Raw genomic sequence first — 57240 nt, forward strand, 5'->3', positions numbered from 1 at the left:
CTATTACAATGAGGGTGATGTGTTTCCCGATAAAAAACATTTATGAAAGAAGATACAGTGATACCTTTGAATCTATGTAAGGAGATATGAAATGGTTTGCACGAGTTTTAATGAATCTGAATATAAAAAGTCAAAGAAATTCTTGATATGTACTTTGACGGAGAAAATAGAGTAATAGATGCAGTGGGTTATATGGAAAATGGAGCAGGTCGTTTTGCTGATCCTAGTTCATTTAAAGCAGTTAGGGGGTTCTTATATGGTGGACTTACTAATAGTGAAAAAGAAGAGTATAGCGTAACTGATTTTAAAAAAGTTACTAATTATAAACTTCGTGCGGGGAGTATACTTTTAAGCAGATTTTAGAAAGTGCTGGAGTGAAAACTAAGCCAATGCCTGAACTAGGGCTGTCTCAGTATGATTTTGATGATGGTAAAGGAGGCTATATTTCTAGAACTTTTATCGAAGGATCAACAAGCTGATAAAGTCAGGCCTTATCATTTTTATTTTCTACCTATTTTGTAAAAAAAATAATTTTATTGTTTGCAAGAGTGCTGTCTATCTGTTCACTGTATAAAGATAGGTTTTTATAAGCTCGAGAGATAGTGAATTTTTTACTATGGTCATCTGGGTAAAGTGGAGCGAGAATAAAATATCCTAAACGAAGTAGAATGCCTAGAGTGATAACGCGTAATATTATTTTTAAGCTATTGCTTGATGAATGATAAAAGTTAATTGACATATTTTTCGCAGGTAATGTTACATGAATTGTATGTTTAATTTTTGATTGATGTTGTAAAAATGCTAACTACGAAAAAGTGGTAGGTGAGGGTGTTAAGGTATTTGTTAGCTGGGGGTGTTAAGGCGCAAGATAATATTTTATAAAAACCTAAAATAAGTTATAACAGCCTTTCACTTGTGTAAAAGAAGCTTGATTATGCACCGTTGGTATTTAATAAGCACAGTATTGCTTTTCTGTCTATGCCCTTGGTTAAGCGTTAACGCACAGCCGAACAACGCCAGTATTGAAGCCGTTGTTGATCGGGCAGGAGTGCTTTCTGCCGAGCAAAAAACACAGCTTAAACTTAAATTATTGGCGTTATTTAATAAAAGCAAAGTGCAGCTAGCTATACTTATTGTGAAGGGTGATGTGCAGACTGAAACAGCACCTTCGTTTGATTTTCAGCCACATGGCAGCATTAATGATGCTTCAGCAAAAGCAGTTATACTGCTTTCAAGTGAAACTAAACAAATACGTTGGCTGAGCGATGCAGCCTTTGATCAGAAGCTCGCTAGAGAAGAACAACGGCGTATTAATAGACTGATCGAGTATCAGCTTGAGCAGGGGAATTATTTTAAAGCGCTTGACGAAGCTATTGATCAGGTTTCAGCGCCCATTTTAGGTGCATCATTTAAGCGTCAACTTGCAGATGCGTCAGATTGGATGCTGACCTATATAGCTATGCTTCTACTCTGGATTGGGCTAAGTTTAGGCATTGCGTGGCAGGCATACCAACGACAAAAGAATTTTATGCATAACTTGCCGCAACTATCGCTAGCAACACAAATAGAAATTGGCATTTACCTAACCACCGAAGCAGGTTTCCCCAATATTAATCCTCAACCTAAAGCGCGTTTGTTGTACGAAGCTGAACAAATGCCACAAGAGCAGCTCGCCGCTTTAGCGCGTGATTTAATTAGACGTCATTATGCGGCAGAGAAAAGCTTTAGTTATAGCCATGCACCTTGGTTGCTTAGCTTATTTTCTGGATTGACAGCCTTTGTCCTGCTGGTATTAGGCTTGGCCTATTGGCTTAAAGAAAATCCCTTTAGTATTTTTCTAGTGACATGGGCGCCATTTTTTTTGTTTTCAGCCGCTTTATATTATTACGGGCGCGCCTCTGTTCATCAGCGTTTTGAGCCTCGAATAGAAGATGCTTACTTGTTGCTGTTGGGTAAAGATTCACAAGCCATAGACGAAATCAGTAAACGAAATAGATTTACAGCGCCCATGCGCCCAGAAAAATTTAATGAAATAGATAACAACTAGCTGTTCATCAATTTGCTTAATAGCCACTAAGTGGTAGGGTATAGCGCAAAGCTGATTTATCCTGCCATTTGTTAAGTAATAGGGTGATCTCTCTTATTGCTACAGTTATAGATACATTCCCTCTATAGTCGAGCAGGCTATAACGCTATATAATCTCTTTCTTTTTTGAGACGTTTGTGCCTTTACGCGCGGCGTCAGTTTAATTCGAATTATTCGGGAAGCGAACGCCATTATGATGCGCAGCCACTATTGCGGCCAGTTGAACGAAAGCCTTGACGGACAAGAAGTTACCTTGTGCGGTTGGGTCCATCGCCGCAGGGACCACGGCGGAGTAATCTTCTTAGATATCCGTGACCGTGAAGGTTTAGCCCAAGTTGTATTTGATCCAGATCGTGTTGATACCTTTACGAAGGCGGACCGAGTACGTAGCGAATATGTAGTTAAAGTGGTAGGTCGTGTCCGCCCGCGTCCTGCTGGTGCTGTTAATGCCAATATGGCAAGCGGTGCAATTGAAGTGTTAGGTTTAGAATTAGAAGTCATAAACCAAGCAGATACACCGCCATTCCCACTGGACGAGTATTCTGATGTAGGCGAAGAAACTCGTCTACGTTACCGTTTTCTCGACTTGCGCCGCCCAGAAATGGCGGAAAAGCTAAAACTACGCTCACGTATTACCAGTAGCATCCGTCGTTATTTGGATGAAAATGGTTTCTTAGACGTAGAAACGCCAATTCTAACCCGTGCTACACCAGAAGGTGCGCGTGACTACCTTGTACCAAGTCGTACGCATGCAGGTAGCTTCTTTGCATTGCCACAATCCCCACAATTGTTTAAACAATTGTTAATGGTGTCGGGCTTTGACCGTTACTATCAAATCGCTAAGTGCTTCCGTGATGAAGACTTACGTGCTGATCGTCAACCTGAATTTACTCAGATTGACATCGAAACTAGCTTTATGGATGAAGCGGATATCATGGGAATGACAGAAACCATGATCCGCAATCTATTTAAAGAAGTATTAGATTTAGAGTTAGGCGATTTCCCTCATATGAGCTATGCGGAGGCTATGCGTCGTTATGGTTCAGATAAGCCTGACTTGCGTATTCCACTAGAATTGGTTGATATTGAAGATCAGCTAAAAGAAGTGGATTTTAAAGTATTCAGCGGCCCTGCAAACGACCCTAAAGGTCGTGTGGCGGCGCTGCGTGTACCTAACGCAGCTAACATGCCACGTAAGCAAATTGACGACTACACCAAGTATGTCGCTAACTTTGGCGCTAAAGGCTTAGCCTACATTAAAGTTAACGAGCGTGCTAAAGGCGTAGAAGGCCTGCAATCGCCAATCGTTAAATTTATTCCTGAAGAAAACCTCAATGTGATTTTAGATCGTGTTGGTGCTGTTGATGGTGACATCGTATTCTTTGGTGCAGATAAAGCCAAAATTGTGACTGACGCTCTCGGTGCTTTACGAATTCGAGTAGGTCATGACCTTGAGCTGCTAACGCATCAATGGGCGCCAATGTGGGTGGTGGACTTCCCAATGTTTGAAGAAAACGATGACGGCTCATTAAGTGCCTTACACCATCCGTTTACTTCACCAAAAGCAACGCCTGATGAATTACGTGCAACACCTGCTAAAGTGCTTTCTCGTGCTTATGATATGGTGCTCAACGGTACTGAATTAGGCGGTGGCTCTATCCGTATCCATAATCGTCAAATGCAACAAGCCGTATTTGATGTGTTGGGCATTAGCGAAGAAGAACAAAAAGAGAAATTTGGCTTCTTATTAGACGCGTTGAAGTTCGGTGCTCCGCCTCATGGTGGTCTTGCATTCGGTCTGGACCGTTTAGTCATGCTAATGACAGGTGCGCAGTCTATTCGTGAAGTAATTGCTTTCCCGAAAACACAAAGTGCAATGTGTGTTATGACTCAAGCACCTGGTGCGGTAGATAACAAGGCACTGCGCGAATTGCATATTCGTTTGCGTGAAACGCAAAAAGCTGAATAAGCAATACGTAAAAGAGGTGCCTAGGTGCACCTCTTTTGTCTGTGTTAGAAAAATGTGTCAAATTTGAGAAAAACAGGAGCCGTTCATGGCAGGTCATTCTAAATGGGCCAACATTAAGCACCGAAAGGAGCGTCAAGATGCCAAACGCGGAAAAATCTTTACCAAGATTATCCGTGAACTAACCGTAGCAGCCAAACATGGTGGCGGTATTCCTGCAGACAACCCTCGTTTACGTCTAGCAGTGGATAAAGCGTTAGGCGCTAATATGTCTCGCGACACTATTGATCGCGCTATTGCGCGTGGTTGTGGTGCTGGTGATGGCGATAACGTAGAAGAATTAGTGTATGAAGGTTATGGTCCAAATGGCGTAGCTATTATGTTAGAAGCTATGACGGATAACCGTAATCGTACTGCTGCCGAAGTGCGTCATGCCTTTAGCAAACACGGTGGTAACCTAGGTACTGATGGTTCAGTAGCCTATCTGTTTGAGAAAAAAGGACAGATTATTTTTGCAGCAGGCTTAGATGAAGAAGCTGTAATGGAGGTCGCGCTAGAAGCAGGTGCCGATGACATCCTAGTTAATGATGATGGCTCAATTGAAGTACTAACATCATTCACTGACTTTATTGCAGTTGAAGATGCATTAACCGCTGCTGGCTTTAAACATGAGCAAGCTGAAATTACTATGATTCCAACCACAACGGCTGATTTAGACTTAGAAGGCGCACAAAAAATTATGCGCTTAATTGATGCTTTAGAGGATTTAGACGACGTACAAAACGTCTATTCTAATGCAGAGATTGCTGATGAAATCATGGAACAGCTATAAGTTAACAACAGACTAGCCCATTGCTTGTTATCATGGTTTAGCAATAGCAAACATGAGAAGGTCTTAGTGCAAAGCTAAGACCTTTTAGCAGGTGAGATGATGGCAACCAAAAAAATGCGTTTCCCGAAATTTCCCAAACATCCTGAACGTCTTTGTTGGGGTTGTGAGAAGTTTTGTCCAGCCAATGCTATGGAGTGCGGTAATGGGCAAGATAGAGCACAGCATCCAATAGAAATGTTTGGTGAGGACTGGGTAGACTCGCTCACTGAAGAAGAACTTAAAAAAATTGACTTTGTCTAAATGGTTTAGACAGTGGTAAGGAATATTCATGGCCATAATTTTAGGTATCGATCCAGGATCGCGCATTACAGGTTATGGCGTTGTACGAGATACAGGGCGGGGTTGTGAGTATGTCGCTTCAGGTTGTATTCGTACGGGCTCAGGTGAATTGGCTGAGCGTTTAAAAGCAGTGTTCACAGGTGTGCAGCAGATAGTGGAAAACTATCAACCAACTACTATGGGGATTGAACAGGTATTTATGGCAAAAAATGCCGATTCAGCCTTAAAGTTAGGGCAAGCACGAGGCAGTGCTATTGTGGCTGCGTCATTGCTAGGCGTTGAGGTTTCAGAGTACAGTGCAACCCAAGTCAAATCAGCCGTTGCCGGTACAGGCCGCGCGGCTAAAGAACAAGTGCAAATGATGGTCATGCATTTGCTTAAATTAACGCAAAAACCACAAATAGACGCTTCAGATGCGTTAGCTATTGCTTTGTGCCATGCTCATCATCGGCAAACACTCTTGCCTCATGGTTTAGCTAAAGCAAAAGGGCGTAATGGGCGCTTGCGTTTATAACAACGGAGAACAGCAGTGATTGGACGTTTACGCGGAATATTAGTTGAAAAGCAACCTCCGTTTATTATTGTGGATGTTAGTGGTATCGGTTATGAGCTAGAAGTGCCCATGACGACCTTGTACCAATTGCCTGAAATTAATCAAGAAATAATTATTCATACGCATCTTGTTGTACGTGAAGATGCGCAATTGCTCTATGGCTTTTATGCTAAGCGTGAGCGCGAATTTTTTCGCGAGTTGATTCGTTTAAATGGCGTAGGCCCTAAATTAGCTTTGGCGTTAATGTCAGGGCTAGAAGTTGATGAGATGATTCAGTGTATTCATGCTGAAGATACTAGTCGCTTAATGAAAGTACCGGGCGTTGGTAAGAAAACAGCAGAACGCTTATTAGTTGAATTGCGTGATCGCTTAAAAACGTGGGAACGTATCCCTTCTATTGCGCCTTTGGTAGCTGAAACGGCGCAAATTAGTATGCCTATGAGTGCTGAAAATGATGCGGTTAGCGCTTTAGTTAGCTTAGGTTTTAAACCTCAGGAAGCGAGCAAGGCTGTCAGTGCCATTTTTGAGGAAGGCTTAACCAGTGAAGAACTGATCCGTCGCGCATTGAAAGGAATGGCGTAGATGATTGAAGAAGATCGCCTAATCAGCGGTAGCGCCAAAGAGCGCGAAGAGCAGTTTGACCGCGCCATTCGCCCGCTTAGTCTTAATGAATATATTGGTCAGCCCATTGTACGTGAGCAAATGGCGTTATTTATTGAGGCAGCTAAGCATCGTGCAGAAGCTTTAGATCATACCCTGATTTTTGGTCCGCCTGGTTTAGGTAAAACAACCTTAGCTAACATTATTGCTTATGAAATGGGTGTTTCCCTAAAAAGCACTTCAGGGCCAGTATTAGAACGGGCAGGCGACTTAGCGGCGCTTTTAACCAACCTAGAAGAAGGTGATGTGCTATTTATTGATGAGATTCATCGTTTGCCGCCTGTGGTGGAAGAAGTGTTGTATCCAGCAATGGAAGACTTTCAGCTCGATATCATGATAGGTGAAGGGCCAGCAGCGCGATCTATCAAGCTGGATTTGCCGCCTTTTACCTTAGTGGGTGCTACAACACGCGCTGGCATGCTGACAAACCCATTGCGTGATCGTTTTGGGATAGTACAACGCCTTGAATTTTATAATATAGAAGACCTCTCCAGTATTGTGGCGCGCTCTGCTGCTATTTTGCATATGCCTATTGATGCACAAGGTGCCTTTGAAATAGCTCGCCGCTCACGTGGCACGCCGCGTATTGCCAACCGATTATTACGTCGAGTTCGAGACTACGCACAGGTGCGTAGCGATGGGCGTATTAGCCAAGACGTAGCAGATAAAGCGCTTAATTTATTGAATATTGATGCTTATGGGTTTGATCATCAAGATCGGCGCTTGCTATTGGCAATGATTGAGAAATTTGATGGTGGTCCTGTGGGCGTCGATAGTTTAGCAGCGGCTATTAGCGAAGAGCGCCACACAATTGAAGATGTGTTAGAGCCATATCTCATTCAACAAGGGTATATTATGCGCACTCCACGAGGGCGAGTGGTAACCCGTCATGCGTATCTGCATTTTGGAATTAATGCTCCTGATCGCTTAAATGATGAAACATTTTCACTTTTTGATGGTCAGCAAGGTTCATGAAAAAAATATTTTGCTTACCCAATTGGCAAGAGAGCGGAGCAGCACTAAAGTATGCGCGCCATGATGCAAAGAAATGAATTTGTCCACTCGCTAAGAGTGTATTACGAAGACACCGATGCAGGTGGCATAGTTTTCTACGTGAATTACTTAAAATTCATGGAACGAGCACGCACCGAACGTTTGCGGGCAATGGGATATGCACAGTCACAGTTGGCGCAAGACAACTTGTTATTTGTAGTGCATAGCGCTCAAGCCCGTTATCACGCGCCTGCTCGGTTAGATGATGAATTGCTGGTAAGTGCGCAGGTTACAGAATTGAAACGTGCAAGCCTTAAATTTACACAACAAGTGCATCGTAAAAGCGATGGCCAATTGTTGTGTGAAGGGCAGTTTCTAGTGGCCTGTGTACGTGCCGATACAATGAAGCCCCAGGCCATACCTGAGGCAATGCGCAACACCTTTAGTACAGATATGAATGAATCTGTTGTAGGAGAATAAGCGTGGAAAATACCGCTGCTGATCATATGTCAATGTGGAGCCTTATTAGCAATGCTAGCTTGCTAGTTCAATGTGTAATGCTAATTTTGGTAGCCGCTTCTGTTATTTCCTGGATTATTATTTTTCAGCGTACAGCTTTTATTGCTAAAGCACGGCGTAGCTTAAACGACTTTGAAGATCGTTTTTGGTCGGGTATTGATTTAGGTAAACTGTACCGCCAAACCACTAATGAGCCAAATCCAGCAAGCGGTGCTGAGCATATTTTCCGTGCTGGCTTTAAAGAATATACGCGTTTGCGTCAGCAGCAGGGTGCTGATGCCGGTGCGGTTATGGATGGTGTGGCACGTGCAATGCGTGTTGCTATTTCACGTGAAGAAGAAAAGCTAGAGCAAAAACTTCCTTTTTTGGCCACTGTGGGATCAACCAGCCCTTATGTCGGCTTGTTCGGTACAGTGTGGGGCATTATGAACTCCTTCCGTGGCTTGGCTCAGGTACAGCAAGCAACCTTGGCTACTGTTGCCCCCGGCATTGCTGAAGCCTTAATTGCCACTGCGATTGGTTTGTTTGCGGCCATTCCAGCGGTAGTTGCCTATAACCGTTTTTCAGCACGTGGCGAAAACTTAATTGCTCGTTACTACACCTTTGCTGATGAATTCCAAGCGATTTTGCATCGTAAAGTGCACTCCTCAGAGGAGTAATTTTTGTGGCTAGAATTCGTAATCGCCGTAAGCCTGTAGCTGAGATGAACGTTGTACCCTACATCGACGTGATGCTGGTGTTATTGGTGATCTTTATGGTGACGGCGCCTATGTTAAATCAGGGCGTTAAAGTTGATTTGCCAAAAGTAAGTAGTGAAGTACTGCCCCAAGATAACAACTCATTGGTGTTGACCATTTCTATCAAAGCCGACAAAACCTATTACTGGAATACAGGTAATGAGGTTGATGTAGAAACGGAGCAAGAACGCGCAGTAACTTTGGCAGATATGACAAAAGCGGCACAAGCTATTATTGGCGCTAATGGTGCACAAGGTAAGCCAGTGCAAGTCTATGTGCGAGCGGATAAAGCCGTAGATTACGGCACTGTTATGGCAGCAATGGGTGGCTTGCAACAAGCTGGTGTGGCAGATGTTGGTTTAATTACTGAGGCTCCTTAATGCGTGAGCAAGAATTAGCAAAAGATAGTGAAGGCTATTTTTGGCCCGTTGTGTTTGCCGTTGGCATGCACGCGCTATTATTTGCTTTGCTATTTGTTAGCTATTCCAGTGCGCCTGATTTACCGCCAGCAACGCCTATTATTAAAGCAAGGCTGTACCAACTAGAATCGCAAAGCAATGCGACCACGCCAACCCAACAGAAAATTGCAGGTGAAGCGGAAAAAACTAAAGCGCCATTAACTGAAACTGAGCAGCTAGAGCTTAAAAAGGCAGAGCAGGATAAGCAAGTCGCTGCGGCGAAAGCCAAAGAAGATGAGCGTAAAGCACAAGAAGCTAAACGTGCCGAGGAAGCAAAAAAGGCCGAAGATGCTAAAAAAGCTGAGGAAGCAAAAAAGGCTGATGATGCAAAAGCGGCTAAGCTTAAAGCAGAACAAGAGGCAGCCAAGTTAAAGGCAGAGCAAGAAGCGAAGAAAAAAGCGGAAGAAGAAGCCAAACGCAAGCAAGCAGAAGAAAAACGTAAAACTGAAGAGGCCAAACGTAAAGCCCAAGCCGAAGCCAAGCGTAAAGCCGAAGCTGAAGCCAAGCGTAAGCGTGATAAAGAAGCCGCTGAGCGTAAAGCCTTAGAGGATAGAAAAGCTGCTGCACTAGCCGAAATGATGGGTGAGGATGTGCAGTATCAACAAACTACTGCACAAACACAGGGTAACCAAATAGCAGGCAGCATCGATGATCTGATTCGTCGATTGGTGAATGAGGCTTGGATTATTCCACCTTCTGCACGTAAAAATATGCGGTTAAGTTTACGTATTAGTATGCTGCCAGACGGCACTATAGCGAATGTAAGCTTATTGTCCTCCAGTGGTGATAAAGCTGTAGATAACTCAGCAATAAGCGCTGTAAAGTCAGTGCGTAGAATCCCTGAAATTCAACAATTAGATAGAGCGACATTTGATCGCTTGTATCGTCAACGTGATTTCACTTTTAGCCCAGAAGGTGCACAGCTGTGAAGCAGTTAATTCGACTTGTATTAGTAAGTATTGCTCTGCTAATTAACACCGCCTATGCGGTTGATCCTATTCACATTACAGGTGGTAACGACAGAGCCGTCCCTATTGCTGTTGTTCCTTTTGGCTATAAAGGTGGTGCTTTACCGCAAGATATGGCGCAAATTGTAAGTGATGACTTGCGTAACTCAGGTTCTTTTGAACCTATTGCTCGTCAGAACATGATTAGCCAACCGGCTACTCCACAAGAGCTGATTTTTCGTGATTGGCAAGCTGTAGGGGCGCAATATGTACTTATTGGCAATATTGCGCCTAATGGTGCGCGCTTGCAGGTGAGCTATGCGTTATTTAACGTAGCTACTCAGCAGCAAGTTACCAGTGGCACCATTAGTGGTGCTGTTGATCAGATTCGTGACTTGGCGCATCATATTGCCGATAAGTCATACGAAAGCATGACAGGTATACGTGGCGCATTCTCTACACGTTTGCTATATGTTACTGCAGAGCGTTTTTCTGAGAAAAACACCAAATATGCGTTGATTGCCTCAGATTATGATGGTGCGCGTCCAGTAACCTTATTACAGTCACGCGAGCCTATAGTGTCACCACGTTTTTCAGCTGATGGTCGTCGTTTGGCTTATGTGTCTTTCGAGCAAAAACGCCCACGTATTTTTATTCAAGAATTTGATACAGGCCGTCGCCAACAAGTGACGGACTTTGAAGGTTTAAATGGTGCACCAGCATGGTCGCCTGATGGCAGCATGTTAGCTTTTGTTTTATCAAAAGATGGTAACCCAGAAATTTATGTGAAAAATTTGGCTTCTGGCACATTGCGTCGAGTGACTAATCACCAAGCAATTGATACCGAGCCATTTTGGGGAAAAGATAATCAAACTATTTATTTCACCTCTGATCGCTCCGGTCGACCACAGATATACAAGATGAATATCAACAGTGGAGCAACAGAACGTGTGACCTTTGTCGGAAATTACAACGCCAATCCGAAACTTTCGGCGGATGAGAAGACATTGGTAATGATTCATCGTCAGGAAGGCTATAGAGTGTTCCAGGTGGCAGCGCAAGATTTAGAGCGAGGAAATCTACGAATTTTGTCTCAGACAAGTTTAGATGAATCACCTACTGTTGCGCCAAACGGCACCATGATAATCTATGCTACCCGCCAGCAAGGGAAAGGGGTTTTAATGCTTACCTCCATTAATGGACGTGTGCGTATACCTTTACCAACCGTGCAAGGTGATGTTCGTGAGCCCGCTTGGTCTCCGTTCCTGAACTGATGTGGCTGCAAAGACAAAAAACGTAAACACACAACATAAAGTTTCATTAGGAGCTTTCACATGCAAATGCTAAAAATCGGCAAATTCGCCGCACTTTCTTTGGCTTTAGCCGTAGCTGTCGGTTGTTCTAGCAAAGGCGGCGACAACTCTGGCAACACTAATGTAGACCCTAACGCCAACACTGGCGCTGGCTACAACAGTGAGCTAGAAGCACTACGTGCAATCACCACTTTCTACTTCGAGTTCGACAGCTCTGACCTAAAACCAGAAGCAATGCGCGCACTTGACGTACACGCTCAAGACCTAACTGCGAACGGTCAACGCGTAGTACTAGAAGGTCATACTGACGAGCGTGGTACTCGTGAGTACAACATGGCTCTAGGCGAGCGTCGTGCTAAAGCAGTGCAACGTTATCTAGTTCTACAAGGCGTTTCTCCTGCACAACTAGAACTTGTTTCTTACGGTGAAGAGCGTCCTGTAGCTGTAGGTCATGACGAGTCAGCATGGCAAGAAAACCGTCGCGTAGAGCTACGTAAGTAATCGCTATGAATAAATTCCGTCAGTCGTTGCTTGTACTTGCTTTAAGTGTGCCTACGCTCGCTTTAGCTGCTGTACCCGTTGGCGGATCTGGCGTCGGTGGTGCTAATGCACCACTGACTGCTCAGGCGGAACTTTTCATGCAGTTACAACAAATGCAAGAAGAGATTTCAGCGCTTAGAGGGATGGTTGAAGAACAGCAGTACCAGATTCGTCAACTGAAGCAGGAAAGCTTAGAGCGTTACCAAATGCTTGAAGGGCGTATGGGAAATGCTTCAGTAGATAATAGTGCTTCGGCTTCTACTGCAACTGCACCAACAGATTCTTCACCAGCAGCTAGTGCACCTGCTACAGGTGGTGGTGATCCAGAACAGGAAAAACTGTTCTATGATGCGGCCTTTGATTTAATCAAGGCGCGTGAGTTTGATAAAGCCAAACAAGCCTTTAATGGTTTTTTACGCAAATATCCCGATGGGCAATACTCAGCGAATGCTCAGTATTGGTTAGGGGAAGTCAACCTTGCACAGGGTGATTTTGATGCCGCTGGCAAAGCCTTTGAACAGGTAATTCAAAAGTGGCCAAAGCATAACAAAGTACCTGATGCCATGTATAAAATGGCAAATGTGGAAAACCGCTTAGGTCGTGCAGATCGAGCAAAAACATTATTAAAGCAAGTTGTAGCCCAATACCCGAGCAGCTCAGCCGCGCAATTAGCGCAGCGTGATTTGCGAAGTATGTAAGTTTTAACCGCAAAGCCCAGCTCGCGCTGGGCTTTGTTTTTATTCAAACAACGAAAGCGGATAGCCTGTTTAGCTGTTGCGCTCGGTGTTTAACATGGCATTACGAATCTCAGAAATTTTTTATTCGCTGCAAGGCGAAGCCCGCACTGTGGGCGTTCCTACCTTATTTATCCGTTTGACGGGTTGCCCTTTGCGTTGCCAGTACTGCGATACTGATTATGCCTTTAGTGGTGGCAAGTTAATGTCATTGGATGAAATCCTTAGTCAAGTTAAGCGTTATAACACGGCCTATATTTGCGTTACAGGTGGTGAACCTCTGGCTCAGCCTGAATGCTTACCACTTTTAACCGCGTTATGCGATCAAGGCTTGCATGTTTCTTTGGAAACTAGCGGGGCCATGGATGTTGCTCAGGTTGACCCTCGGGTTAGCAAAGTTATGGATTTAAAAACGCCAGCATCACAAGAAGCTGGGAGAAATCGCTATGAAAATTTGGCCTATTTGACCAAGCATGACCAGATTAAGTTTGTTATTTGCAATCGCCATGATTACGACTGGGCAGTAACTCAGCTTATTCAATACCAGCTGGTAGATAAGGTTTCTGATGTGTTGTTCTCGCCTAGCAAAGAGCAATTAGAAGCGCGTGAGTTAGCCGACTGGATTATCGCAGATCAATTAGCTGTACGCCTGCAAGTACAACTTCATAAAATTCTCTGGAATGATGCGCAAGGCCGTTAAGGATTGAAAATGAAAAAAGCAGTTATTTTATTATCTGGTGGTTTAGATTCTGCCACGGTTTTAGCACTGGCAAAGCATCAAGGCTATGCGTGTTATACCATGAGTTTTGATTATGGGCAGCGCCACCGCAGTGAACTTAAGGCTTCGGCTGAGTTATCTAAGCAGCTAGGGGCTATTGAGCATAAGGTTATTTGTCTGAATCTGGATGGCATTGGCGGTTCAGCATTAACAGATACTTCACTGGCTATTCCAGAGCAGACAACAGTAACAGAGCAAATTCCAGTAACCTATGTACCAGCACGCAATACCGTATTTTTAGCATTGGCTTTAGGTTGGGCAGAGGTTCTTCAAGCGCGAGATATTTTTATTGGTGTAAATTCGGTAGACTACTCGGGATATCCTGATTGTCGGATGGAATTTATTAGAGCGTTTGAACAACTAGCTAACTTAGCTACACGTGCTGGTGTTGAAGGTAAAGGCTTTCGTATACAAGCGCCTTTGCAGTCATTAAGTAAAGCACAGATTGTTCAACAAGGAAGTGCACTAGGTGTGGACTATAGTATGACTATTTCATGCTATCAGGCCGATGAGCTAGGTAGAGCTTGTGGTAAGTGTGAAAGTTGTCGCTTGCGAGCAGCAGGTTTTCACCAAGCTGGATTAAATGATCCAACAAACTACCAAGGAAAAAGTTAATTTTTTCTTGACCTGAGAACTCAGGGGTGTATTATACGCCTCCGTTCTTGGGTCGTTAGCTCAGTGGTAGAGCAGTTGGCTTTTAACCAATTGGTCGAAGGTTCGAACCCTTCACGACCCACCATTTCCCACCTAGAACGCCTTTAATTCTTTCGACTTTCTCCCTAAACTTACGCAAACCGTGTGCGTAAAGCTATTTTTGCACAGCATTATTGCCTGATGCTTTGAGGGATTGGCTAGAATGACCCAAATTTCAGAGCGCTTTTTAGTTCAAGCGCATTTAGCAGCAAAACAGCAAGTTAAGCTCAGTAAACAAGAAGAACAACAGCTACGCGAACAAATTGCTGCTGAATTAAAACAGCAAAATGCTGTATTAGTAGCTCACTATTATTGTGATCCTGTGATTCAGGCTTTGGCAGAAGAAACAGGCGGCATAGTAGCAGATTCATTAGAAATGGCTCGCTTTGGCGCTAACCATCAAGCCCAAACCTTAGTGGTAGCTGGGGTTAAGTTTATGGGTGAAACAGCAAAAATTTTAAGCCCAGAAAAACGTATTTTAATGCCAACATTGGAAGCAACTTGTTCTTTAGATATAGGTTGTCCAGTGCAAGCGTTTTCAGCTTTTTGTGATCAGCATCCAGAACGCACAGTGGTTGTTTATGCCAATACATCTGCCGCCGTTAAAGCGCGTGCCGACTGGGTGGTGACTTCAAGTTGTGCGTTAGAGATTGTTGAAAGCTTAATGGATAACGGCGAAACCATTTTATGGGGGCCTGATCAGCACTTAGGGCGTTATATCCAGCGCCAAACAGGGGCAGATATGCTGTTGTGGGATGGCGCTTGTATTGTCCATGAAGAGTTTAAGTCCAAGCAACTGGCGGATATGAAAGCGCTATACCCCCAGGCCTTAGTACTTGTACATCCTGAATCGCCAGAAAATGTTTTGGAATTAGCTGATGTTATAGGCTCTACCTCGCAATTAATTAAAGCTTCTCAAGAAAGCTCGGCGCAAACCTTTATTGTGGCAACTGATCGCGGTATTTTTTATAAAATGCAGCAATTAAGCCCTGAAAAAACCTTTATTGAAGCACCAACGGCAGGTGAGGGTGCTACCTGTCGTAGTTGTGCGAACTGTCCTTGGATGGCGATGAATACCTTGGAGCGAATGCTAGATAGCTTACAGCATGGGACTAATGAAATTCAGGTTGATCCTGCGTTAGTGCCTAAAGCAGTAAAACCTTTACAGCGTATGCTCGACTTTACAGCAAAAGCTAAATTGGCCGTAACAGGTAACGCTTAATTGAACAAGCGGATGGTCTTTAATCATCCGCTTGGTTGTAGTGCAAGTGAAAACCATACGCAATCAGGCTGCTAACTAGATAGGCGAGTGCAAAAAATAAACTGCTGTTTAAAATCCAATGAAAATAAATACGATAAAACGGTATAGCTTCTTGGCTAAAGTAGTCAGTAACTAGAAAACCATAAAATAGTGCGCTACCTGCCAGTATAAATAGCCAAACATAGCGATGCTTTTCCCAGCGATCCAGTAGTTTTAAATCATGTGGCGGCTGCTTGCTTAGCCAACGTATGTAATAGCTGACCAAGACAAGCGTGCCAAGTAAGCTGCTAGCAAATTGTAGTAGGTTGTACCAACGAATAGCACGATCTTGCAGATAAAACATAATCTCTTTTGATAGTAAGTCGCTACTAGCATGGGTAAAACTATCCCAAATAATATGTGTGGCTGCCCCAAGTACTAAAGCAAGCATCACGCAAAATATATAACTGCCACTCAACTTAGGTGCGTTAGCATAAGTAGCGCTAAGTGCAAGACGATGTGTAGCCGGTAGTAGAACTAAAAATGCTTGGCGTAAGAGTAAAATAATAATCAGTAATACTAAGCCTACTGGCAGGCAATGACTTACTAAACCAACCCAAGTATGCGCTTGGTTGGCAAAAGCAAAAGCTTTTATGTAATAGCCTGCATCAGGCGTTAAGCTGCCGATAATTAGGGCAGGTAAAGGCAGTTTTTTAGTAATTAGCCGAATAGGTATAACCGCAGCAGGGTGAGCTAAAGTCCAAGGCATGATAAAGGTACTGAAGAGAGTCTGAGAGTTAAGAACCGATTGAGCTTAAAAAGTTTATTACTAAAATCAGCTAATGCTAATACATCATCATTATCAGGGCTTGGTTTAAAACTGCTCATACAGCGGATGAGTGCTATTGATTTAATTGCACATAAAACTCGCCTTTGTCTTTATCAGACCAAAATACAGAATAACTAATAATTTCAGAATTTGATTTAGAGCCTACTGTCAAAATAAGACGTGCTTCACATGCATACTCTTGCGCTTCTTGGTAAGTTTCAACGGTGTCATGCCCGTAAATTTTAATAGAGCCTTTGCTAATTGCCATAGGCCCTAAGCCGCTAGAAACTAGGCTTAATAAGGTATTCTTTACTTCTGAGTCAGAACAACTAGGCGCATCTTTGAACAGCTTTGTAAGGTTAAAGCTAAAAGGCTTATTGCAGCTACTTTCTTCATTTCAATATCCTTATTTAGGTTTAAAACTCAGCCTAGCCCAAAAATAATGTGTTATCTGCTTGTTAGATCACGATAAGGCGTTCTTAAGCCAAGATATTCTTGGTTTTCTCAGTAGTCTTTGATCCAGTGCCATGAGCGGTTAATAACCTAAGATAAGATGTTTGTCATAACTCATCTAGGATTGGTACATGGAAAACAGAATATGGATGCAGTCTTGGCAGCCAGCGAATCATTGGATATCAATTAACAATGATAATGTGCTGTGCAATTTATGCCCGCGTTTTTGCAAAATTAAGCCAGAAAAAGTGGGATTTTGTGGTGTGCGAAAAAACGTTAATGGCGCTTTAGCCTCTGTGAACTATGGTAAGTCTGTACCCATTACCTGTGAGTCTATTGAAACAGAAGCAGTATTTCATTATGCGCCAGGCGAGCCTATTTTATCTTTAGGTAATATTGGCTGCATGATGAAGTGCGATTTCTGCCAGAACTGGGCGACCAGTCAAAGCCGCTTAGTGCAAGATCATAATGTATCTTATATTTCACCTGAGTCTGTTGTGCAGTACGCCTTAGACAATAATATTCGTATGCTGTCTTGGACTTACAATGACCCCGTAGTTTGGCAGGAGTTTGTGGTAGACACAGCACGTCTAGCTAAACAGCATGGCATTCAAAACCTTTATAAAAGCGCTTTTTATATTACGCCCCAGGCCATTGATGAGTTACTGGAAGTGATGGATATTTTTAGCGTTTCAATTAAATCATTAGATGACGATTTTTATCGACGTGTAACCAAAGGGCGCTTAGAGCCTGTTCTTGAGGGTGTTAAACAGGTTTATGGTGCTATTAAACAGGGCGCGAATGTACATTTAGAGTTGTCTAATCTGTGCGTCACAGGGCGTAATGATAATCTTCAAGAAAGCCTGAAAACAGCGCATTGGATGCTGGAAAATCTAGATGCTAATGTACCTTTGCATTATGTACGCTTCCATCCAGATTACTTATACACCCAAGTCGAACGCACAGATCCAGCATTCTTAGAAGAAGCGCGCACAGCAGCCATTAATGCGGGCCTAAACTATGTCTATGTAGGCAATGTGCATGGAACGCCCAGCTCAAACACCTACTGCCCTTGCTGTCAAACATTGGTTGTAGAGCGCTATGGCTTGGCGGCTACGAGCTTTTTAAAGCAGGGCGCTTGTCCGAGGTGTCAGCACCCCATTCCTATAAAAATGCCGTGGGCAGAACCTTCTTTATTACATAGCCCACAGGAATTGCCAGATGGCTTGCCGCACATGCTACATAGTTTTCGAGGGGTTATTCGCTCTTGCCATGTTGAGCAATTAGCAGCCAATCCATTGTATTTCCAATTCGAAACACAAGATGGCGCGCCTGTAGGCCGTGTGCAAAAAATGATCAGCTTGCGTTTTATGCTCTCTAGCCCAAGCCCGCAAGCAAGCCAAGTGCGTTTATTCTATACCGGTGTTAAACCGCATGTGTATGAGGTCTATGACCGTGCGCATTTTCCAGTCTGGGAAGCAGAGAGAACCGCTTGTCATAGTGAAGATGTGCCACCGGTTTTAGACGACCAAAAAGTTAAATAGGTTAAGTCAGTATGCCATTGAACTATGCATATGCTTGGTTGCGCTCCCAGCGTATCGCCAAAGCGTTAAAAAATCAGGGCTTAACTAAGCCGCATGCGAATACCCCCATTATTTATATTCCTGGAATTTTGGGTACAAAGCTGTTTGATACCCAGCAAAGGGTTAATATCTGGGGCTCGCCCAGCACCTTGTTAGCACCTAAAACAGACTATGCTCCCTTTGCATTGGATGAGCGTGCATTAACGGCTTGGCAAGATCACGATCAAGAGCGGGCGCAGCGCGTTATAGCCACCGAGCAATTACATGCGTTTAGTATCATTCCCAAATTAGTGGATACGCTAGTCACCAGTGAATTGCGCTCGGTATTGCACAATGCATTGGATTACCAAGAGGGGCGTGATTTATTTTTTTTAGGCCATGACTGGAGGCAAGATTACCGTTTAATGTCTGTCCAGATTGAGCAGCAAATTGAGCGTATTGAACAGCGTTTCGGTAAGGGCTGCCCATTTATCTTTATTGGGCAATCGGTGGCTAACCAAGGTATTCAGTTTTGGGCGCATCAAGCCAGTGCAGAGCGTTTGGCACAAGTACAGCGCTGGTACAGCTTTGGCCCTACATGGCAAGGTACTTTTCATGCTTTAAGTATGATGCATGAAGGCTACTATCCCGCATCGAAAAAGTTTAAAGGTTTCACGCCAGCTGATGTGGCTAGTTTCCCGTCAACCTATCAATTACTGCATCAGAAACCGCGTGTTATAGACGCGCAGGGCAAAACGTTGGCGTTTTCATTTTATGATGTGGATTGCTGGCAAGAATATGGTTTAGGTCCTTGGCATACTAATTTGCGAGATCATCTGAATGTTGAACAGCTAACAAGCTACTTAGCCTTGGCCAAAGAATTTACCCAAACTATTAACTCAGCTAAAGAAAAAATCGCTCGTATTCCACAGGTTTGGTATTTGGGCGATGCCAATCAAGCTGTTCTACAAGCCGTAGTACTCGGTAAGCGTTTGCTCAGTAGCGCTGCAGAAATACGACAGCATGCACCTGAGTTACAGCATTTAGCTTTAGCTAAAGGTGATGATCACCTTCCCATGGAAGACTTTGCCGAGCAACCTAACGGCTGTTTTGTGCGCGATTATCAAAATATTCCTTATGGCGAACGTTATATGTTGGTAGGGCAGGCCAAAGATCATCGTAGCTTGATCAATTATGGTCGTAACTTAAAAGCCATAGCTTTTGATATAGCAACAGTTCGCCAGCAAAATTAGGACGTACAAATGCAAGCACTCACGGCGATTGACCAATTGGCTCGTCCACAAAAACTTTATCAGCCATTAACCCAAGAACAGCAGGATTTATTTACGCAGGCCATGCAGCAAGCAGATGTTTGGCATAAAGCCCGTAATGCAAATTATGCCAAGCTCTGGGTAGGGGAGCAGCGTCCAAGTATTCCTGTAGGCTTATTTAAAAAGCTGGATTTAGCCACTTCTGTAGAACAAGAAGGACAGTGGTTGTCTAGTTCAGGCACTGGGAAAACAGGAGCTACTGAGGTTTTTTTTGATAAAGGCAGTATGCAACGCATTACCCAAGGTATGCTGGCGCTATTTATTGAAAATGGATTTTACTCAAGCCAGCCCGCTCGATTCTTATTGTTGTCCCCCAATCCACAACTGGGTGATTTTCCTGGTTATGCAACGGCTTTTCTAAAATTTACCGCAGCAGCGCCCAATAAAGCCTTGGTTTTTGCAGTTAATCCAGAAGCTGTGTTTGATGCTGAACTTGCCATTAAGACTTTAACGACTTGGGCGCAAGAACCTGAACCTATTTTTATTTTTGGCTTAACCGTCTTTTTTGAGCAGCTTGCCTTGGCATTACCGCAGCCCATTGAGTTTAAGCAACCGATAAAAGGGATTACAGGAGGTGGCTGGAAAGGGTTGACCAAAACCATGGAGCGTGGGCAAATTTTGCAGCGTCTAGCACAAAATCTACAGACACCAATGCTTGATATTCGCGACATGTATGGCATGACGGAACATCCGTTGCACTACCTATCCTGTCCTTTGGGGCATTTTCATCAACCTGTGTATTCGCGTTTTTTTGTACAAGGTGCTAACCAGCAAGAGTTAGAGGCTGGAGAGCAAGGCTTAATACGCTTACAAAATCCATTTTTTGCATCTATTCCTGCACATGACATAGTCACTGAGGATTTAGGCTGCCTAGGCGAGCATTGTGGTTGCGGGAATACTCAGCCTTATCTTAAATTTTTAGGTAGAGCCACGACCAATGAAGGCATTTGCGCGCAAGAGGCATTAGCGTGATTGAACAGCGTTTGCAACAAGTGGCTAAGCTGTGTGCAAACCTGGCAAAAGGTCAGTTTCGCTTGGCAAAAGATCCTGAAACTCAGGCATTTTGTTGTGCTTATTTAACAGAACTAAGCTATAACGCCTTGTTAACTAAGGTTGAGCACGAGCTCGGCAAATCCTGCTGGCGGCCTTTAGGTCGTGTGCTTATTGTTGTTTCAGAAAAAGATGTAATTGGCAGCTTGCTAGCTGTTTTAGCTGCTTTTATTACAGGCAATCAAATCCTAGTGAAAGCGCGCCATAGCCAGCCTTTGCTGTATTGGTGCAAAGCACAATTACAGCTAACAGATGAGCAGCTGAGCATTCTCGATTGGCAAAGTGAAGATACTGTTAATGAACCTGATTTAGCTTCCTTTAATGGGCTGTTATTGGCCGGTAGCTTAGCCTTAATGCAGTATTATCGACATAGATTAAGCTATCCTGCTCGCCTGATTGAGTACGGCCCTAAGATTAGTGCTGCGGTACTAATGCAAATAAATCCTCAGATTGTTCAGCAGCTAATGCAGGTTGTAAGTGTTTTTTCGCAACAAGTCTGTAGTTCGCCTCAATTTATTGTAATAGATGAGGCTATTTCGCTAGATGAACTACTGGCGGCTTTAACCCCTGAATTGGTAAAGCGTCATCCGCTTGCTGCTGAGTCTAAATTAGTACAAGCCAGCCATTATCAGCAGTTGCAATTATTACAGCGTTGCGATGCGCGATTAATCAGCAGCGCTTTTAGCCCTGAAACAGGCTGGGGGATCAGTGTTAGTCGGGGTCTTGCGCCTGACTTATGGTTTAAACAAGGGCTAAATATTTGCCTAGGCCCAGCCGCCACGTTGCTTGATCAAGCCGCCCAGCGCTGGGGGGATAGCTTGCAAACCTTAGGTGTGGTGGGCAATTTAAATTGGCAGCCGTCTGCTTTTTTTCGACTTTGTCCCTTAGCACAAATGCATCAGCGCCCTTTGACCGCTGCCCATGATGGTTTTTTTGAGCTAGCAGCACTAGTTAACTTTTATCAAGATGAACGCTTATGAAAAAGATTTTTCTAACAGGCGCAACTGGATTTATCGGATCGCACTTGTTAAGTCGACTTTTGGAAGACAATTATCAGGTGATACTGTTGGTGCGCGAGGCTAATAAGTTAGCGCCTGAATGGCGGGGGCAGGTTCAATGTGTGGTGGGCGACCTAAACCAGCCTGAGCGTTATCAAGGCTATTTAGCACAAACTAAAGTTATGCATTTGGCGGCTGATTATCGGCTAGGTTTAGCTCAAGCCAAACAGCGACGGCAAATGTATTTAGCCAATGTGCAAGGCACGCTAAGTTTAGCTAAAGCTGCTTTACATGCAGGTGTTGAGCAGTTTATTTATAGCAGTACTACCGCTGCTTTAGGCGAAACGCATTATCAATGGCATACCGAAACAGCGCAGCATAATTCAGTTTTTCGTAGTTATTATGAACAAAGCAAGCATATGGCTCATCAGCTGTTATTAGCCTTGCGTGAACAAGGTTTGCCACTAACTATGGCTATTTTAGGCGGAGTATTTGGTGAAAAAGACCAATCTGATCTTGCCCAAGGGCTAAAGCAATTTCTGCAAGGAAAAGTTCCTGTTCAACCAGATACCTTTAGCCGTTTTCAGCTATGTCATGTGGATAAAGTGGTAACCGCCTTAGTAAGTTTGTTCGATCAGCCCTTAGGTGAAGACTATTTATTTACTGGTAAAGACTATTCCATGCCCGAGCTTTTTGCGCTGTTAAGTCAGTTATCCGGCATAGCTGAACCTAAAAAACTCGCTTTAGCTTCTCTAAAAAAAGCGCTGTACGTATTACAGCCATTGGCGTGTTTAGGCGTCAAGGTGCCGCTTAATAAAGAACTAGTAAATATATTAGATGGCAGTACTTACCTTTATTCCTCCCGTAAAGCACAGACAGAACTAGGTTGGGATGCTGGTGATGTTGAGCAAGATCTAACGCAGTACATGCAGCATTTAGTTGAGCAAAATAAGGCAGGGCTATGAAGTTCAAACGGCAAAGCCCCTATGGTGCACTGAGCTTAGCGCTACGTGAGGAGCGTGTAGATATTCAGGCAGACAGCGATTTAGCGGCATTTTGGGGGCAAGGTTTTGCGACAGCGCATTTGCGCTTATGGCAACTGGATCTATCAAGACGTATTGCCAAAGGGCAGTTGTGTGAAATACTAGGTGCTGGTGCGCGTAAAACCGATGTCTTTCAACGTCGTTTGAATCTTACAGAATTAGCTGAGCGTGAAGTTGCACGTTGTCAAACACAAGCGCAAGCAGGTGTCATTGAATTACAAAGATTACAAATACAAGCCTACGTGGAAGGCTTGAATACCGCATTACACGAAGGCGTAAAACAGCCTATTGAATGCCGCTTATTAGGCTATATGCCTGAGCCATTTACTGAGTTAGATGTGTATGTACTGGCGCAGTTGAAATACTTTATTAATTCAGCATGGCAGTATGAAATTTTTCATACCCATATGCTCAAGCGCCTAACAGCAACGCAGGCCAGGCAGCTTTTTGCTACCTTTAGCTTCGAAGGTGAAAACTTACCACCTTTGCAGTATCCAGAATATCACCAGCGCAGCGAAGAAGCCGAGCAGGCCCTAAAGGATGCGTTAAAAGGCTTAACTTTGTTGGGATTATCTTCACCTGATACAGGTTCTAATGTCTTTGCAGTGAGCAGTACTCACACTGAAGATGGCAAGCCTTTGCTGGCTTCTGACCCGCATATGGGGCAAGTCAATCCTAATTTTAGCTTGCTGTTTAATATTCAAAGTAAAGAAGGCCTGTCGGTGTTTGGGGCAAACTTTGTAGGTATTCCTGGTATTGTTGTTGGGCGCAATAAGGAAGCGGCATGGGGAATGGTAGGTCTAATGGCAGATAACCAGGACCTTGCCTATGCCGAAGTCGACTGGAATGCAATGACACTTAAAGCCTGCGGTGAAAGCTTCCCGCTAGAGGCACATAAGCAATATATTCAAATTAAAAATAAACCTAGCGCAGAGTTAATAACTTATAGTTTTAAATATGGACGTGTGCTGAGTGTTAATGAAAATTACGTTATGTTTTTGCGTTGGCCTGCGTTAGATAATTCGATGGGCGACATCACGCTCTATGACTTAGCTAAATGCCATGATTGGACCAGCTTTAAAGCGGGTTTAAGCCGTATTTATAATGCACCTATGATGGCTGGCTATGCTGATATTCATGGCGATATTGGTTTACATGCAGTAGGTTTATTACCACGACGTACCGCTAGTCAAGCGAGCCAGCATTTAGGCGCTTTACTGCAAAATGCGCAGCAGCCTGCCAGTGCATGGCAGGGCTATTTATCCTTTGATGAGTTGCCGCAAGAACATAATCCAGCTTGTGGCTATGTGCTGTATGCCAATCAGTATTCTTCGGCGCTGTTAGCCAATAAGCATCCTATTTCTAATCGCTGGCATCCCCCCACACGCGCACAACGTATTCAGCAATTGCTTGCAGCAGGTAAAGTGAGTGCACAGCAATGTATGCAGATTCAAGATGACAAAATAGATGGTTTTGCCCAGCAGCATCTTGCTTTTTTATTAGCGCAACTTGCTACAAACTGTGAGCTGACACAATGGTCTGGCGATACGCGGCAAATAGCTCAAGCACAACTGTTTGAACGTTGGATTTACCAGCTAGCTGTGCTTATTTTCGCACCTGTTATCGGCAAAAAACGCTTAGCCTTATATTGTGATTTTTGGCCTAGTTTTCGTTGGTGTGTGATTGATGTATTGCAACATCATTTGCAGGATTGGGTGGACACCGTTGAGCAAACCAAACTGCAAGAAAACTATGCACAAGTGGTTACTCAATTGGTGCGTACCGCCTTTAGTAATGCCCAGCAAGCGCCGAATCTGAAAGCCACAATGGCATTTGCACATACCCTGAAAAAGCCAAAAATTTTGGCTTGGCTATTTACCTTGCAAGCGCCCTTTACCGGTGGCAATCGAGAAACTATCCACGCCACTCGGCAAAATACCGATTTCTTAACCTCTAGCCAAAGTGCAAATCAAGGCCAACATAAGCCTTTTAGCTTTGGCCCTGCTTTTAAGTTTGTAAGCCAGCTTGATCAGCATGCCAGCGTGCATTACATGATTAATACGCCCGCCAACGGCAGCCCATGGTTTTGGACATTAAAAACGAATTTAAAACGCTGGCAAAAAGGAGAGCGTTATCAACTCAGCATGAATAACTAAAGGAGGAAGTTATGCTTAAGTTTTTTACGGGGCTATTAGGCGCATTGGTTGGATTTTGGTTGGGCTTGGTCTTTGTTGCAGTCTTTACTCAAAACCATGAAAAAGTCAGAGTAATGAGCATTTCTTTAGTAACAGCAGCCATGGTATCTGCTTTATTTATAATGTTGGTAAATCAGGTTAAACATAAAAAAATAAAACAAATTTTAACTGTTATTGTTTGTCTGCTTGCTTGTGTTGCATTTTGGATTACCTTAAAAAACATAAATGCTATTTAAGGTAATTAAGCTAGCACTACTAAGTTAGTACAAGTAGGCTAGCTTCTATCTCATTTACTGCTGAACGCCACGATCAGTAATGCGTACTTGGAATCTTCTAGCATCACGGTCTAACCAAGTAATTTCATATTTGAAATAGGCTTTGGCAGGGGGCTCATTACCAACTTTTAATTGTATGTCCACTTTGCAGCTATTAATTTGCGCTTTTGTATCAAGGTCAAGCGCTGTGACTTTATCAATAGTCAACACCACTGGCGCAGAGCTAACTTTCTTAGCCGCATCTAAAATATTAGTTTTTAATGATTCTTGAACATCTTTTGAATCACAGCTTGGAACTTCAGGTTGTCCACAACCAGTAAGAGCAAATGCCATTAGCACAAGGCAGCCAGTTAGTATTTTTCGCATGAGTCAGTTCCTTTGAGCGGCAGAATAAAAATGAAGTTTAGCACGTTGCACGGATATTGAATATTTAAGGTTTTTAATCCTTGATTTGGCGCAAAATAAAGAAAACATAAGGTGTTTCATATAGCGGAGTACAGACTTGTTTTTATAACCAGAAGGTTAAGTATGTAGAGTGTATGCGTCTACTGGAAATAATCCATGCAAAATAAAAGGCTGATGATTAGCGATTCATCAGCCTTTTGTTGGATTAGACAGAGATGTTAAATACCTTGAGGTACTTCCTCGCCACCTAAGGCTTCGATCCAATTTGGAATAAATTCGCTTAACGTCAGCATCATTAAAGTGAAGCTGGCATCAAACTGCCCCAGTGCATCATCGCCACCGTCGTGTTCAGCCTGATCTTGTAAGAGATCTTCAAATTTCAGGCGTTTAATACTGAGTTTGTCGTCCATTAAAAAGCTAAGCTTATCTTCAAATGCAAGACTAAGCTGTGTCACTATTTTTCCAGCGGCGAGGAAGTTTTGAATTTCTTCACTGGCTAAATCCTCACGCTTAATACGAATCACACCACCATCTTCTGCGGTATCGCGTAGTTCGCATTCATCTGTCAGATGCAATCCATGGCTTGCATGATGTTGCTTTACCCATTGGGTAAAGGTAGCGCTAGGTGCTTGCTTCACACTGAGAGGGCGTACAGGCAAGCTGCCTAAGGCCTCACGTAAAGTAGAGAGTAATTCTTCTGCTTTTTTGGCGCTGGATGTATCAACAAAAATTAGCCCTTGTTTGATATCAATAGCCGCAAAAGTGTGGCTCTTACGTACAAAGGCGCGGGGCATTAAATCCATGAGGATTTCATCTTTAATTTGATCACGTTCTTTCTTATAGACTTTACGGGCTTGGGCCGCTTCAAGCTCATCGACCTTTTCTTTGACGGCATCACGTACAACGCTCGCCGGTAAAAGGCGTTCTTCTTTGCGTCCACTAATCAGCAAAAATTGTTGGCTAGCATGCACTAAAGGTAGATCTTCTTTACCTAAAGGGGAAACAAAACCATAAGTAGATTCAACTTGGCTTCCACAGGCAATGGCAGGTTTGCGAGCTAAAGCAGTTTCTAGGCGTTGCACATCTAAGGCTAGTTCTTGGGTGATACGATAAATAAGTAGGCTGCGAAACCACATGCGGGAAAACTCCATTCAAATCAAGCGCTCATTATTGACCTTCAGACGCTTTTCTCCAAGCCTTGTTCCATGGCGAGTTAAGTCTTTGGAATGTTTATACATTTTTTTTAAATTAGGGCTTGCCAAGTGAGGGGGAGATGACTATTATACGCACCACTTTGTGAGACGAAGGGTGATTAGCTCAGCTGGGAGAGCATCTGCCTTACAAGCAGAGGGTCGGCGGTTCGATCCCGTCATCACCCACCACTCGCTCAACAAAGTATCTGGAAATGCAGCGGTAGTTCAGTTGGTTAGAATACCGGCCTGTCACGCCGGGGGTCGCGGGTTCGAGTCCCGTCCGCTGCGCCATTTCCAATCGTGGGTGATTAGCTCAGCTGGGAGAGCATCTGCCTTACAAGCAGAGGGTCGGCGGTTCGATCCCGTCATCACCCACCACTTTATATGCAGCGGTAGTTCAGTTGGTTAGAATACCGGCCTGTCACGCCGGGGGTCGCGGGTTCGAGTCCCGTCCGCTGCGCCATATTTAAAAACCCTTAGCTTGTTGAAAGCTAAGGGTTTTTTCTTGTCTGTAGAAAAATCGGCTGTCTGTTTTTTGAGCAATTTAAGGTTGCTGACCAAATGGTGACCATTTTCGCAGCCGCTAAAAAAACGGGATTCACTTTTTGCTACGTGGCGACCGCTTTGGTCACCAAAAGCCGTCTAAAATATCACTGCAGGCGACCACGTATTTCGGCGCTTGAGCTTGAGAATAATGAAGAGCGTTTGTATCTCTGATAATGCGACTATTTGCTAGATAGCACGGTCGCGACACCAAGTGACGCAGAGCTGTGTTGTAATCATCTTATCTAGCACGATGAGTGCAAAACACATATGTGGAGGTGCTTATGGTCACACGCCAAATGCCTTATTATCTTGTGTGCTAGCAGTGTGGTTGGAAAAAGCTCCAGCGCACGCTTGATTGCCAGCCATCCCTTGAGCAAATCAAAAAACAGTTATCCTCCATAGAGCACTACTGCCCCGAATGCGGCAATAATCAGTTGTCATTTGGGCAAGCTAAAAGCTTAAGAGCCAAGGTACAGAACTGGTGGCAAGAATACTTTGGAGATTAGGAATACTGGATTCGTTGAAGAGCTTCTTGAGCTCGGCTCCAAACTCAGATTTGTTATGCCCAGATTAGAAAAATCTATTACCTCCAACTCTTTAGCTACTTAGTGAAGACAGGTATTGGCAAATCTTCGTTAGTGTTGAGCTAGGTGTCGTAAGTTTGCGGTTTTCTTGTGGCAGGGCTTTTCTGTCTACTCTATGTTCAACACAAACACACATAGAGGCAACAAATTATGTTCATTTCCAAAGCAGTTTCCGTAGGCCTAGCTGGTAACACGCTATCCAAGACTATTACCGGCACCTCAGAGGTTTCCGCAGGCCGTACTGCAGTAGCAACCGGCTCTGGCGCAGTACTTGGTGCTGCTACAGCAAGCACAGTTGCAATCGGCGCTGCCACTGTTGGCCTAGTCGCTGCACCGGTTGTGGTTCCGCTAGCTGTAGCCGGTGGCATCATTGGCGGCATTGCCAGCCTTTTCGACTAACCAACGTTTAGACATCAACTTTACACTGAAATGGATTTTGGTGCTTTTTATCAAGAAGAGTTGAGCGGAAACGATATGGCCGAGCTGAAAGCCCTCTTGCTAAGGCAGATAGTAATCCTGCAGCTAATCCCACGGCAGCTGGGACGCATTGCTACCACAACACTCCAAGAGAAGTTGGCCGAACGTGGATTTCAAGCGAGCTTGCGTTCAGTGCAGCGAGATTTAAAAGATCGGCTTTCTTTGCAGTTCCCGCTGGTGTGCGATGAGAGTGAAAAACCGTTCCGCTGGAGCTTTTCTGAGGATATTTATCTTACTCTGCTAGGGTTGGATACACCAACAGCACTCACACTCTGCCTATCTGAAGACTATTTGCGAACCTTGTTACCATCAAGCATTACAGACCTGTTGATGCCTCAGTTTACGGCCGCGCGACAACACCTTCAGGGCCTGAACAGCAATAGTCTTACGCACTGGGCTCGTAGCGTTAGAGCGTTGTCCAATGCTAGGACCCAAATTCCAGTGCCAGTGAATGCAAAGGTTTGGCGGTTGATTAGTAAGGCTTTGCTGGGTAAAGAACAAATCCTGATCGACTATCTGAGCCGCAATAAAGGAGCGGTTGGACGATATCAGCTCCATTCGGTTGGGCTTGTGGCACGTCATTTGGTTAGTTATCTGATTGCTCATGTAGGTGAGTATGGCAATCTGCGTCACTTTGCGCTGCATCGTATTCAGCAAGTCGTACTACTCGATGAGTCTGCTAGCACCACGCAAGACTTTGATATAGATGAATATATCAAGCTAGGAGCATTCAGCATGGGTAGAGGTGAAAACACTCTGCTTATTGCTGATGTCCATCCACAGTTGGCTTGGATTCTTCGCGAAACCCTGTGGTGCGGCTGCAGGTTGAGATTGGCTGGCTGTACTGGGAGACACAGTTTGTGCTTGCAGAGCAGGATAGGGAGCTGTGGGATTTTTGACCACATCAAAGGCGCTAAGTTTGGCCTGCTCATGATCTTCTTTAGGCAGGCTTAGGTGCCAGTAACTAGCCCCAAGGGCACAAACTTCAGCCGCTTGCTCAAGAGTTAAAGCTCCAATTACTGTGTCACCCTTGGCCATGGACTGGCTAGAGAAGCTGGCTAGGTGTTGGTCGAAATGAATATGGTTGGTTTGCATCCATTTGAGTGCAGTGGGCGCTTGGCTAATAAACCAGGTGGTCATGTGTAGGGTCCTTATGCTGTAACTTTGGGGCTCATGAGGACATAATAGCTCGAAAAAACATCTTATTAACTAAGACTGTTTTGCTACGTAAGCTTGTGAACACAAAACCTCATGGTTTTTCTGGCAATCTAGGCCCACTTAGTTTTGAATAAATAGCTGGATGTTGAGCATACAAGGAAAATTGAATGGCTAAAAATATTTTGTTTCTGGTAACTGGAATGACCCCGCAGATTGTGACAGAAACTCTGTGGGCGCTAGCCTGCGACTCTGACAATGACGACAAATGGATACCCAACGAGATTCATGTGGTCAGTACTGAGCACGGCTTGAACCAGGTTCGTGGACGTTTATTTGAGCAAGGTGTTTTTGCTGCCATGCAAGCAGAGTACTCCGATCTGGCAGCCGTAGATTTTAGCCCAGCAAACTTACATGCCATTCTAGGCAGCGATGGTGTTGCGTTGACAGATTTGAAAACGCCAGAAGATAACGAGATGGCTGCTGACTTTGTGTGTGAAAAAATTCGTCAGTTTACTTCTGACGAAAATGTTGCGCTGCACGTGTCTATTGCCGGTGGCCGTAAAACCATGGGTTTTTATGCTGGCTATGCGTTGTCACTTTACGGCCGTGCTCAAGATTGCATGTCGCATGTTTTGGTTGACGAGCGCTATGAGCCAGCCACCAACTTCTATTATCCGTCACGGAACGCTAGTGCATTTGCGTTGGATCGCGATGGCAAGGTGATTGGTCCGGCCCGTGATGCCCGTATTTGGTTGGCAAAAATTCCGTTTGTGCGCATGAAAGACGCCATTAATAAACAGCACCAACTGTTGACGGGTGAAAAATTTAGCCAGGTGGTAGAGAAAATTAACGAGTCTTTCAGCGACGTTAGCATTGAGCTGGATGTAGCCTCAGCCAGCATTAAGGTAAACGACAAGTTTTCCATTACTTTGCCGCCGCGCGAGTTTGCATTTTATCATTTGTTTGCTGACTACCACGTTAAAGATAAAGGCCGCATTCAGGCACCCAGAAAAACACTGGATGACAAAAGCATCACAGCAGAAGAAGCCCGTCATATTAATCAGCTAACCGATGACTTCCGCGAGCTGTACCTGCAGGTTAAGCCAAACCTAGAGCTTGACGACCTAGATGAGCAGGAGTTGGATGTTGATAAAGATTTTTTTCAACAGGTTAAGTCACTACTCAATACAAACCTTAAGAAAGAATTGGGACTTGAGCTTGCCGCTAGGGTCGCCATAGTACAAGAGGGCAAGGGTAAGCCTTTTTATATCGACCTACCCGTAGAGGCCATCACAATTAAGCTCAAGTAACAGGGCCAAGAAAGCACTGAATAATTAGCAGCGATGCTTTAGCTGTCTCGCCAACATTATGCAGTGCCTCCCTAAATGAGCGAATTTGTAATTGACACATGGATAGCACGCAGAGCTGCCTAGTCACCACTATAAAATGGAGCATAAGTATGCATGTGTACTTGTTTGAGGCTAAGTCAATTCAGGCCTATATTTTTCGTAGCGGCAAGTTAAAAGACCTTGTCGCTGCCAGCGAGCGCCTTGACCGCCTTGTGGATGATACCCCGCACAGTACGTTAAATAGGGTTTTGCAGGCAGCGCAGCTAAGCTCCAACCTGCTGGATGCTGATATGCAGGTGGAGGGGAACACTATTGGCTTTACCCGTTGTAAAGGCGGGGCTTTTTATGCGTTTTGCCATAATGTTGAGCCGCTTCAGCAGCTGCGTAGTAGCTGGACGCTAGTTGTGCAGCAACTGTTTCCTGGGATGGAGTTTGTAGATGCACTAACCAGCGGTGCTGACTTGCCTGAGGCAATGGAAGGTGCCCACTCTTTAATGGCACAGGCACGCAATACCCCTAGAGTTAAATTTCCCTGGGCAACTGCGGTGTGCCGTAATGCCAACCGTACCGGCATGACTGCGGTACCTATGACACCTGAGGCGCTAAAGGAAGTGCACACAAACAGTGATGAGCTGGTGGATGTGGATACAGAGCATCATCGTCAGGCTTATCGCTTTTTAGGGTTGCGCAAAGATACTTTGCTCGACAAGTTTACTGGTGGTACACATGACGAAGGCGGCTTGCCAGACAACCTAAAGTTTCCTTTGGATACTGAGCAGTTTCCTGCTTTCCAGGCGCAGGATACAGAGCGGGAAGTAGTACGTGACCTAGCTCTAATTCACATAGATGGTAATGGTTTGGGCTTACTGCTCCGCGCCTTGCAGCAACAACTGGCAGGCCAGAGCACAGAGCTATACAGCCGTGCCTTTAGGCGGTTTTCTAACGCATTGGCAAATGCAACAGAAAAAGCGGCAGCAGTGGCCACCCAGTGGTTGTATATGAACAGTAGCTCGGCACAAAAAAACGACATCTTGCCGATGCGCCCTGTGGTTTTGGGTGGCGATGATATCACCTTGTTGTGTCAGGCAGATCTGGCTATTGGCTACGCGGAACAGTTTTGCAGTGCATTTAAGAAAATATCCGAGGACGAACTGGCAGGTTTGTACAAGAAACACTTAAAAGATACAGGCATCATCAAGCCTTATTTAACCGCCAGTGGCGGCATTTTGTATCACAAGGCCAGTCACCCCTTTACTACCTGCCACGAGCTGGTGGAGGGGCTATGTCAAGAAGCCAAAGCTGCAACCAAGCAGGTGGATAGCAATGTGGGACCTGCGGCCTTGGCATTTTATCGTATTAGTAACGCGCTGGCCGAGGATATCAAACAACTGCGTGCCCAAACTCAGCACTTTCATACAGGCAGGGGAGAAATTACCAGCTCGCTTGGTGGCTATTTGCTAGAGCAGGATGAAGATGCGCTGAACAGCCTAGCACTGTTGCGTACGTTAGCGGATAAAGCCAGAGAAAAAGACCAATCTGGCAACAGCTTACCGGTATCGGTGGCTAAGTTCCGCCAAATGGCCACCCATCTAGCCAATGGTGATTTGCTAGAAGCACAGCGCATATACGAACGGATGCTAGAGCTGCAAAACAAGCACTCTGTAGACGCCGCCAGGCTCTGGGTTGCTTACCCCTGGTTGGCGGATCGCAGCACAGCAACCTGGCTGTCCGACTTGCTTACCTACGCACACTTTAATGCCCCAGTCAGTACCAAGGAGGTTTCCCATGGCTGAGTTAAGCGCAGAATTAATAATTGAAATTCTTACTCCTTGGCATCTTGGATCGGGACGTGAAGGTGGAGCCTATGCGGACAGCCTAGTTAGTCGCGACCACTCGGGCTTACCTTTGGTTAATGGCAAAAGTATTAAGGGGTTGTTGCGTGCTGCTTGTACTGAAAGCATGCAGCTGCAGTGGCTGGAACAGCTAACACAGGCAGACCTCGACAAACTGTTTGGCAAAGAGGGGACCGACCTAGCCAGCCAAGGGGCTTTGGAAGTATCCAGTGCCACCCTTAGCGAAGGCGAGCAGGCTTATTTTGCCCAGCATCCCCAAGCCGTAAAGCTGCTATATCGCATTGATTACAACACCGCCATTGACCACGCCACTGGTGCAGCAGCGGATGGTTCATTGCGCTCTATGGAAGCTGTAGTGCCAATGACTTTAACTGCCAAGCTGCGCATCCATGCCGAGGCTAAAGAAAGTGAATTGTTTTTGAACTGGTTGAAGCTGTCGCTACCGCTGATTACAGCAGTGGGCGGCAAGCGCCGCCGTGGTTATGGCGAAGCTGTTTTCAGCTTGAACAGGGAGACTAAGTAATGCGTCTTTATTATCGACTAACCACTAAAGAGCCCCTGGTGTTAAGCCAAAGCACAGCAACCACCAATAACCACCTTGGGCTGGATCATATTCCCGGCAGCGCATTGCTAGGAGCTATAGCCAGCAGGTTGTATAACCAGCTTGACGATGCGCAAAGCTTTGCTGTTTTTCATTCGGGTGCTTGTCGTTTTGGACCGGCTTACCCGCTGGTAAATGATGAAATTTGTTTGCCTATGCCAGCTGCTTGGCATAGTACCAAGCATGACAGCGCTGCATTAAGTAACCATGCCGCCCCTAGCTTTGTGCGTGACGCTGGGCTGCAGTATAAGCAGTGTCGCGAAGGCTATATCAGCCATCAGTTGCAGGAGGCTAAAGTTAACCAAGGACTTACCACTCGCACAGCGTTGGATGAAGGTCTGCGAGTCAAAGACGGACAACTCTATACCTATACAACCATACAGGCAGGGCAGGAGTTTGGCGGCTGGGTAGAAAGTGACGATGCGCAGCTTTTGGAACTGATCAAACCCTTGCTCAATGGAGAGCTTAGCGTGGGCCGTTCCCGGTCAAGTGAGTTTGGCCGGATTCAGCTTAGCTGCTCTGCACAGCAGCCCCAGACGCCTGAGGTGGCTAGTCTGGGTAACAGCCTAGTGATTTGGTGTTTAAGTGATGCCCAGTTTTTTAATCATCTGGGTAGCCCAACCTTTACGCCCGCAGCATCCGAGCTACATACTCAGCTGAGCGGTACGCTAAATGCAGAAAAAAGCTTCATCCGTACCCGCAAAGTGCGCAGATTTAACCGAGCGCGTAATGGCCTAGATAGCGAACAGCAACTGGTTGCCGCAGGTAGTGTGCTGGTTTACGAACTGGAGCAGCCAGCCAGTACGCAGCTTTTGCAAGAACTGGCTAGCCATGGGGTAGGTGCCAACCGTCAGCAAGGCTTGGGTTGGATTAAGGTGAATCCGACCTGGGCACTGCAAGCACAGCCGCAAGGTCAATTGTTTACGCCCATCAAGTTGGCAGCAGTGGCACAGCCTGCAGTAAAAGTTGAAACAACAGCTTTGCTACACTGGGTTAATAATCAACTTGGTGAAAGCAATCTGCTACAGGACATGGAACAGCTAATTGGTCAGCTACATCAGAAAATCTGTGCGGCTTATGTCAAAGCTCGGGATTACAACAGCCTACCTAACCAATATCAGGCGGGGCCAAGTAGTAGCCAGTGGCGTCGGCTGGATGAGCTGGTGAAAAAACACCAAAATTGGCAGCAATACGCTTTTGAGTATGAACAAGGACAAAAACCTCAAAACAGCACCGTAATTTGCAAAGAGAGAAATGACGAGTTGGGCTGGGGATTAAGCTGGCAGGACGAACAAGGCTTGGTTACTTTTGCCCGCTTTGCCAAAGAACATCTGGGTGGGCTTAACAGCCAAACCATGCGCAGACTGCTGGAGCAACTCTGTCGTTTTGACTTGTCGGATTATCAGGGACTACAGGCATACAAAAAGTTTAACGCGACGGCACAACAAGGAGTCAGGGCATGAGCACGATTTGGTTAAACCGCTACATTATAGAAACCACGGCTCCTATGGCCATTAGTAGCGGGCGTCGCGAAACAGGTTTTGATACACAGCTGGCGCGGGATGCTAATGAACTGCCGTATATTCCCGCCACGGCGATCACCGGGGTGTGGCGACACCTAACTCGAAATGCCTTAGGTGAGACTATAGAAAACCAATGGTTTGGCAGTTTAGAGCAAGACATGCACAGCAGTCTGGCGCCCAAGCTACATATCCAGCACGGTTTGTTATTGGATAGCAAAGGTGAGGTTGTACTTGGCTTGCTGTCAGCAGAAAAGATCAATAAAGACGATTTGCTCAGGCGTTTGCAGGATGTGCGCCCCCACTATCGAGATCATGTGCGCATCAATGACCGTGGCGTAGCAGAAGAGCATGGCAAGTACGACAAAATACTACTGCCCAAAGGCGTGCGCTTTTGTATTGATGTGCGCTGGCAAGGCGATGAAGCACATGAGGCGCAGTGGTTGGAGTTACAAAACTTACTGGCCCATCCGTTGTTTGCCCTTGGCGCTTCAACCCGTAATGGCTTGGGGCGTTTTAAGGTGGTTGCCAGCCATAGCGAAAAGCTGAAGTTGGCTAAAAACCCCAAAGCAGGCGCACTGCTAACGGCATTTATGCGTCGCAGCAGCTTGCCGGTTAAAAATCAACTGGTACAAACAGCAGCGCAGCCCTTTGCCACCCTGCAGTTACAGGCCCTGGATACCTGGCGCTGTGGCAAGGGTAGCCGCCCGCTGTATGCAGATAAGGCCAGCGAACATACAGACTCTTTTACCTACAGCGAGCCCTATATCGGTTGGCAGGGAACCAACGGCCTTTGGCACGACAGCCCGCAAGCTGTTTTGTGTGGTAGCAGTATTAAAGGAATGCTGGCGCACCGGCTGGCCTATCACTACCGTCGCTTAAGCGGACAGTTTGCCGAAGATATGGAACAAGCCAGTCATACAAGCTGGGAGCAGCGCCCAGATGACTTACGTCAGCTGCTGGGCGATGCAAGCCAGGAAGAAAACCGTGCTCAAGCTGGCCGTCTAATTGTTGAGGATGTAGTGGTGGATAGCGTTACCCCAACCATACGTACCCATACCAGCATTGATCGCTTTACCGGTGGCGTACGCCAGGGTGCACTGTACAGCGAAGAGTTGCTGTGGCAGCCGGAATTTACCTTAAAGCTGCATCTGGTACCTGGAACCCAGCTCAGTGAACCACTAAAACAGGCGCTGGAAGCAACCTTGACCGATCTTAAAAGTGGCTTACTGCCTTTGGGTGCTGGCAGTGGACGCGGCAGCTCGCTGGTCATGCACAAACAGGGTGGCAGCTGGGATATTCAATGGCAACAAATTCAACCGCAGGAGGCACAGGCATGAATTCAGCCCTTACACATTACGAAAATCTGAGAAATAGCGCTTCGATCGTGGATGACCTAGGCTGTGCTTTGCCTGAACTGTATAGCGCAAGCCTGAGTGTCGAAAACAGTTTTTGTACCGCAGAGGAATTGACCGCCCAGTTGGCCGACTGGCATAGCGCTACTGGCTGGCACCAAACTCGTAGCAGTACCGCTTTGGGAATGCCAAACGAATTAGTAGAGCTGCTAGAGGGAGAATGGACCAGTGGCGCGCACAGTTTAATTGTGCGCTTAGTGGGGCCGAACCGCTACCAGGTGAGCAAACAAAACATGCAGGAAGCAAAGTCAGCCGACTATTGCTATAGAGAACAGCTAGTCTGGCTGCGTACCGACCTGTGTACTGACAGCATAAATACTGCACTGTACCGCAATTGGTTCCAGTTACAAAACCATAGCTGGCAAGCCGTGGCTAGCCAGTTTGTAGGTTTTACTTTTATCAAGGAGCAAAAATGAAAGCACAAGTACAGGCCCCTTATCATTTTGTCCCCTTATCCAGATGGGTGTACTTGCCCGACTGGGCACACTTAGTCAGCCATGACCACCCGTTTCGTGATGGCCTTAGTGGCAGTATTGCGCTTAGCTTGACCAATAAAACCGAGCTTTTGGTGGGTGCGGAATCTGTCACTAAGCAAGGTCAGCCAACACAGGTTAAATGGGCGCGCACTCCAGATGGCACTCCTGTCATTCCGGGTAGCAGCCTAAAAGGTATGGTGCGTAGTTTTCTTGAGGCGGCCACCTTCGCCAAGTTCAAGCAGGTTGATGATAACCGCTATGCCTATCGTGATATCAGCGGTGCCAACACAGCTTATAGCAAGGCGCTGCAGAAGACGGGCGAAGCCGTTGCGGCATGGCTCAAATTTAATAGCGCCGAAGCCAAGTGGGAGTACCGTAAGTGCAGCCATACCCGCCTGTACGGTCAGGATCTAAAGACCTACCTGCGCAGTCAGGGTAGCCAAGCTGTAATTGATAACTGTAACCCTGAGCAAACCACACTAGACAAATACAAAATTTTACCTTTAAACCAGACGGCGCTTGCTTTTGAGCTGGGTAAATACCAAACCCGAAACAATAAGCCCCGTGACTGTGCAGTTAATCTTGGTGCAGGCGCAAAGCAGGGCATTCCAGTGTTTGTGGGTTATCGTCCGGGTAAAGAAAGCCCAGACCTGAATTTCAACTACATGTTTTATGCCGTTGATAACCAGCCACAAGAAATTTCGTCACGCTTGGTTAACCAAATGTTTGCCGCCCATGACGAAGAATTAGTCAATTACCTTAAAACGTACGGCCACGCAGAATACGGCATTCCAGTTTTCATTCGTATCCAAAGCGGTAAACCGGGCAACATTCAGGCAATTGGCTTGGCTAAAATGCCCAAAATGCTGTATGACAACAGCGTGATGGAGCTGGCACAAGCCCAGCAAGCCAACCTAATTAGCAACGATGCCAGTTTTGACCTGTGTGAGCTGATGTTTGGTACCTTGCGCGATTACGGAGCAGGCCTAAAAAGCCGAGTTAGTTTTAGTGATTCGTTATGCACTACAGCCAGCCAAATAAAGGAAAGTCCGCCTGTCATTTTAGGGCAGCCCAAAGCCAGCTATCTAAACGCTTACCTAGAGCAAACCCACAATAACGGTGACGTTAAAGATGAGCTGATCATGTACAAGCAGGGAGCTAAGTTGGCAGGCTGGAAGCGCTACCCAAGCCAAGATGGCTTTACAGCACACTTACCAGAAGACTTAGAAAGAAAAGTCAATGTACAAAGCAAGCTGGAGTTGCTTGCGCCTGGAGCCTGCTTTTCTGGAAAAATTGTTTTTCATAACCTAAAGCCGGTTGAACTGGGCGCATTACTGTGGGCGCTTAACCCAGGTGAAAACTTTTACCATGGTCTAGGCCACGGGAAATCCCTAGGCGCAGGCGCAGTACAGTTGCAGGCAAAGCTTGAGCAGTTGCACTGTAATGCGGACAGCAACCCACAAGGGCCTGCTTTAATTCAAAGCTTTATTGAGCATATGAACAGCCAGTATCCAGCGCAGGATGAGCAGGGGCAAAGCTGGCAAAACAGCCCACAGGTGCAGCACTTACTGGCCTTTGGCGACCTCGAAGCCAACAAGGGCAAAAAACTAAACTATATGCCTCTGCAAAAAAAGACTGGCGAGGTGACTTACAGCAATTCTAAAGTAGCGGGTTCGCGCAAAGCTTTGCCAGGCTGGATGGTAAATGGCCAGCCGTTGCCGCGTGATGAAAGCCTTGCCAACCTTGCAGGTTATGCACCGCGTGGGCGCTTGGATGAGCTGGTTGACAAGCTGGTGAAAGACCAAACACTTCGGGAAAGCATGCAAACAGCCAAGGAAAAGCTGGATAAAGAACAGGCCCAACACGAGCTGCAAGCGCGAAAAGAGTTGGCATCGCCCTTGTTTAAGCAGTTTTTGGAGCTCATTGAGCACTTTGAACGGTATAGGGGCAATTCGACTGAGGATGCAAATAACCAGGTTACTGCACGTCATAACGAGATAACCCAACTGCTAGAACAGGCGGTCAGTGCAGGGTCTGGTCTGAGCCTGCAAGAATGTAAAGAAATGCATGCGCTGGTAAGTGATTTTGAGTTGACCAGGTACCTAGACCCAGCAACCAAAGTAAATCAGATCAAAAAACCAAAGGCAAAGGCTAAACACCAGCAAAAGCAAAGCTTGCTTAATCAGCTGCTGAGCTTGTGTAACACTCAATAAACACAGGGCTGGCAGCTCACTGCCAGCCATTTTTATAGGTAGTAAACTGTTATGGCAGCGACAGCGCTTTTACAGGTAGCTTCACACATGCAGGTTCTTCGCCTGCATTGCACCTTTGAGATACTGCAAAACGGTGAGCTTCCACTATTTAAAGGCTCTACTTTACATGGCTGGCTCGGGCAGCAACTGCTCAAACAGGACCCCCAGCTGTATAACCTAATGTATGCAGAGCATGAGCAACAGCAGCTCAAACCTTATGCCTTGGCCTGTAATGACCAGCGTACTGCTGTGGTTGAGCAAGCCACCTTGAGTTTTGAGTTGGCGCTATTTGGCAGCGCTACGCAAATAGCGGGGCGCTTGCTAGAGGCTATGTCCAGCCACCCATTAGGCTTAGGCCCAACACGGATACCCATTCGTCTACACAGCTTAGCCAGCCGAACGCCCCAAGGATTGCGTATCGGCATTCATCCTATGCCCTTGCTGGACTGGCTAGTAACCATTCCTGCAAATGTGCAGCATGAAGTTGTACTTCAACTTAAAACCCCGCTACGCATCAAACACAAAGGCAAAATTCTAAGGCAAGGCGTGCCGCCACTTAGCCTTGTACTTGCCCAAGTGCAGCGCAGGTTAATGTTACTTGTTAGGTCCTGGGTAAATGCCGATCCGGCGCTCAGCAGATTGCTGACTACAGCTGTACCCCTAGGAGAGCATGAGGCTTTGCATAGCCCGGTCTATTTTGAAGACTGGCAGCGCTACTCCAACCGTCAGAGTAAACACCTACCCTTTGGTGGCTTACAGGGCGAGCTCAGCTATAGGGGCGATATATTTCATGCGTTGGCCTGGTTGCAAGCCGGGCAGCTAATGCAAATTGGTGGCAAAACCTCATTTGGGCTTGGTTATTATCAACTCCTGTATTAAAAACAGCTTTAACAGTTAACAGCAAGCTGTAACTACTGTTTGCTGCATGCCGTAAGCTTACCCCTTAAGACTTTGACATTGCTTTCCCTTATGGTTGCAGCTAACGAGTAAAGCAATCAACGCAAGGGGTAAATACTATGCAATCGCCGCATTACGACCAAACATATACTGATAGCGGCTTTTGGGCCAAAGTAAAGCGCTATGCTAAAACAGCGGGTAAAGCAGTTCTTGAGCCAGCACTGCAAATGTATTACGCTCTGCAAGATGCAGATACACCCGCTTGGGCCAAGGCAACCATTATTGGTGCGCTGGGCTACTTTATATCTCCACTTGACCTTATTCCCGACATGCTTCCTGTAGTGGGTTATAGTGACGACCTAACGGTCTTGCTCGCCGCTATAACTGCTGTTGCCAAGTATATAAAGCATGAGCATAAAGCCAAAGCGCGCGCAGTAATGTTGCGTTGGTTTGATTAACGAGCTTTTTTGTTAGGGATTGTTAGGCACTTGTATTGGATGCTGAACATTAAATAGCTCTGTTATAAGTGCCGTGCTAACACAATGGCTGGTAAAGTGGGAGGGGGTATGCACTGGTTAGTTTACTATGACATTCAAAATGCCCGTAATCGCCGTAATGTGCTTAAAATTCTACGCAGTGGCAGCCTTGGCTATCAAAAGTTAAGAGCGTCCGGAAACCGGACATCGAAAATGTAGGTTTTGGTGACCGTGACCAGATAAATGGCTTTGATTGATCTTAACTAACTTCGTCGATTTTAGGCAATATGCAATAAAATTGCGATTAAAATCAATTAGTAGTATTTTAGACTCATTGAAAATATTTTGCTGGCGCGGCCTTTCACACCAGGGGCGCGGGTTCGAGTCCCATCTGCTGCGCCATTTACTAAGAAGGCTTAGTAAATACAAGAAACGGCTTAGGCCGTTTTTTATTTTCGGCCTATTAGTCCGTAAGACCAAACCTCATTATGGGTGATTAGCTCAGCTGGGAGAGCATCTGCCTTACAAGCAGAGGGTCGGCGGTTCGATCCCGTCATCACCCACCATATTTTCCTCGTCCCCCTTCCTATATACGGCTATTCTAGCTGGTCTTTGCAGGCTGTCATAAAACTGCCTCGCTTTCTAATAAGCAAAAGAATCAGTCTTGCGCTTGGCTATTATTAATAGGCTGATGTAGCACAATAAAGCAGGAACCATTCAGCAAATTAGCTATCTAGATGATTCGCCAGCTTAATAGTAAGTGGTATGCTGGTTTACCTTTAAAGACACGCAACACTTAGGAGTTTGCATGAAACTTACCCGCATGGCTGCTGCAATTGCTTTAACAAGTTTGGTTTTGACTGGTTGCAGTGAGCAAGAACAAGACGTAAAAACATCAGCCCCAGCCGTTGCGCAAGCCCCAGCCGCAGCTAATAGTGATCAAGCTAAAGAAGCTTTTGCTAGTGTAGAGCAAAAGGTTTCTTATGGTTTAGGTTTGCAGTCAGTAGGTATGTATCCTGATGAGTTAACCAAAGAAATTGAGGTAGATGCTTATCTTGCTGGTGTTACGGATGGCTTAAAGAAAAATAACCCACAGGTAAGTGAGCTTGAACTCCAGCAAGCCTCGGAAGTCATGTTTAAACGTCTACAAGAAAAAATGGATGCAGAAAATGCTAAAGCTGCGCAAGCGGGCAAAGATTTTCTAGCTGAAAATACGAAAAAAGAAGGCATTATTACCACAGAATCTGGCTTGCAATATCAAATACTGAGTAAAGGTGATGGCAAAGGTGCTAAACCTGTCGCTCAGGATATTGTAAAAGTACATTACACAGGCACTTTGATTGATGGCACTGTGTTTGATAGCTCAGTTGAGCGTGGTACGCCATTGGATATTCCAGTTGGTGCTGTGATTCCAGGTTGGCAAGAAGGCCTACAGTTGATGCACGTAGGTGATAAGTTTAAATTCTTTATTCCAAGTGATTTAGCTTATGGCCCACAAAGCCCGTCGCCAATGATTCCTGCTAATGCTGTGTTGGTTTTTGAGGTTGAGCTAATTAATATCAACCCAACAGAAACAGAGCAAGAAGCAGCCGATCAACAAGCTGCTCAAGAAAAGGTAATCAAATAAGCTGCTGTAGATTAACAGCTTGCATTATGAACTGAACCCGAACAGCCTATCTCGCTTTTCGGGCGCAGTTTATTTACGGGTTTCTTATCTCTCTCGCCAAGTAACCCAAGTATCTGTGCCATCAATTTTTCCTGAAAATTCAGCGCTTATGAAAAATGCAGCTTGCTGTGCTAAGTAGCTATTAATATGTTGCTCACGGCTCCAGTAATCTTCTTGTGTTTGTAGTTGCTGCTGGCTGAATTGTTTAGCATACAGCGTTGAAATTTGCTGAAAATTATTGTGTTTACGCTGCTTTGCATAATCAATAGGATGAAGATACTTGGTTGCTGTAAGCCAGCTTAGCCATTGTTGATTGTTTTGTTGGCACAAAGAAAATATTTCAGGCGAGAGCCTTTGCAATTGATAGTTATCAGAGTCTATAAAGTCGTCTTTTTCCTCATTAAAAACCAATGAAAAATAATGGACACACTGCTGGTAATAAGCAATGCCAGAAATAGGCGTCATATCCCAATAATTGTCTACTAAAATTACGCGCTCTTTTAACATGTATCTGCACCTTTTATTCACAGTACAATATTACTAAGCTGTATCAACAAAATAAAAGGTGATTGTGATGAATGTGCAAGTAATTACGCGCGATGGCGAACCTGAGTATGCGGTTTTACCTTGGGCAGAGTATCAAAAATTAGTACAGGCAGCGCAGCTAGCTGAGCCAGCAGAGATTGCGCCTGAAAAACAACTTGTGTCTTGGCAAGCGCTTCCCAAGTTACGTGAGCAAGCAGGCTTTACACTAGAAAGCTTTGCGCGTGAATTGGGCATCAGTCCCTCTTATTGGCAGATGATAGAATCAGGTGAGCGGGAGGCCAGTGAGGTTGTGTTGCGCAATATCTGTCGTTTATTAAAGGTTGATGGTATTCAATAATGACGACTCAGCAGCTTGAGGCTTTATTAGATCATTTAATGCAGGCTCAGAAAGCACAGCGATTGCTGACTTATCGCGAACTAGTGGAACAGCTGTCTATTGCTCCGCCTGCCATTGCTCGGTTAAGTAGAGCATTAGAGCAATTACAGGCGTATGATTTTAAGCAGCAACAGCCTATGCGTTCGGCCTTGGTTGTGAGTCAAAGATTGCCAGCTATACCACGTTTGGGTTTTTTTGAGTGCTATAGCGCGTTGACAGGCCTAAGTATTCATGAGCAAGATCGTGAGCAGTGGCATGCTGATTACATTAAAGCAGTTTACCAATTTAGCTATTAGGAGATTACGATGCTGTGGTCAAAAATTAAGGCAGTTGTTGGTTACTGGTTCGCACGGCGTTTATTTAACCAGCGCTGGGCGGTAGAGAATGAAAAAATCTGGAATTGGATGCAAGGCCAATTCACCCGTAAAGCTGCTTTAGGTGATGTTAAAGCGCAGTCCTTTTATGGTTTTTTATTATTATTTAAAGGGCAGGGGCTAGGCGCGAAACAAGAAGGCATTCGCTTATTGAAACTAGCGGCTAACAATGGTGATGCGAAGGCTGCTTTTCAATTAGGTCAGTGTTATTACACTGGCACTTTAGATTGCCCAGAAGATAAAGAGCAAGCCAAACAATGGTGGGAAAAAGCACTGAGCTTAGGCCATCCTTTGGCAGAAACAAAACTAGCGAGTTTCTAATTTTTCTAGTGTTTAGTAGAAATTACATAATCAGCCTCTAAATTTGGGCTAGAGGCTAATTATTGTTTGGTTTATTGTTTATCTAATTCATGCTGTGCATAAGCGGCCCATATTTGTTTATGCACAACCTCAGCTAGTTCTTCGAGTGAAAGTTTTTTCTGTTGATAGATACGCGCACCTGCCATTTGAATAACAATTTTTTTCTTGGCTTTTTGATATTTAAAATAACGGTTAGTCTTTTTAAATTGAGGCTCTTGAGCATCACCTGCCAAAATAAAAGTCACCCCATAGAAGCCGTTACTTAGGGTAATTTCATAATCAGCAATATTATACACAGGATACGGTTGCGCTAAATATTCTGACTCTAGCTGAAAGTTACGGAAGATCAGCAGAGGTGCTTTTCCGCGATTTCTTGAAATATAAGCAACAAAGCCAAATAGTAACCCCAGCCAAATAGCATGCATTGCTGGTGAGCTAAACATTGTGGTGATAGCAGCAATAATGGCCACCAGACAGAAGAAACCACCTAGCACCGCCATAACCCAGAATAATCGGCGGCTTTCTGCAAGCATGACTTCAGCTGGCGCATTGACCTCACTAATAATACTTTTTAGGTTCTCAGTATACTGCTCTTTATGCTCTGTCACTGTATTTAAAAGTGCGGCTGTTAGCTCCATTGAAAGCTGTTTAGCGTCAGTAAAAAGGTGTTCAATAGTACTGTAGTCAGATTCATCAATAGGCCGTGAAGCTATGGCTAGCAACTCAGGTGTGGTGCTTTCTCCTAGTGCAGTGATGCGTTGCTGTGTTTGTGGGTGAGAGTCACTTGGGTGCGTGGTAGCGGCCTCTAAAAACTGCTGAGCATCTGCAACACCTTTTTCTCGCAAGGTATGCATAACACTGGCTAATAAGTCGTCAGTTGCTAGTTTTCCTGAATATACTTGTTCAAACACTGCATCAATAGCTTCATTAACCGCTGAAATCCGCAGCAATGAAGTCGATACAGCACTGGTGGAGCTGACGGATGCGCCTACTTTGTCGGCTTCAAATTCACGAATACGACTCCAATGATTCACCGCAAAATCAAATTGCTCTAAAAAATATAAGCCTAGGTAAATCGAGGAGCTCATTATCAGCTTACTGTAATGGTCTTCTACTTGGTTAACTACGTTAAAAATACTTTGGTGTAAGCCAGAATAAATCGGGGCAAAGTTTAAGCTATAAGTTGTATCTTCACCTGTAAAGTGCCCTAATTCGTGGCCAATAACTGCAGTTGCTTCTTGGTGGCTAAGTACTGCGGTGTAGATCAGAGGAAAGTACAGGGTTTTGCCTTCGACGGCTTGTTTACCGTTTAAGGTGATGGCATGTGAGGTTACGTAGAAGCAATCTGTCAGCCCTACAATAATGTTATCTGGGCTTTGAGTGCCTACTTTCTGTGCAATGCCATCAATCCACTGCCATAAAGCGGGTGCTTGGGTTCGGCTGATGATTTGACCATAGACTTCAGCCGGTTCACTTTCAAACATAGCAAAGCTTTGGCGTAGTTTGAACAAGCCTTTAATGATGTACCACGCAATAAATGCGATAGCTGCCAACGCTAAAAGTAATAGCTTGCCTGCTCCAGCATTCATTTTGAAATTGCTGATAAACCAAATCACTTCATAGGACATCAGCCCAATTATGCTAAGGCCAATCAGCGTGGTTTGCCCTGATAAAATAAATGGCAGTAGCTTGCGACATAAAACGAATGCTTTTAACAGCTCATCGCGAGATTGGCGGGCGCGGCGTCCGCTGTAGTTGCACAAAAACATAGCCAAGCCGCCTAATAGCAATGCAATAAAGCCAGTGAGGGCAGTGGTCATGCTAAGGTAGGCGCGTGCTTTGATGGAAAGAATATAACCTTGGTTATTAGTAAGGCTGTGCTTCAAGGAAGCTAAATACTCTTTAGCAGGCACTACTTCTTTGTTATCAAAGGCTATTTGGGCATCAGGAGTTTGGTTAATCATCTGCTGTGTTTCAGCAATTTCTTCTACTACTCTATGATAGGTGTCCAGTCCATCGCTAATACGCCAATATTGAAAACTTCCATATACAGTTAAGGCTAAAGGTAAAGCCAATAACCATCCTAATAGTTTTGTGCGCATAGGTTTCTCTACTAACTATTGAAAATTTAAATGCCTATTTAGTAGTGTTATGATATTGGATTGTGGCAAAAAAATAGTAGATCTGAGCAATAAAAACTGCCAAAAAATGAACTGACCCCGAAAAGCTGGGCATACTTTTCGGGGTTTTTATATTAATAGTGGATTATTTTTTTAAGCTAATCCAGTCAATCAGTATGTTGCCTGTCTCAACAAGGTCGGCATCTTGTTCAGGTTTTTTGTTCTTTTCTTCCTCCAATGCTTTTAAGTAAGCAGCGCTGGAGTCTTCATCTTCCTGTTTAACTTCTTTAAGTAGCTCTTCACCTTTGGCTTTGCGTTTCGCATTTTCTAAGGCCAGTTGTTTGTTCTCAATTTCGGTCTGTTCTGCTTTGCGCTTGTTAAAATCTAATGACACTGTTGTCTGTTTCATTAGCTCGTTAGCTAAGGCAAGGCGATCACGGTTGTAGACAAAGTCGGGGTTATCTTTTACGCGCTGACTGTGCTTGCTAGTTAACTGTGCAAGGTAAGGTGAAATAGGATCTTGCTTAGGCTTAATTGCTGGCTGGATAGTATCCCAAGGTAAAGCTTCAGGTAGCGCACTTTCACCAATTTCATCAATATTGACTACTGCAGGGTAGCTGATATGAGGAACAACACCTTTGTGTTGAGTGCTTTGGCCTGATACACGGTAAAACTTAGCTATGGTGTATTTTAATTCACCATGATTGAGTGGCTGTACAGTTTGTACTGTGCCTTTGCCAAAGGTTTGCCCGCCCACAATAATGGCGCGGTTATAATCTTGCATAGCGCCAGCAAAGATTTCTGAAGCAGAAGCAGAAAGGCGATTAATCACAACAGCCAGAGGTCCTGAGTAATAAGCACCTTTGCTGCCATCTTCTAGACGATCAACTCCACCGCGACTATCACGTATTAGTACGGTAGGACCGCTGTCAATAAATAAACTGGTTAGTTCTTGAGCCTCTTGGAGCGAGCCACCGCCATTGTTACGCAGGTCAATAATAATGCCTTCGACTTGTTCTTTTTGCAGTTCACTGATTAGTTTTTTTACATCGCGTGTGGTGCTCTTATAGTTCGCATCACCTGAGCGGTAAGCTTTAAAATCTAAGTAGAATGCTGGGATTTCAATAACGCCGATTTTATGGTCTTTTCCATTTTCTTTTACGTTAAGTACCCACTTACGTGCGGCTTGTTCTTCAAGCTTTACAGCTTCACGCGTAATAGTAATGGTTTTTGACGTTAGGTCATTTGGCGCATTAGTGGCGGGAATAATTTCGAGGCGAACCTGTGAACCTTTTTTGCCACGAATAAGCTTAACCACTTCATCAAGGCGCCAACCAATGACATCAACCATTTCGCCTTTAGTACCTTGGCCGACAGACACAATACGGTCAGAAGTGGCTAGTAGCTTACTTTTCTCGGCCGGACCTGCTGGCATTAAACGCACAATTTTAGTGTATTCATTATCAGCCTGTAATACTGCACCAATGCCTTCAAGTGAAAGGCTCATGTTGATGTCGAAGTTTTCAGCGTTATCGGGCGATAAGTAGTTTGTATGTGGGTCGTAGGTTTCGGTAAAGGCGTTAATGTAAGTTTGGAATACATCTTCACCGCGGGTTTGTTCAACACGGCTTAGATGATTTTTATAGCGTTTGACTAATAGGTCTTGAATGGCTTTATCTTCTTTACCTGCCAATTTTAAGCGTAATACTTCATCTTTTAAACGCTTGCGCCATAGATCATGTAATTCTCTTGTATTTTTTGCCCAAGGTGCTTTTTCGCGGTCAAATACAAAGCTTTCGTCGACATTAAAGTTCATTTTGTCAACGCCGGCATTGAGCGTATCTAAGGCATAATTTAAATACTGATCTAGGCTGGCCAGTTTACGTTTATAGATGGTGTAGGCAGGAGAGAGGTTGCCTTGTTGTACAAAATTGGTGAAGCTATTTTGCCATTGGTTGAATTCTTTAATGTCCTCAGCGGTAAAATAAATACGCGCTGGATCAAGTGACTTTAGATAGTTAGCATAGATTTTCTGCGATTGTGCATCATCTAATACAATTTTGTTGTAATGCTTGCGTTTTAGAATTTCAGTAATGTTTAAGTTAGCAATAACTTGGTCGCGGGTAGGCGTTAGGTAATCCCACTTTCCGTAGTCGTAAGATGTTTTCGCAAAAGCTAAAGTGCTAAAGCTTAAAACGAGGGCAAGGCTGGTATGTGTGATAAATTGCTTCATGCTCGATCTACGTTATCTAAATGTGAATGCCGTATTAGGCTAACATAGCTTAATACAGTTCCCTTTGTCCTACACAACAAGTAGAACTTAACCACGAATTACACTATGGAGGCACAATGAAGGCTTTGCAAGGTATTGATGGTCAACCTTCGTTTGTAGACGTTAAGGCCCCAGATTGCGCACAGGGGCAGGTACGTATCAAAGTAATGGCTGTAGGGCTTAACCGTGCGGACCTATTACAAGTTAAAGGATTATATCCGCCACCTAAAGGAGTCAGTGATGTTTTAGGTCTAGAGTGTGCAGGTGTTATCACTGAAACTGGCGAAGATTCACGCTGGAAAATTGGTAACAAAGTTTGTGCGTTACTGGCTGGAGAGGGAATGGCAGAAGAAGTGGTGGTTGATGAGCGCCACGTTTTACCTATTCCAGAAGGTCTAAGTTTTGAACAGGCGGCTGTATTGCCAGAGGTATATAGCACCGCATGGCTTAACTTATTTCAGCTAGGTGATCTAAAACCAGGCGAGAAAGCCTTGCTTTATGCAGGTGCTAGCGGTGTTGGCTCGGCAGCCATTCAGCTATGTAAAGCCTTTAACAGCCCTTGCTGGGTTACTGTTGGTTCACCTGAGCGCCTGCAGCATTGCCAAGCGTTAGGGGCAGAAGGTGGTGTAGTGCGCCATCAAGGTATTGAGGCTTTACAGGACTTTGCCCCTTTTGATGTTGTACTTGATCCTGTCGGTGCTAGCTATGCTGAACAAACCTTGAAAATGCTTAAGCAAGATGGGCGCTGGGTTAATATAGGTTTAATGGGGGGGCGTAAGTTTGAGCTTGATATGGCGCTTATTTTAGGTAAGCGTATTCAGTTGATAGGCTCCACTTTGCGCGCGCGCGATGCTGATTTTAAAGCTCAGCTCATTCAAGATTTGGAAACCTATGTTTGGCCGTTGTTTGCAGCTTCTGAGCTTGATCCTTGCTTGGAGGAGGTATTTGATTGGGCAGAAGCTAAGGCAGCCTTTGAAAAGCTTGGCAGTAATACGGTGAGCGGTAAGTTAGCACTAAGTATCAATTAATAGCTGATGCTAATAGCCCATGGGTAAGCAACCACATGGGCTATTAGGTTATAGGTGCTGTTGATTATAAAAGGCACAAAGTGCCTGTATTAAATAACTAAGGTCATGGCTGCCAGCGGTTTCACGAATAGAATGCATGGCAAATGTAGGAACACCAATATCAATCGTAGGTATACCAATTTTACTGGCAGTAATAGGGCCTATGGTTGAGCCACATGCCATATCACTACGGGTAACAAAACTTTGATAAGGCACCTTCTGGGCTTCACAGAGCTGTCTAAAAAAGCCAGAGGTTTCACTTGTAGTTGCATAACGTTGGTTGGCGTTAATCTTAATCACAGGGCCTTTATTGAGCAGCGGGCCATGGTTTTGATCATGTTTTTCTGTGTAATTAGGGTGCACGCCATGTGCATTGTCGGCAGAAATCAATAAAGATTGTTGAATGCTACGTACAAAATCTTCCTCACTGCCATGAATGCGGCGCAATACCTGTTCTAAGAAAGGGCCATCAGCACCGCAGGCTGAAGCTGAGCCAACTTCTTCATGATCAGTACAAACTAATAGGCTGTTATATTGCTGGTTGCTAGTAATAAGAGCTTGCAGGCCAGCATAGCACGACAGTAAGTTATCTAAGCGGGCACTAGTAATAAACTCTTGATTTAACCCAATAACACTGGCGCTTTGCACATCATAAAAGCACAGCTCAAAATCTAAAATCTGTGCTGTATTAAAACCATGCTCTGCTTGTATCTGAGTCTGTAATAGCTGCTTGAAGTCGGGTGACTGCTCTGTTTCTAGTTGCGCTAAAATAGGCATTATTTCTTTTTGAGGGTTAATATCCCAGCCACTGTTTGCGCTACGGTTTAAGTGAATGGCTAGATTGGGTATATTGGCAATGGCACGTTGAAAGTTAATTAGGCAGCTATGACGTTGTTTGTGTTCATCCAAATAGGTGACACGACCTGCTAATGAAAGATCACGATCAAACCAAGGTGCTAATAAAACACCACCATAAATCTCAACGCCCAGTTGCCAGTAGTTTTTTTCTACATGGTTGGCATTGGGGCGTACTTTTAAGCATGGGCTATCGGTGTGGGCACCCACCATACGCCAGTTACTTTGATTGGCTTCCTGAGCGAGATAAAAAGCAATAATCGAAGAGTCGTTACGCTTAACTATGTAGCCTTGGTTTTTTTCTAGCTGCCAAGGCTCGCGCTCATCGAGCAACTGAAATCCTGCGCCTAATAAGCAACACTCAATATTTTTAGTGGCATGAAAAGGAGTAGGTGAAGCATTAATAAACTCAATTAAGCCTTGGCTGTGGTCAAGCATGGGTAATCCTTAAAAATACTTACTGACTTAGTGTGAGCACTAGTTCTTGTTGTTTACCATAGGTAATAATTAGCTTTTTCGTGCTTGCATCATAAGTCCAAAATTTAGCGCTTTCTAAAGCAGCAATAAACTCATTTTCTTGACGCATTAACGCAGCAGAGCATTGTTTACGTGTAGTGCCAATTGAGCTAATTAGCAAGGAATGATCACTCACTTGATAATGCGCCATAAAACTATTGCAGGAGGCTAAACCATAAGCCCTGTTGTCTTTTTCAAAGCTTAAAGTGGTAAAACTTCCCATAATAGGTTGACGATTATCAATAGATTCAATATGGAATGTTTTACCTAAGGGCAACTGTTTAGGGTTAGTGCTTAATAGCGAGCATCCTGTTAACGTTAAGCCTGTAATAACGGCACAAAGTAATTTAAATTGAGAGTTCATTTGATTTACGCCTCCTGCTGTTGGCATTGACGACATAGATGACGATCATGTCGATTTTGCCAGCCTAGTTCCATTAAACGAGCTTCTGCTGCGGGTGATAACGCTTTCTTGCCTAAGCTTGCATCAACTGCAAATTCTAAATTGAGCAATACAGCACACCCATCACAAGTTACTTGCCATGTGTGAATAGCAAGTTCTTTAAAGGCTGGACCGGTAGCAACTGCAACCCATTGGTTACTTGGATTGATAAGATGACGCACCTTGCTGACGGTAAGGCGCATGCTTAAGTCTTTGCTGCCCTTGAGTGTGACCAAAACCTGATCCCCTTTCTGAATAGAGCCACCTATGCCTGTTAATTGATATTGACCAGGGCTTAATGCGCGGCATTCAGTCAGTGTATGTTGGGGGTTGAGTAAGTTGTAACGAAAATCGTGTTCAGTCATGCAAGGTCCTGTTAGGTAATTAATCAATACCTAATTTTTTTAAACGGTATCTTAAAGAGCGAAAGCTTAAGCCTAAACGCTCAGCCGCGGCAGTTTTGTTCCAATGGCAAGCATCAAGTGCTTGTACGATAACATCGCGCTCAATTTCTTCTAAATGATCTTCTAGGTTATCAACCGCTGCTAGCTTAGTCGTATAACTGGAGTCATTATTACTATAACCACCAATGGCAGGAGTTAACTGGAGATCATCAGCTAGAATGGCATCATTATCGCATAGTGTGTATGCACGTTCGAGAACGTTCTCTAGCTCTCGCACATTACCTGGAAAACTGTAGCTTTCTAGTTTTTTCAGTGCAAGCGGGTGCAGCTTTACTTGCATATCATCTTGATTGAGTGCTTTTAAAATATAGTCGCAAAGCAAAGCGATATCGCCATGCCGCTCACGTAAAGGAGGAATACGTAGCTCAATCACATTTAGCCGATAATACAGATCTTGGCGAAAACGTCCTTCTTGAACTTCTTGCGCCAAGTCTTTATGCGTGGCGCACAAAAAACGGACGTCAATATTAACTTCTTGAGCTGCACCAACAGGGCGGATAGCTTTTTCTTGAATAGCACGCAGTAGCTTTACTTGCATGTTTAGTGGCAGATCAGCCACTTCATCAAGAAACAATGTACCTCCGTTGGCCGCTTGAAATAGACCTTGATGCTCGCTTACAGCACCGCTAAAGCTGCCTCGCTTATGACCGAAAAGCTCGCTTTCAATTAGGTCAGCAGGAATCGCACCACAGTTAACTGGAATAAAAGGCTCGTTTACGCGAGGCCCTAATGCATGGATTTGCCGAGCTGCCAATTCTTTACCACTACCAGATTCACCACAAATATAAATAGGTGCTTGACTTCGAGCGAGCTTTTTAATTTGTTTGCGTAGTTTAACCATGGCTGCGCTTGAGCCTAGTAAAGGGCTGTGTTCATTTTCCTCTATGGTTTCTGTTTCATCGTCTAAACGTAGTGCACTGGTAACAATTTCGCGCAGTGTATTTAAATCAATGGGTTTGGAAATAAAGTCAAAAGCCCCTGCTTTTAACGACTGAATAGCTGTTTCAATGCTGCCAAAGGCAGTAATCATAGCGACAGGTGTATGGGGATGGTATTGCTGGATATATTGGATAATTTCCAGGCCAGAACCATCAGGTAAACGCATATCGGTTAAACACAGATCAAAACTGTTTTCATCCAGTAGATCACGCGCTTGGGCTACGGTTTCTGCGCGAAAAGGTATGAGCTTCATGCGGCGCAAAGTAATATCTAATAATTCTAAGATATCTGGCTCATCATCAATAATGAGAACAGTTTGACGTTGCATATCAAGCCCTTAGTTAGGTTGTGAAAACGTAATACGAAAGCAAGCGCCTGTAGTGCGCGAGTCTTGCTCCATAGGAATGTAATCTAGTCGTGCCTTATTACTTTCACAGATTTGACTGGAAATATATAACCCTAAACCTGTTCCCTTACTTTCTGTTGTAAAAAATGGCTCAAATATACTTGCCTGATCTGCCTCAGGTACACCTGGGCCTTCATCAATTAGATCTATCATAGGAAGATCGCTAACGGGATGCCTGAACAAATGCATTGTAATAGTAGCTTTAGGATGTAATTTGGCGCTATGTCTTAGTCCATTTTCGACCAAGTTATCCAGCACCTGATCAAGCTGTACAGGGTCAAAATAGGTTTGTAAGTTCATACCATCGGCATTCAAAATAATTTCTCGCTGGCGTGTATTATTCTCACGAAAGTTTGCAATGTAACGATACAGCCAATAACGCAAATCAAGTAGCTGAGGCTCGCTAGTACGCTGGCGAGAAAGCTGTAAAACATTTTCGATAATAGTGTTCATGCGCCTAGTATTCTCTAACACAATTTGCGTTAGGCGCTGATCGGCAGGATCCAATATATCAGATTCTTGTAATAACTGAGCAGCATGGCTAACGGCGCCTAAAGGGTTGCGAATTTCATGGGCGATACCCGCCGTTAAACGCCCAAGAGAAACCAGCTTTAAATGCTGAGCGTGCTGAGTAATTTGTGAAACATCCTCAAGGAAAATCATTATTTGCGTTTCATTACCTACATTCAAGGCCTCAATTGTAGGTTGCACCACATAATCACTGCCTGAGATTGTAATGGTTTCTAGGTTAAGCGAAGGGTTTTTTTGCCATTGCTCGATCCGCGCAATAAGGTCTTTATTATGTGCTTTTAATAGTTGTCCTTTAAGTAGTGTGGCATTAAACATACGATTAGCACTGTGATTTGACTGCAAAATACGAAAACTATTATCTAACACCAAAATTCCGGTTTTCATATGCTCCAGAATGAGCTCATTAAGTGCTTGTAAATCGGCAATATTGCTGGCACGTTGCTGGGCAAGAGACTCGGTTTCAGACACGCGACGGGTCATTGCCTGTACAAAAAAAGCCACAGCAAAAGACAAAATACCAATAGTACTGGCTTGAAGTAGCAGGCTATTAGCTTGTGCTTGAGAAAAATTAAAATAAAAAGTAAAGAAAACAACGCCAGCGCAAGCAATTGAAGCAAGTAATAAACCAGCTCGCCCACGAATAAAAATATTACCAATAGCAACAGAAATTACTAATAAACTACCAATGCTACTACTGATACCGCCAGCAATGAAGAATAGATAGGTTAAGCAGGCAATATCAGCAAATGTCAGCAGTAGCATGCCGACCTGTTTAGGTGGATGTTGTATGCCAATTAATAGTAATAAGTTGACTAAAAGATAAGCCCAGCTACTAATTTTAAATAGTGCTACCTGAGCAGGCGGTTCTAAGGAACCTGTACTAATACCTATCAGCGCTAGCGCAATAACAAAGCGATAGAGGCTGTAAAGGCGAAAGTAGCGATGCCCTTTATCGCCGAATAAAGGGATCGCATAGATTGAATCACTGTTGGCTGAGTTTTTGGTGCTGTTCATTGCAGTACCATTTTCCGTTAGCATAAACCGCCGTCTGTTTAGGGCTGTGTGTATTGCAATAGGCGCAACGTACAGTATCTGTTACCTGCGTAGTAGGCCGCTGTTGTAAACGCTGATGCTGTTGGTATTTACGCCATAGAGCATATGCACAATAGCCAATCACAGCTAAGATAAATAAACGAAAAAGTCCCATTGTTATTCCGTAACAAAATTACAATTGCTATTAGTGTGCCCTGTTTTAGCTTTACTTTGAAAGTAGTAAACATGAGCACTGTTGATTTTGTAGTAAAACGTTAAATACTTTTTGAGTTTAGATGTTTTAGGTTAATTTTAGCTTAAATAATAGTGTCATTTGTGGCTTTTAATTCACAGTGGTAATGCTCATTACGTGAGAAGAATGCCAAAGTTGGATAACTGCGGTTACAATTGAGCCTTACCCCAAAACAGTAAAGGTGTGGTGTGGATAACCAACATTTCAAACAAGAGCAAGACGCTTACCTACAAGTCTTAACGCAATATCAAGAAAACCCTTCGTTAGAAACCTGTGCTGCGGTAGCAGAGGAAGCTAATGACCTTGAGTTATGGGAAATCAGTTTAGAGTATGCAGAGCAAGCTTTGGGGTTAGCTACTGAGTCCGATAAAAATAGTGCTACTTATGTGCAAATGCTGTTTCGCATTGCTATATTACAAGCAGAGTTAGGAACTCAGCAGGCGTATTTTGAACAGCTTACTCAACTTGCACAAAACTATAAATCTAGCACGGACCCCGATGTTTTATTTATTGTCTGCAAAGCCTTTATTAATAGTGCTTTGTTCTATGCAAAACAAGAAGACTATGAACAAGAAATTGCGTATTACGATGAATTGCTAAGTCATATCGGCTCGCGAGATGAGGAGATTTTGCAAGAACCTATTGCTCGCGCTCTAACATTTCGTCTAGAAAGTTACTACCGGCTAAAACAGTATGATGTGCAAATAGCTGAAAGTGAGGTTTTTTTTAAGCGCTTCTTAGATACCGAAATAGAAGCCATTGCTAGCCATGTAAATAGTGCATTTTTTTATTTAGGCGATGCTTACGAAGAGACAGAAAACTACGCACAGGGCATTGCAAACTACGAAGCGAACAAAGCTTTTTTAGAGCGATTCCCAGCATTAAAAGAAATAGAAATGACCTCGCTATTATTTCGTCAAGCTTATTTGTATCGCCTAGATGAGCAATGGTCTCAAGCAGAAGACTTACTTAGTCAAGCAATTGCACTCAATGAACAAGAAACAGAGGAGCATCAGGTTTCTTGGGCTATTGGTGTTTACAACAAAGCCATGATGTTTAACGCACAAAACAAAAGGGATGAAGAACTCGCCGAATATAATCTGATGATTGAACGCTTGTGGGATAATCATCACCCCCGTGTAGAGAACCGCTTAGCCTTTGCCATTTTTAATAAAGCCTTGGTGATGGATAAGTATGCTCAGCATGACGCAGAAATTGAATGCTATAACCAATTGTTAATGCGCTTTGCCGCCTCTGAGGATGAATATGTTGGTTATAAAGTAACGCATGCTTTACTTAACAAGGGCTATACCTGCCATGCCGTTAATGATTATGTGCAAGGGCGTCATGCATTTGAGCAAAACCTTGAGTATTTGGCAACGAAAGACTTTCCTTTTTGTGCCGAGTACAAGGCTAAGTCTTTATTGGGATTAGGCTTATCTCATTACCATTTAGATGAGTTCAAAGAAGAACTTACCTGCTATCAGCAAATTATTGATCAGTATAGCGAAGCGGATGACGATGATATTAAGCTGGTCGTGATTCAGGCTATTATGAATATGGCATCAACCTATGATCAACAAGGTTATGTTGAGAAAGAAATTGCTTGCTATGAACAGGCTTGGGAGTACGGCAAGGACTCTGACAACCTATCTTTAGTGCGTTTTGCGTTACGTGCTATGCTCAATAAAGGTATTACCTTGACTAATCAAGGGCAGCATTTTAGCAGCATGCAATGTTACGATAGCTTGCTTGAGTTGGCTGTTACTATGGATGTGCCAGCCATCAATACTATTTTTGGTCAGGCTGTGCTTAATAAAGCACGCGCCTGCAAAAATCGTAACTTCCAAGCAGAAGAATTACGAACACTAGAATTACTAACAAATCGATTTACTGATACCGATGACTTAGATGTGTTAGAACAATTAATGTCTGCTTATTTAAATCTTGGTTTAATTTACGATAGTTTAGGACAGCATCAGGCAGAGCTGAATTGTTATCAAAAAATTATGTCGTTCTATGAAACTCATCAGCAACCTGACAATTTAGCTGGCTTAACTGGACAGGCAATGTATAACGGACAGATTACCTTGCGTCAGCTTGGCCAAAAAGAGCAGGAAGCTAAGTTGTGTGAACAGTTTATTCAGTATTTTTCGCATACCATGAATGAAAAATTACGTGATCAGCTACGCAGCACATACTTTCGCTTAGCTGAGTTATCACTGTACTTACAGCGTTCATCCCAAGCATTAAACATTTATCAACACATTTTAAGCGATGGTTTTTTAGAAGGCGTTGCGCTGGATGATGAAGTACGTTTTGACTTAATGAAAGCGCGTTTTAATCAAGCCTCCATTTTGGTGATGCAGCAAAACCCAGCTGGGCTTGCAGCCTGTGAAAGCTTCATTGAGCGCTATAGTTATGATTCAGACAATAGTAACCGTATTCAACAAATTCGTTTTAACTTAGGTTTATCACTTAAAAATCAAGGGCAGTTGCAAGAAGCTATCGCTGTTTTTGATAAGTTAATTAATGACCAGCAAGAAACCTTTGCAACTGTAGTTCAACAGCAGGCTGCCAAAGCATTTTTTGCTAAAGCAGAATGCCTTGCCGAACAAGGGCTGAATATAGAGCAATTGGAGTTATGCGATCAATTTTTAGCACGCTTTGAGAACAGCTTAGATACTGTAGTGCA

At 44.4% G+C, this 57240-nt stretch carries 55 protein-coding genes, 6 tRNA genes and 1 pseudogene (1 of these 62 only partly in view); 48 read left to right on the plus strand and 14 right to left on the minus strand.

Features of this window, described 5'->3' with window-relative positions; genetic code table 11:
* Nucleotides 1–147: 147 nt before the first annotated feature.
* From VQ643_RS10345 to nadA, 19 genes are all read left to right on the plus strand, one after another.
* Nucleotides 148–363, plus strand: a complete 216-nt coding sequence (locus tag VQ643_RS10345; RefSeq protein ID WP_414199698.1) for a hypothetical protein — start codon at nucleotides 148–150, stop codon at nucleotides 361–363.
* Between the two features lie 571 nt (nucleotides 364–934).
* The gene (locus VQ643_RS10350) at nucleotides 935–2047 is read left to right on the plus strand and encodes a TPM domain-containing protein (RefSeq protein ID WP_414199699.1); all 1113 of its coding nucleotides are present in this window, start codon (nucleotides 935–937) and stop codon (nucleotides 2045–2047) included.
* Nucleotides 2048–2279: 232 nt separating this feature from the next.
* Nucleotides 2280–4055, plus strand: coding sequence for an aspartate--tRNA ligase (gene aspS, locus VQ643_RS10355; protein ID WP_414199700.1), 1776 nt, complete (start codon nucleotides 2280–2282; stop codon nucleotides 4053–4055).
* 85 nt (nucleotides 4056–4140) lie between these two features.
* Nucleotides 4141–4884 carry a YebC/PmpR family DNA-binding transcriptional regulator gene (locus VQ643_RS10360; RefSeq protein WP_414199701.1) on the plus strand — a complete coding sequence of 248 codons (744 nt, stop codon included), beginning with the start codon at nucleotides 4141–4143 and terminating at the stop codon, nucleotides 4882–4884.
* Between the two features lie 99 nt (nucleotides 4885–4983).
* Nucleotides 4984–5184 (plus strand): DUF3079 domain-containing protein, encoded by a 201-nt coding sequence (locus VQ643_RS10365; protein ID WP_414199702.1) that lies wholly within the window; start codon nucleotides 4984–4986, stop codon nucleotides 5182–5184.
* Nucleotides 5185–5212: 28 nt separating this feature from the next.
* Nucleotides 5213–5737, plus strand: coding sequence for a crossover junction endodeoxyribonuclease RuvC (gene ruvC / locus VQ643_RS10370; protein WP_414199703.1), 525 nt, complete (start codon nucleotides 5213–5215; stop codon nucleotides 5735–5737).
* Between the two features lie 15 nt (nucleotides 5738–5752).
* Nucleotides 5753–6358, plus strand: coding sequence for a Holliday junction branch migration protein RuvA (gene ruvA, locus VQ643_RS10375; RefSeq protein WP_414199704.1), 606 nt, complete (start codon nucleotides 5753–5755; stop codon nucleotides 6356–6358).
* Nucleotides 6359–7411: a Holliday junction branch migration DNA helicase RuvB gene (ruvB, locus tag VQ643_RS10380; RefSeq protein WP_414199705.1), complete on the plus strand. Its 1053-nt coding sequence runs from the start codon at nucleotides 6359–6361 to the stop codon at nucleotides 7409–7411.
* A gap of 51 nt (nucleotides 7412–7462) precedes the next feature.
* Entirely contained in the window at nucleotides 7463–7909 is a 447-nt protein-coding gene (gene ybgC, locus VQ643_RS10385) for a tol-pal system-associated acyl-CoA thioesterase (protein WP_414199706.1), read from the plus strand.
* Nucleotides 7910–7935: 26 nt separating this feature from the next.
* The gene (gene tolQ, locus VQ643_RS10390) at nucleotides 7936–8607 is read left to right on the plus strand and encodes a protein TolQ (RefSeq protein ID WP_414199765.1); all 672 of its coding nucleotides are present in this window, start codon (nucleotides 7936–7938) and stop codon (nucleotides 8605–8607) included.
* 5 nt (nucleotides 8608–8612) lie between these two features.
* Nucleotides 8613–9065 carry a protein TolR gene (gene tolR / locus VQ643_RS10395; RefSeq protein WP_414199707.1) on the plus strand — a complete coding sequence of 151 codons (453 nt, stop codon included), beginning with the start codon at nucleotides 8613–8615 and terminating at the stop codon, nucleotides 9063–9065.
* Nucleotides 9065–10072, plus strand: coding sequence for a cell envelope integrity protein TolA (gene tolA / locus VQ643_RS10400; protein ID WP_414199708.1), 1008 nt, complete (start codon nucleotides 9065–9067; stop codon nucleotides 10070–10072). The genes tolR and tolA overlap by 1 nt, the downstream gene beginning before the upstream one ends.
* Nucleotides 10069–11364 (plus strand): Tol-Pal system beta propeller repeat protein TolB, encoded by a 1296-nt coding sequence (tolB, locus tag VQ643_RS10405; protein WP_414199709.1) that lies wholly within the window; start codon nucleotides 10069–10071, stop codon nucleotides 11362–11364. The genes tolA and tolB overlap by 4 nt, the downstream gene beginning before the upstream one ends.
* A gap of 60 nt (nucleotides 11365–11424) precedes the next feature.
* Nucleotides 11425–11904 (plus strand): peptidoglycan-associated lipoprotein Pal, encoded by a 480-nt coding sequence (pal, locus tag VQ643_RS10410; protein ID WP_414199710.1) that lies wholly within the window; start codon nucleotides 11425–11427, stop codon nucleotides 11902–11904.
* Nucleotides 11905–11909: 5 nt separating this feature from the next.
* Nucleotides 11910–12641: a tol-pal system protein YbgF gene (gene ybgF, locus VQ643_RS10415; protein ID WP_414199711.1), complete on the plus strand. Its 732-nt coding sequence runs from the start codon at nucleotides 11910–11912 to the stop codon at nucleotides 12639–12641.
* Nucleotides 12642–12735: 94 nt separating this feature from the next.
* Nucleotides 12736–13377: a 7-carboxy-7-deazaguanine synthase QueE gene (gene queE, locus VQ643_RS10420; protein WP_414199712.1), complete on the plus strand. Its 642-nt coding sequence runs from the start codon at nucleotides 12736–12738 to the stop codon at nucleotides 13375–13377.
* Between the two features lie 3 nt (nucleotides 13378–13380).
* Nucleotides 13381–14070, plus strand: coding sequence for a 7-cyano-7-deazaguanine synthase QueC (gene queC / locus VQ643_RS10425; protein ID WP_414199713.1), 690 nt, complete (start codon nucleotides 13381–13383; stop codon nucleotides 14068–14070).
* 49 nt (nucleotides 14071–14119) lie between these two features.
* Nucleotides 14120–14194: transfer RNA gene (locus VQ643_RS10430), tRNA-Lys, on the plus strand.
* Nucleotides 14195–14311: 117 nt separating this feature from the next.
* Nucleotides 14312–15370 carry a quinolinate synthase NadA gene (nadA, locus tag VQ643_RS10435; RefSeq protein WP_414199714.1) on the plus strand — a complete coding sequence of 353 codons (1059 nt, stop codon included), beginning with the start codon at nucleotides 14312–14314 and terminating at the stop codon, nucleotides 15368–15370.
* Between the two features lie 19 nt (nucleotides 15371–15389).
* Here the strand turns inward: nadA and VQ643_RS10440 are convergent, their stop codons facing one another.
* Nucleotides 15390–16157 (minus strand): DUF4184 family protein, encoded by a 768-nt coding sequence (locus VQ643_RS10440; RefSeq protein WP_414199715.1) that lies wholly within the window; start codon nucleotides 16155–16157, stop codon nucleotides 15390–15392.
* A gap of 133 nt (nucleotides 16158–16290) precedes the next feature.
* The gene (locus VQ643_RS10445) at nucleotides 16291–16485 is read right to left on the minus strand and encodes a hypothetical protein (protein WP_414199716.1); all 195 of its coding nucleotides are present in this window, start codon (nucleotides 16483–16485) and stop codon (nucleotides 16291–16293) included.
* Between the two features lie 316 nt (nucleotides 16486–16801).
* Here VQ643_RS10445 and amrS point away from each other — a divergent pair, with 316 nt between their 5' ends.
* From amrS to VQ643_RS10480, 7 genes are read left to right on the plus strand one after another with little or no spacing between them, the layout of a single operon-like run.
* The gene (amrS, locus tag VQ643_RS10450) at nucleotides 16802–18214 is read left to right on the plus strand and encodes an AmmeMemoRadiSam system radical SAM enzyme (protein WP_414199717.1); all 1413 of its coding nucleotides are present in this window, start codon (nucleotides 16802–16804) and stop codon (nucleotides 18212–18214) included.
* 11 nt (nucleotides 18215–18225) lie between these two features.
* Entirely contained in the window at nucleotides 18226–19485 is a 1260-nt protein-coding gene (locus VQ643_RS10455; RefSeq protein WP_414199718.1) for a hypothetical protein, read from the plus strand.
* Between the two features lie 9 nt (nucleotides 19486–19494).
* Nucleotides 19495–20535 (plus strand): hypothetical protein, encoded by a 1041-nt coding sequence (locus tag VQ643_RS10460; RefSeq protein WP_414199719.1) that lies wholly within the window; start codon nucleotides 19495–19497, stop codon nucleotides 20533–20535.
* Nucleotides 20532–21593, plus strand: a complete 1062-nt coding sequence (locus tag VQ643_RS10465) for an acyl-CoA reductase (protein ID WP_414199720.1) — start codon at nucleotides 20532–20534, stop codon at nucleotides 21591–21593. Before VQ643_RS10460 ends, VQ643_RS10465 begins: the two co-directional genes overlap by 4 nt.
* Nucleotides 21590–22576, plus strand: a complete 987-nt coding sequence (locus tag VQ643_RS10470; RefSeq protein ID WP_414199721.1) for an NAD-dependent epimerase/dehydratase family protein — start codon at nucleotides 21590–21592, stop codon at nucleotides 22574–22576. Before VQ643_RS10465 ends, VQ643_RS10470 begins: the two co-directional genes overlap by 4 nt.
* Entirely contained in the window at nucleotides 22573–24810 is a 2238-nt protein-coding gene (locus VQ643_RS10475; protein WP_414199722.1) for a penicillin acylase family protein, read from the plus strand. The genes VQ643_RS10470 and VQ643_RS10475 overlap by 4 nt, the downstream gene beginning before the upstream one ends.
* 11 nt (nucleotides 24811–24821) lie before the next feature.
* The gene (locus VQ643_RS10480) at nucleotides 24822–25085 is read left to right on the plus strand and encodes a hypothetical protein (protein ID WP_414199723.1); all 264 of its coding nucleotides are present in this window, start codon (nucleotides 24822–24824) and stop codon (nucleotides 25083–25085) included.
* Nucleotides 25086–25139: 54 nt separating this feature from the next.
* Here VQ643_RS10480 and VQ643_RS10485 read toward each other — a convergent pair whose 3' ends face one another.
* The gene (locus VQ643_RS10485; RefSeq protein WP_414199724.1) at nucleotides 25140–25490 is read right to left on the minus strand and encodes a hypothetical protein; all 351 of its coding nucleotides are present in this window, start codon (nucleotides 25488–25490) and stop codon (nucleotides 25140–25142) included.
* A gap of 257 nt (nucleotides 25491–25747) precedes the next feature.
* Complete coding sequence (gene rdgC / locus VQ643_RS10490; RefSeq protein ID WP_414199726.1) at nucleotides 25748–26665, minus strand: recombination-associated protein RdgC; 918 nt, start codon at nucleotides 26663–26665, stop codon at nucleotides 25748–25750.
* Between the two features lie 170 nt (nucleotides 26666–26835).
* Here rdgC and VQ643_RS10495 point away from each other — a divergent pair.
* From VQ643_RS10495 to VQ643_RS10520, 6 genes are all read left to right on the plus strand, one after another.
* Nucleotides 26836–26911, plus strand: a tRNA-Val gene (locus VQ643_RS10495).
* Nucleotides 26912–26936: 25 nt separating this feature from the next.
* Nucleotides 26937–27013: transfer RNA gene (locus tag VQ643_RS10500), tRNA-Asp, on the plus strand.
* Nucleotides 27014–27024: 11 nt separating this feature from the next.
* Nucleotides 27025–27100 (plus strand) — tRNA-Val (locus VQ643_RS10505).
* Nucleotides 27101–27108: 8 nt separating this feature from the next.
* A tRNA-Asp gene (locus VQ643_RS10510) sits at nucleotides 27109–27185 on the plus strand.
* 817 nt (nucleotides 27186–28002) lie between these two features.
* Nucleotides 28003–28251, plus strand: a complete 249-nt coding sequence (locus VQ643_RS10515) for a hypothetical protein (RefSeq protein ID WP_414199727.1) — start codon at nucleotides 28003–28005, stop codon at nucleotides 28249–28251.
* A gap of 408 nt (nucleotides 28252–28659) precedes the next feature.
* Nucleotides 28660–29283: a helix-turn-helix transcriptional regulator gene (locus tag VQ643_RS10520; protein ID WP_414199766.1), complete on the plus strand. Its 624-nt coding sequence runs from the start codon at nucleotides 28660–28662 to the stop codon at nucleotides 29281–29283.
* On the opposite strand, the pseudogene csx16 reads toward VQ643_RS10520, so the two are convergent.
* A pseudogene (gene csx16, locus VQ643_RS10525) lies at nucleotides 29263–29469 on the minus strand (CRISPR-associated protein Csx16); the annotation flags it as partial. The gene VQ643_RS10520 and the pseudogene csx16 sit on opposite strands and share 21 nt — an antisense overlap.
* Before the next feature lie 185 nt (nucleotides 29470–29654).
* On the opposite strand from csx16, the gene csm6 reads away from it, so the two are divergent.
* The 11 genes from csm6 (at nucleotide 29655) to VQ643_RS10580 (ending at nucleotide 41953) form a co-directional block, all read left to right on the plus strand.
* Nucleotides 29655–30797, plus strand: a complete 1143-nt coding sequence (gene csm6 / locus VQ643_RS10530) for a CRISPR-associated ring nuclease Csm6 (RefSeq protein WP_414199728.1) — start codon at nucleotides 29655–29657, stop codon at nucleotides 30795–30797.
* 149 nt (nucleotides 30798–30946) lie between these two features.
* Nucleotides 30947–32629 carry a Cas10/Cmr2 second palm domain-containing protein gene (locus tag VQ643_RS10535; protein WP_414199729.1) on the plus strand — a complete coding sequence of 561 codons (1683 nt, stop codon included), beginning with the start codon at nucleotides 30947–30949 and terminating at the stop codon, nucleotides 32627–32629.
* Entirely contained in the window at nucleotides 32622–33212 is a 591-nt protein-coding gene (locus tag VQ643_RS10540) for an RAMP superfamily CRISPR-associated protein (protein ID WP_414199730.1), read from the plus strand. Before VQ643_RS10535 ends, VQ643_RS10540 begins: the two co-directional genes overlap by 8 nt.
* On the plus strand, nucleotides 33212–34753 hold the full coding sequence (locus VQ643_RS10545) for a hypothetical protein (protein WP_414199731.1): 1542 nt from the start codon (nucleotides 33212–33214) through the stop codon (nucleotides 34751–34753). The genes VQ643_RS10540 and VQ643_RS10545 overlap by 1 nt, the downstream gene beginning before the upstream one ends.
* Nucleotides 34750–36150 (plus strand): RAMP superfamily CRISPR-associated protein, encoded by a 1401-nt coding sequence (locus VQ643_RS10550; protein ID WP_414199732.1) that lies wholly within the window; start codon nucleotides 34750–34752, stop codon nucleotides 36148–36150. Before VQ643_RS10545 ends, VQ643_RS10550 begins: the two co-directional genes overlap by 4 nt.
* Nucleotides 36147–36641, plus strand: a complete 495-nt coding sequence (locus VQ643_RS10555) for a hypothetical protein (protein WP_414199734.1) — start codon at nucleotides 36147–36149, stop codon at nucleotides 36639–36641. Before VQ643_RS10550 ends, VQ643_RS10555 begins: the two co-directional genes overlap by 4 nt.
* Complete coding sequence (locus tag VQ643_RS10560) at nucleotides 36638–38914, plus strand: TIGR03986 family CRISPR-associated RAMP protein (protein ID WP_414199735.1); 2277 nt, start codon at nucleotides 36638–36640, stop codon at nucleotides 38912–38914. Before VQ643_RS10555 ends, VQ643_RS10560 begins: the two co-directional genes overlap by 4 nt.
* Nucleotides 38915–38965: 51 nt before the next feature.
* Nucleotides 38966–39832 (plus strand): CRISPR system precrRNA processing endoribonuclease RAMP protein Cas6, encoded by an 867-nt coding sequence (gene cas6 / locus VQ643_RS10565; protein ID WP_414199736.1) that lies wholly within the window; start codon nucleotides 38966–38968, stop codon nucleotides 39830–39832.
* Between the two features lie 137 nt (nucleotides 39833–39969).
* Complete coding sequence (locus VQ643_RS10570) at nucleotides 39970–40308, plus strand: YkvA family protein (RefSeq protein WP_414199737.1); 339 nt, start codon at nucleotides 39970–39972, stop codon at nucleotides 40306–40308.
* Between the two features lie 508 nt (nucleotides 40309–40816).
* A tRNA-Val gene (locus tag VQ643_RS10575) sits at nucleotides 40817–40892 on the plus strand.
* Nucleotides 40893–41134: 242 nt separating this feature from the next.
* Nucleotides 41135–41953 (plus strand): FKBP-type peptidyl-prolyl cis-trans isomerase, encoded by an 819-nt coding sequence (locus VQ643_RS10580; protein WP_414199738.1) that lies wholly within the window; start codon nucleotides 41135–41137, stop codon nucleotides 41951–41953.
* An 84-nt stretch (nucleotides 41954–42037) separates the two neighbouring features.
* Here VQ643_RS10580 and VQ643_RS10585 read toward each other — a convergent pair whose 3' ends face one another.
* A complete protein-coding gene (locus VQ643_RS10585) occupies nucleotides 42038–42499 on the minus strand; it encodes a hypothetical protein (protein ID WP_414199739.1) in 462 nt (153 codons plus the stop codon).
* A 67-nt stretch (nucleotides 42500–42566) separates the two neighbouring features.
* Here VQ643_RS10585 and VQ643_RS10590 point away from each other — a divergent pair, with 67 nt between their 5' ends.
* The 3 genes from VQ643_RS10590 to VQ643_RS10600 are packed head-to-tail and all read left to right on the plus strand — an operon-like array spanning nucleotide 42567 to nucleotide 43609.
* Nucleotides 42567–42875, plus strand: a complete 309-nt coding sequence (locus VQ643_RS10590) for a helix-turn-helix domain-containing protein (protein ID WP_414199740.1) — start codon at nucleotides 42567–42569, stop codon at nucleotides 42873–42875.
* Nucleotides 42875–43210 (plus strand): hypothetical protein, encoded by a 336-nt coding sequence (locus VQ643_RS10595; RefSeq protein ID WP_414199741.1) that lies wholly within the window; start codon nucleotides 42875–42877, stop codon nucleotides 43208–43210. The genes VQ643_RS10590 and VQ643_RS10595 overlap by 1 nt, the downstream gene beginning before the upstream one ends.
* A gap of 9 nt (nucleotides 43211–43219) precedes the next feature.
* On the plus strand, nucleotides 43220–43609 hold the full coding sequence (locus VQ643_RS10600; RefSeq protein ID WP_414199742.1) for a tetratricopeptide repeat protein: 390 nt from the start codon (nucleotides 43220–43222) through the stop codon (nucleotides 43607–43609).
* Between the two features lie 71 nt (nucleotides 43610–43680).
* On the opposite strand, the gene VQ643_RS10605 is transcribed toward VQ643_RS10600, so the two are convergent.
* The gene (locus tag VQ643_RS10605) at nucleotides 43681–45750 is read right to left on the minus strand and encodes a M48 family metallopeptidase (RefSeq protein ID WP_414199743.1); all 2070 of its coding nucleotides are present in this window, start codon (nucleotides 45748–45750) and stop codon (nucleotides 43681–43683) included.
* Between the two features lie 163 nt (nucleotides 45751–45913).
* On the minus strand, nucleotides 45914–48001 hold the full coding sequence (locus VQ643_RS10610; protein ID WP_414199744.1) for a carboxy terminal-processing peptidase: 2088 nt from the start codon (nucleotides 47999–48001) through the stop codon (nucleotides 45914–45916).
* Between the two features lie 116 nt (nucleotides 48002–48117).
* Between VQ643_RS10610 and VQ643_RS10615 the strand changes: the two genes are divergently transcribed.
* Nucleotides 48118–49068, plus strand: coding sequence for an NAD(P)H-quinone oxidoreductase (locus VQ643_RS10615; protein ID WP_414199745.1), 951 nt, complete (start codon nucleotides 48118–48120; stop codon nucleotides 49066–49068).
* Nucleotides 49069–49116: 48 nt separating this feature from the next.
* Here the strand turns inward: VQ643_RS10615 and VQ643_RS10620 are convergent, their stop codons facing one another.
* Genes VQ643_RS10620 through VQ643_RS10645 form a run of 6 tightly spaced genes read right to left on the minus strand, consistent with a single transcriptional unit; the run spans nucleotide 49117 to nucleotide 54467 of the window.
* The gene (locus VQ643_RS10620; RefSeq protein ID WP_414199746.1) at nucleotides 49117–50400 is read right to left on the minus strand and encodes a M18 family aminopeptidase; all 1284 of its coding nucleotides are present in this window, start codon (nucleotides 50398–50400) and stop codon (nucleotides 49117–49119) included.
* A 19-nt stretch (nucleotides 50401–50419) separates the two neighbouring features.
* Entirely contained in the window at nucleotides 50420–50842 is a 423-nt protein-coding gene (locus VQ643_RS10625) for an META domain-containing protein (RefSeq protein WP_414199747.1), read from the minus strand.
* 5 nt (nucleotides 50843–50847) lie between these two features.
* The gene (locus VQ643_RS10630; RefSeq protein WP_414199748.1) at nucleotides 50848–51285 is read right to left on the minus strand and encodes a hypothetical protein; all 438 of its coding nucleotides are present in this window, start codon (nucleotides 51283–51285) and stop codon (nucleotides 50848–50850) included.
* 19 nt (nucleotides 51286–51304) lie between these two features.
* Nucleotides 51305–52651 carry a sigma-54-dependent transcriptional regulator gene (locus tag VQ643_RS10635; protein ID WP_414199749.1) on the minus strand — a complete coding sequence of 449 codons (1347 nt, stop codon included), beginning with the start codon at nucleotides 52649–52651 and terminating at the stop codon, nucleotides 51305–51307.
* A 9-nt stretch (nucleotides 52652–52660) separates the two neighbouring features.
* The gene (locus VQ643_RS10640; protein WP_414199751.1) at nucleotides 52661–54274 is read right to left on the minus strand and encodes a two-component system sensor histidine kinase NtrB; all 1614 of its coding nucleotides are present in this window, start codon (nucleotides 54272–54274) and stop codon (nucleotides 52661–52663) included.
* Nucleotides 54243–54467 (minus strand): PP0621 family protein, encoded by a 225-nt coding sequence (locus VQ643_RS10645; RefSeq protein ID WP_414199752.1) that lies wholly within the window; start codon nucleotides 54465–54467, stop codon nucleotides 54243–54245. Before VQ643_RS10645 ends, VQ643_RS10640 begins: the two co-directional genes overlap by 32 nt.
* 266 nt (nucleotides 54468–54733) lie before the next feature.
* Between VQ643_RS10645 and VQ643_RS10650 the strand changes: the two genes are divergently transcribed.
* Nucleotides 54734–57240, plus strand: partial view of a tetratricopeptide repeat protein gene (locus VQ643_RS10650; protein ID WP_414199753.1) — the 5' portion only. 316 nt of this gene lie beyond the right edge of the window; only the first 2507 of its 2823 coding nucleotides appear in the window; its start codon is at nucleotides 54734–54736; its stop codon lies off the right edge, out of view.

This window comes from Pseudomonas sp. F1_0610 (genome assembly GCF_047470865.1).
GTDB lineage: Bacteria > Pseudomonadota > Gammaproteobacteria > Pseudomonadales > Pseudomonadaceae > JAZDRH01.

Bases quoted from the DNA above. Each gene is read 5' to 3' on its own strand.
- VQ643_RS10610 (WP_414199744.1), bottom strand. From the start codon at position 48,001: ATGAAGCAATTTATCACACATACCAGCCTTGCCCTCGTTTTAAGCTTT.
- VQ643_RS10630 (WP_414199748.1), bottom strand. From the start codon at position 51,285: ATGACTGAACACGATTTTCGTTACAACTTACTCAACCCCCAACATACA.
- VQ643_RS10625 (WP_414199747.1), bottom strand. From the start codon at position 50,842: ATGAACTCTCAATTTAAATTACTTTGTGCCGTTATTACAGGCTTAACG.
- nadA (WP_414199714.1), top strand. From the start codon at position 14,312: ATGACCCAAATTTCAGAGCGCTTTTTAGTTCAAGCGCATTTAGCAGCA.
- ruvB (WP_414199705.1), top strand. From the start codon at position 6,359: ATGATTGAAGAAGATCGCCTAATCAGCGGTAGCGCCAAAGAGCGCGAA.
- VQ643_RS10445 (WP_414199716.1), bottom strand. From the start codon at position 16,485: ATGGCAATTAGCAAAGGCTCTATTAAAATTTACGGGCATGACACCGTT.
- VQ643_RS10460 (WP_414199719.1), top strand. From the start codon at position 19,495: ATGCAAGCACTCACGGCGATTGACCAATTGGCTCGTCCACAAAAACTT.
- aspS (WP_414199700.1), top strand. From the start codon at position 2,280: ATGATGCGCAGCCACTATTGCGGCCAGTTGAACGAAAGCCTTGACGGA.
- VQ643_RS10635 (WP_414199749.1), bottom strand. From the start codon at position 52,651: ATGCAACGTCAAACTGTTCTCATTATTGATGATGAGCCAGATATCTTA.
- VQ643_RS10590 (WP_414199740.1), top strand. From the start codon at position 42,567: ATGAATGTGCAAGTAATTACGCGCGATGGCGAACCTGAGTATGCGGTT.
- amrS (WP_414199717.1), top strand. From the start codon at position 16,802: ATGGAAAACAGAATATGGATGCAGTCTTGGCAGCCAGCGAATCATTGG.
- queE (WP_414199712.1), top strand. From the start codon at position 12,736: ATGGCATTACGAATCTCAGAAATTTTTTATTCGCTGCAAGGCGAAGCC.
- VQ643_RS10440 (WP_414199715.1), bottom strand. From the start codon at position 16,157: ATGCCTTGGACTTTAGCTCACCCTGCTGCGGTTATACCTATTCGGCTA.
- rdgC (WP_414199726.1), bottom strand. From the start codon at position 26,665: ATGTGGTTTCGCAGCCTACTTATTTATCGTATCACCCAAGAACTAGCC.
- VQ643_RS10645 (WP_414199752.1), bottom strand. From the start codon at position 54,467: ATGGGACTTTTTCGTTTATTTATCTTAGCTGTGATTGGCTATTGTGCA.
- VQ643_RS10640 (WP_414199751.1), bottom strand. From the start codon at position 54,274: ATGAACAGCACCAAAAACTCAGCCAACAGTGATTCAATCTATGCGATC.
- ybgF (WP_414199711.1), top strand. From the start codon at position 11,910: ATGAATAAATTCCGTCAGTCGTTGCTTGTACTTGCTTTAAGTGTGCCT.
- ybgC (WP_414199706.1), top strand. From the start codon at position 7,463: ATGCGCGCCATGATGCAAAGAAATGAATTTGTCCACTCGCTAAGAGTG.
- VQ643_RS10605 (WP_414199743.1), bottom strand. From the start codon at position 45,750: ATGCGCACAAAACTATTAGGATGGTTATTGGCTTTACCTTTAGCCTTA.
- tolQ (WP_414199765.1), top strand. From the start codon at position 7,936: ATGTCAATGTGGAGCCTTATTAGCAATGCTAGCTTGCTAGTTCAATGT.
- VQ643_RS10365 (WP_414199702.1), top strand. From the start codon at position 4,984: ATGGCAACCAAAAAAATGCGTTTCCCGAAATTTCCCAAACATCCTGAA.
- VQ643_RS10615 (WP_414199745.1), top strand. From the start codon at position 48,118: ATGAAGGCTTTGCAAGGTATTGATGGTCAACCTTCGTTTGTAGACGTT.
- VQ643_RS10345 (WP_414199698.1), top strand. From the start codon at position 148: ATGTACTTTGACGGAGAAAATAGAGTAATAGATGCAGTGGGTTATATG.
- VQ643_RS10620 (WP_414199746.1), bottom strand. From the start codon at position 50,400: ATGCTTGACCACAGCCAAGGCTTAATTGAGTTTATTAATGCTTCACCT.
- VQ643_RS10570 (WP_414199737.1), top strand. From the start codon at position 39,970: ATGCAATCGCCGCATTACGACCAAACATATACTGATAGCGGCTTTTGG.
- VQ643_RS10475 (WP_414199722.1), top strand. From the start codon at position 22,573: ATGAAGTTCAAACGGCAAAGCCCCTATGGTGCACTGAGCTTAGCGCTA.
- VQ643_RS10350 (WP_414199699.1), top strand. From the start codon at position 935: ATGCACCGTTGGTATTTAATAAGCACAGTATTGCTTTTCTGTCTATGC.
- VQ643_RS10585 (WP_414199739.1), bottom strand. From the start codon at position 42,499: ATGTTAAAAGAGCGCGTAATTTTAGTAGACAATTATTGGGATATGACG.
- csm6 (WP_414199728.1), top strand. From the start codon at position 29,655: ATGGCTAAAAATATTTTGTTTCTGGTAACTGGAATGACCCCGCAGATT.
- pal (WP_414199710.1), top strand. From the start codon at position 11,425: ATGCAAATGCTAAAAATCGGCAAATTCGCCGCACTTTCTTTGGCTTTA.
- VQ643_RS10360 (WP_414199701.1), top strand. From the start codon at position 4,141: ATGGCAGGTCATTCTAAATGGGCCAACATTAAGCACCGAAAGGAGCGT.
- VQ643_RS10545 (WP_414199731.1), top strand. From the start codon at position 33,212: ATGCGTCTTTATTATCGACTAACCACTAAAGAGCCCCTGGTGTTAAGC.
- tolA (WP_414199708.1), top strand. From the start codon at position 9,065: ATGCGTGAGCAAGAATTAGCAAAAGATAGTGAAGGCTATTTTTGGCCC.
- VQ643_RS10540 (WP_414199730.1), top strand. From the start codon at position 32,622: ATGGCTGAGTTAAGCGCAGAATTAATAATTGAAATTCTTACTCCTTGG.
- ruvC (WP_414199703.1), top strand. From the start codon at position 5,213: ATGGCCATAATTTTAGGTATCGATCCAGGATCGCGCATTACAGGTTAT.
- VQ643_RS10560 (WP_414199735.1), top strand. From the start codon at position 36,638: ATGAAAGCACAAGTACAGGCCCCTTATCATTTTGTCCCCTTATCCAGA.
- VQ643_RS10520 (WP_414199766.1), top strand. From the start codon at position 28,660: ATGCCTCAGTTTACGGCCGCGCGACAACACCTTCAGGGCCTGAACAGC.
- VQ643_RS10470 (WP_414199721.1), top strand. From the start codon at position 21,590: ATGAAAAAGATTTTTCTAACAGGCGCAACTGGATTTATCGGATCGCAC.
- VQ643_RS10550 (WP_414199732.1), top strand. From the start codon at position 34,750: ATGAGCACGATTTGGTTAAACCGCTACATTATAGAAACCACGGCTCCT.
- VQ643_RS10555 (WP_414199734.1), top strand. From the start codon at position 36,147: ATGAATTCAGCCCTTACACATTACGAAAATCTGAGAAATAGCGCTTCG.
- VQ643_RS10480 (WP_414199723.1), top strand. From the start codon at position 24,822: ATGCTTAAGTTTTTTACGGGGCTATTAGGCGCATTGGTTGGATTTTGG.
- VQ643_RS10535 (WP_414199729.1), top strand. From the start codon at position 30,947: ATGCATGTGTACTTGTTTGAGGCTAAGTCAATTCAGGCCTATATTTTT.
- VQ643_RS10515 (WP_414199727.1), top strand. From the start codon at position 28,003: ATGTTCATTTCCAAAGCAGTTTCCGTAGGCCTAGCTGGTAACACGCTA.
- VQ643_RS10485 (WP_414199724.1), bottom strand. From the start codon at position 25,490: ATGCGAAAAATACTAACTGGCTGCCTTGTGCTAATGGCATTTGCTCTT.
- VQ643_RS10595 (WP_414199741.1), top strand. From the start codon at position 42,875: ATGACGACTCAGCAGCTTGAGGCTTTATTAGATCATTTAATGCAGGCT.
- VQ643_RS10580 (WP_414199738.1), top strand. From the start codon at position 41,135: ATGAAACTTACCCGCATGGCTGCTGCAATTGCTTTAACAAGTTTGGTT.
- VQ643_RS10600 (WP_414199742.1), top strand. From the start codon at position 43,220: ATGCTGTGGTCAAAAATTAAGGCAGTTGTTGGTTACTGGTTCGCACGG.
- cas6 (WP_414199736.1), top strand. From the start codon at position 38,966: ATGGCAGCGACAGCGCTTTTACAGGTAGCTTCACACATGCAGGTTCTT.
- VQ643_RS10455 (WP_414199718.1), top strand. From the start codon at position 18,226: ATGCCATTGAACTATGCATATGCTTGGTTGCGCTCCCAGCGTATCGCC.